The sequence below is a fragment of the Virgibacillus senegalensis genome, assembly GCF_000821245.2.
Taxonomy (GTDB): domain Bacteria; phylum Bacillota; class Bacilli; order Bacillales; family Amphibacillaceae; genus Sediminibacillus; species Sediminibacillus senegalensis.
The window spans coordinates 12,250-69,920 of sequence record NZ_LN611424.1; the positions used below are offsets into that span (position 1 = coordinate 12,250).

At 42.5% G+C, this 57,671-nt stretch carries 55 protein-coding genes, 2 tRNA genes, 1 pseudogene and 2 other annotated features (1 of these 60 running past the window's edge); of the genes and pseudogenes, 35 read left to right on the forward strand and 23 right to left on the reverse strand.

Annotation, left to right across the window (positions count from 1 at the left end):
- Window positions 1-116, reverse strand: a 116-nt coding sequence (locus BN1067_RS20580; RefSeq protein ID WP_407701362.1) for a hypothetical protein, incomplete at its 3' end; no start/stop codon positions are given.
- A gap of 376 nt (window positions 117-492) precedes the next feature.
- On the opposite strand from BN1067_RS20580, the gene BN1067_RS04425 reads away from it, so the two are divergent.
- From BN1067_RS04425 to BN1067_RS04440, 4 genes are all read left to right on the forward strand, one after another.
- Window positions 493-1,026, forward strand: coding sequence for a YceI family protein (locus BN1067_RS04425; RefSeq protein WP_053217687.1), 534 nt, complete (start codon window positions 493-495; stop codon window positions 1,024-1,026).
- Between the two features lie 239 nt (window positions 1,027-1,265).
- Window positions 1,266-2,693 carry a spore germination protein gene (locus tag BN1067_RS04430; protein WP_234400627.1) on the forward strand — a complete coding sequence of 476 codons (1,428 nt, stop codon included), beginning with the start codon at window positions 1,266-1,268 and terminating at the stop codon, window positions 2,691-2,693.
- A gap of 19 nt (window positions 2,694-2,712) precedes the next feature.
- Window positions 2,713-3,804 carry a GerAB/ArcD/ProY family transporter gene (locus BN1067_RS04435; protein WP_053217689.1) on the forward strand — a complete coding sequence of 364 codons (1,092 nt, stop codon included), beginning with the start codon at window positions 2,713-2,715 and terminating at the stop codon, window positions 3,802-3,804.
- Entirely contained in the window at window positions 3,801-5,042 is a 1,242-nt protein-coding gene (locus BN1067_RS04440) for a Ger(x)C family spore germination protein (RefSeq protein ID WP_053217690.1), read from the forward strand. Before BN1067_RS04435 ends, BN1067_RS04440 begins: the two co-directional genes overlap by 4 nt.
- Window positions 5,043-5,527: 485 nt before the next feature.
- Here BN1067_RS04440 and BN1067_RS04445 read toward each other — a convergent pair whose 3' ends face one another.
- The gene (locus BN1067_RS04445; RefSeq protein WP_053217691.1) at window positions 5,528-5,761 is read right to left on the reverse strand and encodes a hypothetical protein; all 234 of its coding nucleotides are present in this window, start codon (window positions 5,759-5,761) and stop codon (window positions 5,528-5,530) included.
- A gap of 127 nt (window positions 5,762-5,888) precedes the next feature.
- Here BN1067_RS04445 and BN1067_RS04450 point away from each other — a divergent pair, with 127 nt between their 5' ends.
- From BN1067_RS04450 to BN1067_RS04465, 4 genes are all read left to right on the forward strand, one after another.
- On the forward strand, window positions 5,889-6,428 hold the full coding sequence (locus tag BN1067_RS04450; protein WP_053217692.1) for a hypothetical protein: 540 nt from the start codon (window positions 5,889-5,891) through the stop codon (window positions 6,426-6,428).
- A 259-nt stretch (window positions 6,429-6,687) separates the two neighbouring features.
- On the forward strand, window positions 6,688-7,269 hold the full coding sequence (locus BN1067_RS04455; RefSeq protein ID WP_053217693.1) for a hypothetical protein: 582 nt from the start codon (window positions 6,688-6,690) through the stop codon (window positions 7,267-7,269).
- Between the two features lie 68 nt (window positions 7,270-7,337).
- Window positions 7,338-7,832 carry an ImmA/IrrE family metallo-endopeptidase gene (locus BN1067_RS04460; RefSeq protein ID WP_053217694.1) on the forward strand — a complete coding sequence of 165 codons (495 nt, stop codon included), beginning with the start codon at window positions 7,338-7,340 and terminating at the stop codon, window positions 7,830-7,832.
- Window positions 7,829-8,986 (forward strand): tyrosine-type recombinase/integrase, encoded by a 1,158-nt coding sequence (locus tag BN1067_RS04465; protein WP_053217695.1) that lies wholly within the window; start codon window positions 7,829-7,831, stop codon window positions 8,984-8,986. The genes BN1067_RS04460 and BN1067_RS04465 overlap by 4 nt, the downstream gene beginning before the upstream one ends.
- Window positions 8,987-9,081: 95 nt before the next feature.
- Here BN1067_RS04465 and BN1067_RS04470 read toward each other — a convergent pair.
- A tRNA-Arg gene (locus BN1067_RS04470) sits at window positions 9,082-9,154 on the reverse strand.
- A 216-nt stretch (window positions 9,155-9,370) separates the two neighbouring features.
- On the opposite strand from BN1067_RS04470, the gene BN1067_RS04475 reads away from it, so the two are divergent.
- Both BN1067_RS04475 and BN1067_RS04480 read left to right on the forward strand, forming a co-directional pair.
- Window positions 9,371-10,012, forward strand: a complete 642-nt coding sequence (locus BN1067_RS04475; protein WP_053217696.1) for a deoxynucleoside kinase — start codon at window positions 9,371-9,373, stop codon at window positions 10,010-10,012.
- Window positions 10,009-10,689, forward strand: a complete 681-nt coding sequence (locus tag BN1067_RS04480; RefSeq protein WP_053217697.1) for a deoxynucleoside kinase — start codon at window positions 10,009-10,011, stop codon at window positions 10,687-10,689. Before BN1067_RS04475 ends, BN1067_RS04480 begins: the two co-directional genes overlap by 4 nt.
- A 110-nt stretch (window positions 10,690-10,799) precedes the next feature.
- On the opposite strand, the gene proC is transcribed toward BN1067_RS04480, so the two are convergent.
- From proC to guaB, 11 genes are all read right to left on the reverse strand, one after another.
- Window positions 10,800-11,639 (reverse strand): pyrroline-5-carboxylate reductase, encoded by an 840-nt coding sequence (proC, locus tag BN1067_RS04485; RefSeq protein ID WP_053217698.1) that lies wholly within the window; start codon window positions 11,637-11,639, stop codon window positions 10,800-10,802.
- Window positions 11,640-12,117: 478 nt separating this feature from the next.
- Window positions 12,118-12,210 (reverse strand) — tRNA-Ser (locus BN1067_RS04490).
- Between the two features lie 123 nt (window positions 12,211-12,333).
- Window positions 12,334-13,608 carry a serine--tRNA ligase gene (gene serS, locus BN1067_RS04495; RefSeq protein ID WP_053217699.1) on the reverse strand — a complete coding sequence of 425 codons (1,275 nt, stop codon included), beginning with the start codon at window positions 13,606-13,608 and terminating at the stop codon, window positions 12,334-12,336.
- 88 nt (window positions 13,609-13,696) lie between these two features.
- Window positions 13,697-13,906, reverse strand: a binding site (T-box leader).
- A gap of 30 nt (window positions 13,907-13,936) precedes the next feature.
- Window positions 13,937-14,527: a pyridoxal 5'-phosphate synthase glutaminase subunit PdxT gene (gene pdxT, locus BN1067_RS04500; RefSeq protein WP_053217700.1), complete on the reverse strand. Its 591-nt coding sequence runs from the start codon at window positions 14,525-14,527 to the stop codon at window positions 13,937-13,939.
- Between the two features lie 57 nt (window positions 14,528-14,584).
- Entirely contained in the window at window positions 14,585-15,469 is an 885-nt protein-coding gene (pdxS, locus tag BN1067_RS04505) for a pyridoxal 5'-phosphate synthase lyase subunit PdxS (protein WP_053217701.1), read from the reverse strand.
- 104 nt (window positions 15,470-15,573) lie between these two features.
- Window positions 15,574-16,911, reverse strand: coding sequence for a serine hydrolase (locus BN1067_RS04510; protein ID WP_407701348.1), 1,338 nt, complete (start codon window positions 16,909-16,911; stop codon window positions 15,574-15,576).
- A 191-nt stretch (window positions 16,912-17,102) separates the two neighbouring features.
- On the reverse strand, window positions 17,103-17,786 hold the full coding sequence (locus tag BN1067_RS04515; RefSeq protein ID WP_053217702.1) for a uracil-DNA glycosylase: 684 nt from the start codon (window positions 17,784-17,786) through the stop codon (window positions 17,103-17,105).
- Window positions 17,787-17,934: 148 nt separating this feature from the next.
- Window positions 17,935-20,037: a TRAP transporter permease gene (locus BN1067_RS04520; protein WP_053217703.1), complete on the reverse strand. Its 2,103-nt coding sequence runs from the start codon at window positions 20,035-20,037 to the stop codon at window positions 17,935-17,937.
- Entirely contained in the window at window positions 20,027-20,548 is a 522-nt protein-coding gene (locus BN1067_RS04525) for a DUF1850 domain-containing protein (protein ID WP_053217704.1), read from the reverse strand. Before BN1067_RS04525 ends, BN1067_RS04520 begins: the two co-directional genes overlap by 11 nt.
- A 162-nt stretch (window positions 20,549-20,710) precedes the next feature.
- The gene (locus BN1067_RS04530) at window positions 20,711-21,721 is read right to left on the reverse strand and encodes a TAXI family TRAP transporter solute-binding subunit (RefSeq protein WP_053217705.1); all 1,011 of its coding nucleotides are present in this window, start codon (window positions 21,719-21,721) and stop codon (window positions 20,711-20,713) included.
- 413 nt (window positions 21,722-22,134) lie between these two features.
- Window positions 22,135-23,604, reverse strand: coding sequence for an IMP dehydrogenase (guaB, locus tag BN1067_RS04535; protein WP_053217706.1), 1,470 nt, complete (start codon window positions 23,602-23,604; stop codon window positions 22,135-22,137).
- Between the two features lie 236 nt (window positions 23,605-23,840).
- On the opposite strand from guaB, the gene BN1067_RS04540 reads away from it, so the two are divergent.
- Window positions 23,841-24,797, forward strand: a complete 957-nt coding sequence (locus BN1067_RS04540) for a YaaC family protein (RefSeq protein WP_053217743.1) — start codon at window positions 23,841-23,843, stop codon at window positions 24,795-24,797.
- A gap of 100 nt (window positions 24,798-24,897) precedes the next feature.
- Here the strand turns inward: BN1067_RS04540 and BN1067_RS04545 are convergent, their stop codons facing one another.
- From BN1067_RS04545 to dnaA, 8 genes are all read right to left on the reverse strand, one after another.
- Window positions 24,898-25,983, reverse strand: a complete 1,086-nt coding sequence (locus tag BN1067_RS04545; protein WP_053217707.1) for an HD-GYP domain-containing protein — start codon at window positions 25,981-25,983, stop codon at window positions 24,898-24,900.
- 107 nt (window positions 25,984-26,090) lie between these two features.
- Entirely contained in the window at window positions 26,091-28,640 is a 2,550-nt protein-coding gene (gene gyrA / locus BN1067_RS04550; RefSeq protein ID WP_053217708.1) for a DNA gyrase subunit A, read from the reverse strand.
- A gap of 134 nt (window positions 28,641-28,774) precedes the next feature.
- The gene (gyrB, locus tag BN1067_RS04555) at window positions 28,775-30,691 is read right to left on the reverse strand and encodes a DNA topoisomerase (ATP-hydrolyzing) subunit B (RefSeq protein WP_053217709.1); all 1,917 of its coding nucleotides are present in this window, start codon (window positions 30,689-30,691) and stop codon (window positions 28,775-28,777) included.
- Between the two features lie 41 nt (window positions 30,692-30,732).
- Complete coding sequence (gene remB / locus BN1067_RS04560; RefSeq protein WP_053217710.1) at window positions 30,733-31,017, reverse strand: extracellular matrix regulator RemB; 285 nt, start codon at window positions 31,015-31,017, stop codon at window positions 30,733-30,735.
- Between the two features lie 15 nt (window positions 31,018-31,032).
- On the reverse strand, window positions 31,033-32,145 hold the full coding sequence (gene recF / locus BN1067_RS04565; RefSeq protein WP_053217711.1) for a DNA replication/repair protein RecF: 1,113 nt from the start codon (window positions 32,143-32,145) through the stop codon (window positions 31,033-31,035).
- Window positions 32,146-32,185: 40 nt separating this feature from the next.
- The gene (gene yaaA / locus BN1067_RS04570; RefSeq protein ID WP_053217712.1) at window positions 32,186-32,407 is read right to left on the reverse strand and encodes a S4 domain-containing protein YaaA; all 222 of its coding nucleotides are present in this window, start codon (window positions 32,405-32,407) and stop codon (window positions 32,186-32,188) included.
- A gap of 183 nt (window positions 32,408-32,590) precedes the next feature.
- Entirely contained in the window at window positions 32,591-33,733 is a 1,143-nt protein-coding gene (gene dnaN / locus BN1067_RS04575) for a DNA polymerase III subunit beta (protein ID WP_053217713.1), read from the reverse strand.
- Between the two features lie 230 nt (window positions 33,734-33,963).
- Window positions 33,964-35,316, reverse strand: a complete 1,353-nt coding sequence (dnaA, locus tag BN1067_RS04580) for a chromosomal replication initiator protein DnaA (protein ID WP_053217714.1) — start codon at window positions 35,314-35,316, stop codon at window positions 33,964-33,966.
- Window positions 35,317-36,501: 1,185 nt separating this feature from the next.
- Here dnaA and rpmH point away from each other — a divergent pair.
- The 15 genes and pseudogenes from rpmH (at window position 36,502) to BN1067_RS04660 (ending at window position 50,415) form a co-directional block, all read left to right on the forward strand.
- Window positions 36,502-36,636: a 50S ribosomal protein L34 gene (gene rpmH, locus BN1067_RS04590; RefSeq protein ID WP_019377820.1), complete on the forward strand. Its 135-nt coding sequence runs from the start codon at window positions 36,502-36,504 to the stop codon at window positions 36,634-36,636.
- A 421-nt stretch (window positions 36,637-37,057) separates the two neighbouring features.
- Entirely contained in the window at window positions 37,058-37,399 is a 342-nt protein-coding gene (gene rnpA, locus BN1067_RS04595; RefSeq protein ID WP_053217716.1) for a ribonuclease P protein component, read from the forward strand.
- 94 nt (window positions 37,400-37,493) lie between these two features.
- Window positions 37,494-38,276, forward strand: coding sequence for a YidC family membrane integrase SpoIIIJ (gene spoIIIJ, locus BN1067_RS04600; protein WP_053217717.1), 783 nt, complete (start codon window positions 37,494-37,496; stop codon window positions 38,274-38,276).
- The gene (jag, locus tag BN1067_RS04605; protein WP_053217718.1) at window positions 38,276-38,893 is read left to right on the forward strand and encodes an RNA-binding cell elongation regulator Jag/EloR; all 618 of its coding nucleotides are present in this window, start codon (window positions 38,276-38,278) and stop codon (window positions 38,891-38,893) included. Before spoIIIJ ends, jag begins: the two co-directional genes overlap by 1 nt.
- A gap of 498 nt (window positions 38,894-39,391) precedes the next feature.
- Window positions 39,392-40,768, forward strand: a complete 1,377-nt coding sequence (gene mnmE, locus BN1067_RS04610; RefSeq protein WP_053217744.1) for a tRNA uridine-5-carboxymethylaminomethyl(34) synthesis GTPase MnmE — start codon at window positions 39,392-39,394, stop codon at window positions 40,766-40,768.
- Between the two features lie 51 nt (window positions 40,769-40,819).
- Window positions 40,820-42,709: a tRNA uridine-5-carboxymethylaminomethyl(34) synthesis enzyme MnmG gene (gene mnmG / locus BN1067_RS04615; RefSeq protein ID WP_053217719.1), complete on the forward strand. Its 1,890-nt coding sequence runs from the start codon at window positions 40,820-40,822 to the stop codon at window positions 42,707-42,709.
- 25 nt (window positions 42,710-42,734) lie between these two features.
- The gene (rsmG, locus tag BN1067_RS04620; protein WP_053217720.1) at window positions 42,735-43,451 is read left to right on the forward strand and encodes a 16S rRNA (guanine(527)-N(7))-methyltransferase RsmG; all 717 of its coding nucleotides are present in this window, start codon (window positions 42,735-42,737) and stop codon (window positions 43,449-43,451) included.
- 174 nt (window positions 43,452-43,625) lie between these two features.
- A pseudogene (locus tag BN1067_RS20675) lies at window positions 43,626-43,997 on the forward strand (ISL3 family transposase); the annotation flags it as partial.
- Window positions 43,906-44,211, forward strand: coding sequence for a hypothetical protein (locus tag BN1067_RS04630; RefSeq protein WP_199868467.1), 306 nt, complete (start codon window positions 43,906-43,908; stop codon window positions 44,209-44,211). The pseudogene BN1067_RS20675 and the gene BN1067_RS04630, both read left to right, overlap by 92 nt.
- Window positions 44,212-44,402: 191 nt before the next feature.
- Window positions 44,403-45,350 carry an ATP-grasp domain-containing protein gene (locus tag BN1067_RS04635; RefSeq protein ID WP_053217723.1) on the forward strand — a complete coding sequence of 316 codons (948 nt, stop codon included), beginning with the start codon at window positions 44,403-44,405 and terminating at the stop codon, window positions 45,348-45,350.
- A 191-nt stretch (window positions 45,351-45,541) separates the two neighbouring features.
- Window positions 45,542-46,588, forward strand: coding sequence for an ATP-grasp domain-containing protein (locus BN1067_RS04640; RefSeq protein ID WP_053217724.1), 1,047 nt, complete (start codon window positions 45,542-45,544; stop codon window positions 46,586-46,588).
- 306 nt (window positions 46,589-46,894) lie between these two features.
- Window positions 46,895-47,758, forward strand: a complete 864-nt coding sequence (noc, locus tag BN1067_RS04645; RefSeq protein WP_053217725.1) for a nucleoid occlusion protein — start codon at window positions 46,895-46,897, stop codon at window positions 47,756-47,758.
- Window positions 47,759-47,972: 214 nt separating this feature from the next.
- Entirely contained in the window at window positions 47,973-48,755 is a 783-nt protein-coding gene (locus BN1067_RS04650) for a ParA family protein (RefSeq protein WP_053217726.1), read from the forward strand.
- Window positions 48,727-49,563 (forward strand): ParB/RepB/Spo0J family partition protein, encoded by an 837-nt coding sequence (locus tag BN1067_RS04655; protein WP_053217727.1) that lies wholly within the window; start codon window positions 48,727-48,729, stop codon window positions 49,561-49,563. Before BN1067_RS04650 ends, BN1067_RS04655 begins: the two co-directional genes overlap by 29 nt.
- A 138-nt stretch (window positions 49,564-49,701) precedes the next feature.
- The gene (locus BN1067_RS04660; protein ID WP_053217728.1) at window positions 49,702-50,415 is read left to right on the forward strand and encodes a DUF554 domain-containing protein; all 714 of its coding nucleotides are present in this window, start codon (window positions 49,702-49,704) and stop codon (window positions 50,413-50,415) included.
- A gap of 111 nt (window positions 50,416-50,526) precedes the next feature.
- On the opposite strand, the gene yyaC is transcribed toward BN1067_RS04660, so the two are convergent.
- On the reverse strand, window positions 50,527-51,117 hold the full coding sequence (gene yyaC, locus BN1067_RS04665) for a spore protease YyaC (RefSeq protein ID WP_053217729.1): 591 nt from the start codon (window positions 51,115-51,117) through the stop codon (window positions 50,527-50,529).
- Between the two features lie 133 nt (window positions 51,118-51,250).
- Here yyaC and BN1067_RS04670 point away from each other — a divergent pair, with 133 nt between their 5' ends.
- From BN1067_RS04670 to BN1067_RS04710, 9 genes are all read left to right on the forward strand, one after another.
- On the forward strand, window positions 51,251-52,270 hold the full coding sequence (locus BN1067_RS04670; RefSeq protein ID WP_053217730.1) for a YkvI family membrane protein: 1,020 nt from the start codon (window positions 51,251-51,253) through the stop codon (window positions 52,268-52,270).
- Between the two features lie 44 nt (window positions 52,271-52,314).
- Window positions 52,315-53,211 carry a mechanosensitive ion channel family protein gene (locus BN1067_RS04675; RefSeq protein ID WP_234400629.1) on the forward strand — a complete coding sequence of 299 codons (897 nt, stop codon included), beginning with the start codon at window positions 52,315-52,317 and terminating at the stop codon, window positions 53,209-53,211.
- Window positions 53,212-53,214: 3 nt separating this feature from the next.
- Window positions 53,215-53,418, forward strand: a complete 204-nt coding sequence (locus BN1067_RS04680; protein WP_053217731.1) for a DUF951 domain-containing protein — start codon at window positions 53,215-53,217, stop codon at window positions 53,416-53,418.
- Between the two features lie 389 nt (window positions 53,419-53,807).
- On the forward strand, window positions 53,808-54,908 hold the full coding sequence (gene ychF, locus BN1067_RS04685) for a redox-regulated ATPase YchF (RefSeq protein ID WP_053217732.1): 1,101 nt from the start codon (window positions 53,808-53,810) through the stop codon (window positions 54,906-54,908).
- A gap of 182 nt (window positions 54,909-55,090) precedes the next feature.
- Window positions 55,091-55,381, forward strand: a complete 291-nt coding sequence (gene rpsF, locus BN1067_RS04690) for a 30S ribosomal protein S6 (protein WP_053217733.1) — start codon at window positions 55,091-55,093, stop codon at window positions 55,379-55,381.
- A 12-nt stretch (window positions 55,382-55,393) separates the two neighbouring features.
- Entirely contained in the window at window positions 55,394-55,864 is a 471-nt protein-coding gene (gene ssb, locus BN1067_RS04695) for a single-stranded DNA-binding protein (protein ID WP_053217734.1), read from the forward strand.
- Between the two features lie 54 nt (window positions 55,865-55,918).
- Window positions 55,919-56,149 (forward strand): 30S ribosomal protein S18, encoded by a 231-nt coding sequence (rpsR, locus tag BN1067_RS04700; RefSeq protein WP_026568902.1) that lies wholly within the window; start codon window positions 55,919-55,921, stop codon window positions 56,147-56,149.
- A gap of 309 nt (window positions 56,150-56,458) precedes the next feature.
- Complete coding sequence (locus BN1067_RS04705) at window positions 56,459-56,929, forward strand: Hsp20/alpha crystallin family protein (RefSeq protein WP_053217735.1); 471 nt, start codon at window positions 56,459-56,461, stop codon at window positions 56,927-56,929.
- Window positions 56,930-57,161: 232 nt separating this feature from the next.
- Window positions 57,162-57,387, forward strand: a binding site (T-box leader).
- 76 nt (window positions 57,388-57,463) lie between these two features.
- Window positions 57,464-57,671, forward strand: partial view of a pyridoxal-phosphate-dependent aminotransferase family protein gene (locus tag BN1067_RS04710; RefSeq protein WP_053217736.1) — the 5' end (the start) only. Its footprint extends 947 nt past the window's final position; only the first 208 of its 1,155 coding nucleotides appear in the window; the start codon lies at window positions 57,464-57,466; its stop codon lies beyond the right edge, outside the window.

A 57,671-nucleotide genomic window follows, 5' to 3' on the forward strand; every position in this document is an offset into this window, starting at 1 on the left:
CTTTCGTACCAGCTAAATTCTTTTTTTACTTCTTCCCAATCAAACGACTGGCGGGTTTTCTCGTAATCCTTTAAATTATGATTGCCTTCACGAGCTGCAATAGGTTGCATGTCCATTAGATCACCTCATCCGAAATATTTTTTGCAAACGATTTCAAAAAAGCTTTCACTACCCCTCTAAACCTTATGTTGCCTTAGATGTGTTTATTAAATTTTTGAAAAATTCCCTTAATTACTTCCTATTTTAGATGATTTACCGAATAATTTAAAGAGAAAAACCTTGAGAAAAACCTTAACCAATTTCCAAATTATCCTTGATGGTAATCGTTTGGTAAGCGACAGTCCCCTTCTTTTCTAAAAAGTATCCTAGTTTCGAGATAAAAAGGTTGACGTTTATCATTTACTAATATATACTTACTTACATAAAGTAAGCGAGTCATTAAAAATAACGCACCAACAGGCTTTTAATTAAAAGATGGAGGGAATAAGAAAAATGGCAAAACAAACATTCAATGTGGATCCAACCCACACAAGTATCGACTTTTCTGTAAAACACATGATGGTTTCTAAAGTGAAAGGAACTTTTCATGAGTTTGATGCAACCATAACAGCTGATCCGGAAGATCTAACTTCTGCTGAAATCGAATTTGTGATTGATGCAAACAGCATTGATACCCGCAACGACCAGCGTGATACGCATTTGCGTTCTGCAGACTTTTTCGACATCGAAAACAACCCAAAAATCACGTTCACATCCACTGATGTGAAAAAAGTCGGCGATGATGAGTACGAAGTTACAGGCGACATGACGATTCGCGGTACAACTCGCCAGGAAACATTCAAAGTTGATTTCGAAGGAAGCGGCAAGGATCCTTGGGGTAACCAAGTCTACGGTTTCAGCGGCGAAGGTAAAATTACCCGCAGTAATTATGGCTTGACTTACAATGCTGCACTAGAAACAGGCGGCGTCTTGATCGGTGACGATATCAAAGTTTCGATCGAATTGGAAGCAACTACACAGGCATAACAACTATGAAAAAAGCGTTCACCACATTCTGGTGAACGCTTTTTTGTTACTTCCCGTAAACTCCGTTACCAACCACTACCCCTCTGTTTTTTCCTTTTCATTTTAAAAAAAACCTCTGTATGAAAATTATATTTATAAATTATCCATTTCTACAAACAATAGGGAGCAGTATAACGCATAGAGGTGATTTTGTGTTCTTTAAGGAAAAAAATACAGCTAAAGACAATAAGGAAGTCCCTTTGAGTAGAAACCTGGAGAAAAACACAACTCATCTCAAACAATTATTTTCCTCCGAGCTTAATAAAGATTTTTCAACTCGTGAAATAACTGCAAGGTACTCAAATCAGAAGGTAAGACTGTTTTTTTACTCTTCAATTGTTAATGGTACAAAAATTCACGAGGGAATTATCCGCCCTTTACTAGAAGCAAAAGGAGAGAATATAAATTCGATTATTACCCTTGAAGCAATCAAGGAGCTATCCGATTTTGACAGTATTGTAGATGATATAAACAGTGGAAATGTCGTTTTACTACTAGAAGACAGTAAAACAGCTTACTCCGTAAACGTAGCAGACTTTCAACATCGGGGAATCGAAAAACCGGAAAATGAAAATGCAGTAAAAGCACCAAAAGAGGCCTTCACGGAGTCTTTAAATGTCAATATCTCGTTAGTGCGTAAAAGATTTCACGACAAACAATTGATTGCCGAAGCTAAACCAGTGGGCAGCCGCTCAAAGCTCGATGTCACCATCATGTATATAAAGGACATTGTAAACAATGAAGTACTGGAAAATGTCAAGGAACGGCTTGATCAGTTATCGGTAGATAATGTCAGAAATATTGAATCACTCGAGCAATATATTGAAGAACGACCCTATTCAGTTGTTTCCAGTTTATTATACACAGAGCGCCCCGATCGTGCGGCTTCCTATCTGGAAGATGGATATATCGTCTTATTGATGGAAAACTCGTCCGCTTGTTTGATCCTTCCAGTTACTTTCTGGTCTTTTTTTCACTCTGAAGAGGATCGATACTTACGTTTTTTATTCGGGAACTTTTCCCGGCTTATTCGCTTTTTAGCTTTTTTGATTTCTTTATTAGTTTCAGGAGTTTATGTAGCTGTAACCAACTATCATAGTGAAATGATTCCACCTGACCTGCTTTTAGCAATCGTCAGCGCAAGAGAAAGAGTGCCCTTTCCAGTTATTTTTGAAGTCATACTTATGGAAATATCCTTTGAATTAATAAGAGAAGCAGGACTGAGAATACCAAATCCTCTGGGACCGACAATCGGAATCGTAGGTGCTTTAATCATCGGGCAGGCGGCCGTAGAAGCAAACATTGTCAGTCCGATTGTTGTAATAGTTGTTGCGCTTTCTGGTCTATCCTCATTTGCTGTGGCCAATATTAGTATGAACTTCACCATTCGGATAACTCGGTTCCTGTTTATTTTTGCAGCTTCTTTTCTCGGGATGTTGAGTTTAACCGGTGCATTTTTATTATGGGTGATGTACTTAGCATCATTGCGGTCGTTTGGCGTACCCTTTTTGGCACCATTGTCTCCAAGCTATAAATCCACCAACGATACATTGTTCAGGAAGATAATCAAAAATGAGTACTTCAGACCTGGGCAAATAAAGCCGAAAGATTTAAGAAAAAAAGGATAAAGGAACAGGAGGGACGACATTGTATAAAAAAGAATCCAGGCTGCGGGCCAGAGAAGCATTTGCCATGATAATTTTAATGATAGGGGTGAAAATATCGAACACTACCCCATCTCTGTTTGCGCAAACAGGAGCAAATGCTTTCTGGTTGATGCCTACGGTTTCATTGGCTGTCATCCTTCCGTCTGTTCTTTTACTGTATTATTTGCTAAAACAATATGAGAACAAAAACTTGGTTGAGCTAATTGTACAAGTTTTGGGAAGGCGTCTTGGTAAAGTCATCGCTTTCCTCTTGTTTCTGATTTTCTTTGTTTTGATGTCGATTGAAGGCAGAAGCTATACGGAGCAGCTAAAGCTGCTTTATTTCCCTGATTCTCCCACTCCCTTTATTTTTTTCATTTTGTTTGCCATTGCCTTTTATGGGGCGAAAAGAGGACTTGAGACAATGGGATCTGCTTCTTGGATATTTTTATTTTACATTAAGGCATCGGTGTTGCTGCTTGCAGTGTTAATTTTCAGGGAGACAATTACCGATAGAATATTTCCTATTTTCGGCAACGGTCTTAAGCATTTAGTAATCGAAGGAGCAAAAAAGGCATCATTATTCTCTGATCTATTTTTGTTGGCAATGGCTTATACCACATTTGACAGCTCAAGAAAATTCAGATTGGGCGTATTAAGTGGGTTCACTTTTGTCTTTATAGAAATGACGTTTTTTTTCTTTCTTTACTGCACCACCTTTGATTACAATTCAATTGATAAAATTGCTTTTCCTTTCCATGAATTGACCCAATACGTCAATATGGGGGATTTCTTTACCAATATCGAGACATTCTTCATGATTTTTTGGCTGTTTGCAGCATTCATCAAGTATATGATTTATTTGTATTTTATTTCGTGGATTTTCGGTGCAGTCTTTAATATAAAGGAGTTCGAACCACTGATTCTTCCGTTTGCCTTCTTCGGGATAGTTATCGGAATGATTCCCGAAAACGCTGTAATCAATGAGTTGGTATTTAAGTCATTTTTCATGAACATAATTACTCCCTTCTTCGTTGGTTTTCCCGTTTTACTATGGTTGGTAGCCAAAATCAAAGGAGATTTACGACGATGATAAAAAGGATATGCTTGCTGATACCATTTCTCGTTCCGTTAACTGGTTGCTATGATCAAATTGAAGTGGAACAGCAGTCTTACGTGATAGCCATCGGTATCGATAAAGCAGATGAGGAAGGCAGATTTCGGATTACCTTTCAAGCGGCAAATCCGGAGGTTGGAAGTACCATTTCCAGCGGTGGATCACAAGAGGAACCTAGAGAAACCGTCACCCTGGAAGGAAACGATTTAATTGCCACAAAAGATACCGCTAATTCAGTCATGACCAAACAAATCGCTTTAGATCACACCAAAGTGGTGGTTGTGTCGGAAGAACTAGCCAGATCTGGTGAATTTCTGCGCCTTATCCAGGCTGCAACACGGACAACTGAACTTAGGAGGTCGGTGCAGATTATTGTTTCAAAGGAAAATGCAAGTGACTTTTTAAAAAATAACCAGCCCCTATTGGAAACCCGTCCGCACAAATATTATCAGTACATGATTAATCGTGCGACAGAAACAGGGATCATTCCAGAAGCAGATATCCATCGATTCTTTCAAATAACAGAGGGGGATGCAGATGCCTTCCTCGCTATTTATGCTACTACTCAACAATCAGAAGAAAAGCCACAAGGCAATGAAGATCAATACATTGCCGGTCAAATTCCGATAGAAGGCGGAAATCCTACACAATTTATGGGATCAGCTGTTTTCAAAGAAGGGAAAATGATTGATATTCTCAACGGCCAGGAGACAAGAATGGCCAACATCCTCGATGACACCATGGAAATGGAAGCATTGTATAGCACCTACCCAGATCCGAAAAATAAAAAGTACCGGATTGCAGCTAACTTTACAAAAGACCGCCCCATTGATGTGAAGATTGATTACCGGAAAGATCAACCCACAAAGATCAACGTAACCATTCCCTTCACAATCGAAATTATCGGGGTTCCCAGTCTAATTGATTACTCACAGAATGAAGAAAACCGGTCACTACTTAAAGCATATATTCCCAAGATAGCAGAGGAGGAAGCAAATAATCTAATTAAAAAAACACAAGAAGAATACAAAACAGATGCTTTTTACTGGTCCTTATATATAAGGAAATATTTTTCTACGATAGACGAGTACGAGAAGGCAGACTGGAGTCACAACATTTATCCGAATGCAGAGATCCATGTCGATTTTAAATTAAAGCAGTTATATTTCGGAAAAATGATCGATGACTCAAATATCGGTGAAGTGAGGGATTAAGTATGGGGACAATAATCATTACACTTTTCTCTTTGTATATCGCATTTTACTGTGGTTCCTTCTCACGAACGGTTTACAAGGAAGGAAATAAGGCGGGTGCCATAGGCATAGGAATTTTATCGGTTTTTTCGCTCGCTTGTCCCTATTTGTTTTTTAAACTATAACAAACTTAATGAAAAATGATGTCAAAACTATTTGTGAAAAAGGGGCTGTTCTAAGTAGAACAGCCCCTTGGCGTGATGGCCCCAGCAGGATTCGAACCTGCGACACATGGTTTAGGAAATCGTTAGGACTTACTTATTTGCCTTTGTGTGTATTTGTTCTTCCCTATCTCACGGGGTTAAATAAGAAACATTCCCGTAAAATAAGGGTGAGTAATTAACCATAATTGTTTACTATGTCCCGCTTAGGGACCGGCTTATAAGTCGCTAGCTATATAAAACAAAAACAAATACTTAATCCGATAGTTTGCATCTATCACTGTATTATGAGTTGGACCTTTTAACAAAGTAAACAACAAAAAATACTATTCCAAGGGCAAGAAATATTGGAACAAATAAATTATTAAAAGCTTCAGACATATCTGGTTTAACAGGAAACTCACCGTTTAAAGACTGTGCTAGCCAATACACATAAACATTTAACCGTTCCAACGTATAAACAAAACCACTAGCCAGAAAAAAAACCACACCTAATATTAAAAATGTTTTTTCTCTCAACTAATACTACCTCCTTAAGCTTTAAATTTTTTGAATATTCTTAACTTATCAAATATTTACTGTATCATAATATATGTAAAATTCAAATACATTATTTTTTAGAGGAGGAAAAATTATTAAAGTAAGGATGTTTCACACAATTATTTCCAGTATTTTGTTAATTCCCCTGTTTTTAGCTGCACCTTCATCTAGCTTCGCAAGTACAGACTCCAAAGAAGTTGAAGGAGAAATCACTCCTAATCAATTATATGAATACAAATGGGTAGTCACTTCTACCTCTGTAGTAAGTAATTCATTTGGTAGCTGGAGAGTTGGTCCTACAGGTCACAGTCCTGGCACTTTAAGTGTTAATGAATCGACCACCCTTAACAGAAGCTACACAAACACCATTTCTGGAAACTACTCCATAGGTAAATCAGCGATTGGAAGTTCTTTAGGAGTCACAATTGGTAAGTCACAAACACACGGCACAAGCTATACAATTAGTTTAAGTACAGGGCAAACTAAGACAATTATAGTAAGACCTAAAATTAAAAGGTACAAGGTAATTTCCACTTATTATAGGTATCCAGTTGGAACCACCGGCAGCAGAAAAGCTATTAAAACAGAAACTGCTTATGTGAATACATTTAATGGTTGGGATTATAACTGGAGATACGGGTATTAATATCATTATTAAAGCCTTCACCTCATAAATAAGGTGAAGGCTTTTTTTGTTGTTTAACCCATATTTATAATTTTCCACTTTTACCGAGTGAGATTGTGGATGTGTCGGTTAGCTGAGCAGTCTGTAAAAGGCTGCTTTTTTGTATCGAAGATTTAATTTGATAAGTAATAAACCCCGCTTAACGTGGGGCAAAGTTAAGAATATTCATCTAAAAGGACTTCGCAAGTCTTTAATTCTAAGAAATAGAGGGGGCTTCTTAATGAAAAAACTTTTTATCCTTCTCTCAGTAGCATGTTTACTGGCAGGTTGCACCAAGTACAGTGGGGGAGAACCGGTAAATAAAGATGAAGGAACAGAAGAAAAAGATAGTGTCTCTAGTTCCAAAAAACAAACGGAAGAGCCATCTGAGGAAGCGCAAACCGAAAGTAAGAAAAAAGACACTGAGGAGTCAGAAAATGAATTTCTAATCGATTTGTATGCTATATCTAAAATGTCTCAAGAAGATATACGCGATAAATTTGGGGACCCTGAATCTACCGAAGAGTCTACCTTAGATGGCCAGGCCGCGCATACTGAGACATACAGTAATGGACTGGAAGTAATGTACATAGATGGGACATCAGCTCGTATAACCCTCACCCCAGAAGAACCCATTAAGGTACCAGACGATCGTAAGAAATTATCAGTATTAGTAGGATTTGATGAGGTCGCGCCTGATTTTGAAAATGAAATGGTTACTAGATGGGAAGGCATTGCAAATCTTTCTGAACTAAGTGCTTTTGCTGCTGATAGCGGAAATATTGATTATTTTTACTTAATTACTGACGAGAAATATAAATAAGGGCTCTGTTAAGGGCTTTTATTTATAACATAAAACCGAACACTTGTTCTTAAAAGGGATTAGTCAATTTGGTTTATTCAGCATTAGAGGACTATATCAAAGAGTTATATTCATCAATAGCAATTAAACTTCCATGCCAATTAGACATTTTTATTTTGGCGGAAAGACTTAATGTAGACATCGTATTTTCCAAATCTGTTAGTTTTTACGATGAAGAAAATGACTGTATTGTAATCGAGCATTCTTCGAGCGAAAGATTATGGCAGCGTTTCGGCCATGAGCTTGGGCACCGTGAAAGACATGTCGGGAACCATCCTAGCTTACCCCAAGACTTTGTCAACTACCAGGAATGGGATGCAACTGTTTTCTCGTATCACTTTTGTGTGCCGACATTCATGTTAGAAGGTATTAAAATTCCACCTATCAGAAATCAGGCAATTCAACTACTCACTGAATTATTCAATGTGGAATTCGAATTTGCCGAAAAACGATTGGATATGTTTTTAAGGAAAAAGAGAGAATCTTTTTTCCAAAATTCATTTAAAATGGGGGCATTGAAATGAGAGAACCAAAAATATACCCGTTGGATTCTGGTGGCTATGGATTTCGTATGGATATTGGTAAGGACCCTAAAACCGGTAAAAGAAAGAGGCCACGATTCGGCCCTTATAAATCTAAAACAACCGCTCGACTCGAAAGAAACAAAATCATGCAGCAAATCATGGAGGGTACTTTTGTAGAACAAAAAGAGATGACCCTCAAGGACTTCCTACTAAGGTGGCTTGATCATAAAAGGGTTAATGTATCTGAAGGGACATACGCACACTATAAGCCCTACATCATGCATCACTGGATACCTAATCTTGGAATGGCAAAAATAAATGAAGTGAAGCCTGTCCATATACAGGAAATTTACGATGAATATATAGAAAACGAGGTACTATCAAATCAATCTATTGTCCATATGCACCGAGTTTTAAATAACGCCTTCAATGATGCTATTAAATGGGAATGGGCGGTGCGTAATCCTTGTACTCCCATAAAGCCTCCTCGTCCAGAGAAATATGAAATGAAGGTATGGGACGAGTTTGAGTTGCAGCATTTCTTAGAGTTTTCAAAAGGAGATCGATTCTATGTTGCTTACTTGTTGGCGTTGTCTACCGGAATGCGGAAAGGTGAAATACTCGCTCTTCGTTGGCAAGACATTGACTTTTCTAATAAGCTTCTTGCTGTAAGGCAAGCCGTCACAAGGAAAAAAGGCGGTGGGTATAAAATAGGTGAAACAAAAAGTAAAAATCAAAGAACCATTTCCTTATTTAATCATGTACTAGAAGAACTAAAGACATATAGAAAGCAGCAGATGTCTTTTAAAATGGAAAATAGAGATAAATATGAAGATCAAGACTTAATCCTTGCAGCTAATAATGGATCCTTTATATTGCCGCGAAACCTGGACAGGAGTTGGAGACCGCTTATGAAGAAATCCGGGTTGAAGTTCATCCGTTTTCATGATTTCCGACATACCCACGCAACCTTAATGTTGAAGCAAGGGGTTCACCCTAAAGTAGTTCAAGAACGACTGGGACATTCATCGATTACAGTTACATTAGATTTATATTCACACGTGCTCCCTAACATCCAGAGAGCTGCAGCTGAACAATTTGGCGATGAAATTTTCGGAGCCAAAAATGAGAACAAAGATTCGATTCAAACGTGAAATGTCCCATACTCGGCCCAAATGAGGCATAAAGAAAAAAATAGCAAGGGTACGCAAACCGCGAAAACCCTTGCTATTACTGTATTCATTGGTGATGGCCCCAGCAGGATTCGAACCTGCGACACATGGTTTAGGAAACCATTGCTCTATCCCCTGAGCTATGGAGCCATAAGTTAATGAATGCTGGTAAAAAGGAAGCACTACTTATTATACAAAATACTACGCTGCTTGAAAAGGGAAAAACATGACAATTTTAAAGAAGACTATTCCAGACTGGACCGGTGTGATAAAATGGTATCTGTCTGTCGAATAATAACGAATAATGGACTTTATATTTTTTCTAACTATAGATTAGCACCTTGCTTGATGATTGGAGGAGGAGAAATGGGACAACTTCCGTTTATTGCTGTAGAAGGACCCATCGGGGTAGGCAAAACATCGCTTGCTAAAAAACTTGCTGCTCATTTTGAACTAAACTTGCTGAAAGAAATAGTAGAAGAAAATCCGTTCTTGGGGAAATTTTATGATGACATAGAAGAGTGGAGCTTTCAAACAGAAATGTTTTTCTTATGCAATCGTTTCAAGCAGCTCGAAGACATTGAAACGAAATACTTAAAACAAGGAAAGCCTGTAATCGCTGATTACCATATCTCGAAAAACATGATTTTTGCCAAGCGTACGTTAAAGGAAAAACAATTTGATAAGTATGCGCAAATTTATAACATATTAACGGCAGACATGCCGAAACCAAATATGATGATCTATTTGGACGCCAGCCTTGATACCCTGTTAGGGCGAATCCGGATGCGCGGCCGTGATATTGAACAAAACATTCAACCCGCCTATTTGGAGCAGCTATCCAAGGATTACAATGAATTCATGAACCAATTTGAACAAATGAATCCGGAAATACCGGTCATCCGCTTAAATGGCGACGTTCTGGATTTTGTTAAATACCAGGATGACCTGGACGGGATCATCCATACTGTCGAAGAGCACTTAAGAAAAGGGGAAGTAGTCAAATGAATTTGAGAGAACGTTATAACATTCCGAATGACAGTGTCATTACCATAGCTGGAACAGTCGGAGTCGGAAAATCAACCATGACCAACGCTTTGGCAGACGCTTTGAATTTCCGCACGTCGCTGGAAAAAGTGGATACAAACCCGTATCTGGATAAGTTTTATGCGGACTTTGAACGCTGGAGCTTCCATTTGCAAATTTACTTTTTGGCTGAACGTTTTAAGGAACAGAAACGGATATTCGAATACGGTGGCGGTTTTATCCAAGACCGTTCCATTTATGAAGATACCGGTATTTTCGCCAAAATGCATTATGACAAAGGAACCATGTCACAAGTCGATTATGAAACCTATAAAAGCTTGTTCGACGCTATGGTCATGACACCTTACTTCCCACATCCTGACTTACTCATTTATCTGGAAGGTTCCATCGAGGACATTCTCGGAAGGATAAAAGAGCGCGGCCGTCCGATGGAACAACAGACACCAATTGCATACTGGGAAGAGATGCACAAACGGTATGAAAATTGGATCAACAATTTCAATTCCTGCCCAATTCTAAGGATTAACATTGCGGATTACGATCTGTTGAATGACGAAAGCTCGATCGAACCAGTTCTGGAGAAAATCGGTCACTTTATTCAGCAGTCCCGTAAATGGAAGTCCGGGCAATTAACCTAAGCTCATTTGAAAAGTAGAATGCTTTCTCAGCGATGAAACAAAGAGTCCGGCGCAAGTATGCCGGGCTCTTTTTTGTTCTCCTATCATGCCATCAACAGGAGAACTGCTATTTATTTGCCGGCATGGTTTTTTGCCTGATATGGACTGCCCAGCTCGATCGAACGAGCTGCTGCCTGTTTGATACATTCCATTAACGCTTCCTGGTATTTATATTTTTCCAATGTTTCTAGTCCAGCCTGTGTCGTTCCTCCCGGGCTGGTGATTTTTTCCCGCAGGACAGACGGTTGCTCATCTGAGTTCTTCAACATTTCCGCTGCCCCGACAAGTGTCTGGATAATCAATTCCTTGGCTATTTCCGGCTTCAAGCCTGCTTCGGCAGCTGCATCCTCCATCGCCTCGACGAAATAATAAATATAAGCAGGTCCGCTGCCGGACAGTCCGGTTATCGTATGGAGATCATCTTCCTCCACTACCGTCGTCGTACCGATTGCGTGAAACAGACTCTTCACCATATGAATATGCTCTTGTCCTGCCTGCTTCCCTCCCGCTATAGCCGTTGCAGAATAGCCAATGGTCGCAGATGTATTCGGCATCGCCCGTACAACTGGACAACCTTTGTCCAATTGTTCCGAGATATAGTCGGTCGATACACCCGCCAATACAGAAACGACGATTTGTTTATTAGTTATATATGCCTTCAAATCTTCTAATGCTTCCGTAATGTCCTTCGGCTTCATCGACAGGATGATGACATCCGCCCCCTGGACAACCTGCTGTTTGTCCTTGGAACATTGAACATGGTAGACGTTTTTCAATCGTTCTAGCCGTTCTTTGTTTTCTTTGTTGGTCACCCAAATTTGATCAGCCTGTAAAATACCTTTGGCTAATATACCTGTCATGATTGCTTCTGCCATGGATCCTGCTCCAATAAAAGCGATTTTATGAAACATGTCGATCTCCTCCTTGGATTTTCGCTATCTTATTTTAACCAAAATATAAAACCCCCAACCTGTCCTTATAATAGAAAGGACGGATGAGGGTTAAAATCCGCGGTACCACCTTGCTTGGCATTGTTCCATGTGAAACAGATGCCCGCTCGAACCGTTAACGCCGGCGACGGTCAGTTTTTTAGCCTGACAGCTCCCAGGTAGGTTTCAATAATGCCTGATGCGATGGAATCTTTCAGCCGGTGAATTCCACTCTCTTTCGCAGGACATTATTTACTGGCCTGTTCTTCGCGATGGTTTATTTTTAAGTATTATGCAAGGAAAAGCGCTTTCTGTCAAGGTGTAAATCAATGATTAATGTTGTTTGTTTTCGCCTCGTATCACCGAATGCCATTTATGCCCTGGAATCAAATAAAAAAAATCGTTACAATAGTAACGATTTTTTTCTGTATAATCTCCAATTTGTTTGCGTGTATAATTATGGAGGAGGATGAGGGATTCGAACCCCCGCGGGCGGTGAAGCCCCTGGCGGTTTTCAAGACCGCTCCCTTCAGCCAGACTTGGGTAATCCTCCGTGTCGACATCAATTAATATACCATTTGAAAAAATTGATGTCAACCATTAAAAGGAGATTTTTGTTTTTGTAACAAAAGCACTGGAGAATGATTATTTCAAAGCCTTTTTTTAGCCTCTTTTATTATTTTATTACTTCTTTTCCACCCATGTAAGGTCGCAATACTTCAGGAATCACTACCGTTCCATCTTCCTGCTGGTAGTTCTCCAAAATCGCCGAAACAGTTCTCCCGATTGCTAAACCGGAACCGTTCAACGTATGCACAAATTCTGGCTTTGCTTTTTCCTCTCTTCTAAAACGGATCCCAGCCCTTCTTGCTTGAAAATCCTCAAAATTGGAGCAAGACGAGATTTCTTTGTAATCATCATAGCTTGGAAGCCATACTTCAATGTCATACTTTTTGGCAGCAGTGAAACCAAGATCTCCTGTACACATACTCATCACTCGATAAGGCAGCTTCAACAACTGAAGCACTTTTTCGGCATGACCCGTGAGTTCCTCCAATACCTGGTAAGAATTCTCAGGTTTAACAAACTGAACCAGCTCCACTTTGTTGAACTGATGCTGACGGATTAATCCTCTCGTATCCCGGCCGGCTGATCCAGCCTCAGAACGGAAGGATGCACTATAAGCCACATATTTTCTAGGCAAGTCTTCTACAGACAGAATATCATCCCGGTGATAATTGGTTACCGGAACTTCTGCAGTCGGGATTAAAAAGTAATCGGTATCGGCAACTTTAAAGGCGTCCTCTTCGAATTTTGGCAGCTGCCCGGTTCCGGTCATACTCGCACGATTGGCCATGTATGGAGGAAGCATTTCTACGTAGCCGTGTTCTTCTGCATGCAAGTCCATCATGAAGCTGATCAATGCGCGTTCAAGTCTTGCACCAAGACCCTTATAGAATACAAAGCGGCTCCCTGTCACCTTAGCAGCTCTTTCGAAGTCAAGGATATCCAAGTCCGTAGCAATGTCCCAATGTGCTTTCGCGTCAAACGCAAAAGAAGGCGCTTCGCCCCATTTTCTGTCCTCCACGTTATCTTCTTCATCTTCTCCTAGGGGCACACTTTCGTGCGGGATATTCGGAATCGATAGCAAAAGAGTTTGTAACTTCTCCTCGACTTCTTTCAACTCTGTATCATATGCTTTGATTTTTTCTCCTACTTCGCGCATTTCTTTGATATATGGATCAGCATCCTGTTTCTGCTTTTTCAATTCAGCGATTTGCTTTGAAACGTCGTTACGTTTAGCCTTTAGATCTTCTGTACCGGAAATCAATTCCCGTCTCCGTTCATCCAAATCACCGAATTTGTCGAGTTCTGATAAATCCTCTCCACGATGTTTTAGTTTGTCTTTGACCTCTGCAAAATTGTTTCGTAAGTATTTCATATCCAGCATAAGTTATTCCTCCTTCATATAGTCTTTCCATACGCTCGATGGAGTCTACTATCCTTAACCAATAAAAAACTCTCGTCCCTGAAAATATTACAGGGACGAGAGTTTTCTCCCGCGATACCACCCTTATTGAAGAAATAAAACATTTCTTCCGGCTCACTGACGATAACGGTGTTAACCGGGTATGCATTGGGGCATACCTGTTCAAGGATGGATTCACAAGGACCTCACACCGGTTTTCACCAGCCACCGGCTCTCTAAAGAGAAGCTTCTCGTTACTATTTCCTGTCATTACATTGCAATATTATAGTTTAGAATAGCGAAAATCACCTTAAGATGCAAGTTCTTTCATTGATTCTTCCACCATGGAAACGAAATAGGCTGTCATCCGGTGATCATCCGTCAGTTCTGGATGAAAAGCACTGCAAAGGAACTGTCCCTGTCTTGCTGCTACGATGGCATCGTTGTATACAGCCAGCACCTCGACATCTTCTCCTGCTTCCCGAATATACGGGGCACGGATAAATACAGCATTAAAATCCTCTGCTACCCCTTTAATGGTTAATTCAGCTTCAAAGCTCTCTTTTTGGCGTCCGAAAGCATTTCGTTCCACCTTCATATCCATCAATTGCAAATGAGCTTTTTCCTGGCCGACAACTTCCCCGGCTAATAAAATCAATCCAGCACATGTTCCAAAAATAGGCTTGCCTTGTTTTCCAAAATTGACTAATGCATCAAAAAAATCATATTTATCAATCAGACGGCGCATGGTCGTGCTCTCACCGCCTGGAAGAATCAAGCCATCAATCTCTTCCAGTTGCTCTTTTTTCTTGATGATAATGCCTTCGGCACCAGATGCTTCAACAGAATCAATATGTTCCCTAACCGCACCTTGCAGGCCTAATACCCCTATTTTTATCATGCTGCATTTCTCCTTTTAGAGGTTTATTGTCCAAAAATCAAATGTTATCAATGTTGCTTACCAGCCACGCTCCTGCATGCGGTTTTCCGGTGCAAGCGTGCTAATTTCAATGCCTTTCATGGCTGTACCGAGACCTTTGGAAATCTGGCCGATCATTTCATAATCCTGATAATGTGTTGTTGCTTCCACAATAGCGCGGGCATACTTTTCAGGGTTATCCGATTTAAAGATACCGGAGCCTACAAACACGCCATCTGCTCCCAGTTGCATCATCAACGCTGCGTCGGCAGGAGTGGCAACACCGCCGGCTGCAAAGTTAACGACCGGAAGACGGCCTTTTTCTTTGATTTCAAGCAAGACATGGTAAGGAGCACCCAAATCTTTGGCAAATGTCATCACTTCATCATCGGACATTCCAACAAGTTTACGGATTTGTGATTGAACTTCACGCATATGACGAACTGCTTCCACGATATTTCCTGTACCAGGCTCGCCTTTGGTACGAAGCATTGAAGCACCTTCCCCGATACGGCGGGAAGCCTCTCCCAAATCGCGGCAGCCGCAGACAAACGGTACCGTATATTCTGCCTTATTGAGGTGAAATACTTCGTCCGCTGGAGTCAATACTTCACTTTCATCGATATAGTCGACGCCCATTGCCTCCAGCACACGAGCTTCCACAATATGTCCAATTCTTGCTTTCGCCATTACCGGAATGGATACAGCATTCATCACTTCTTCTACAATGGTAGGGTCTGCCATTCTTGCAACTCCACCGGCCGCACGGATATCAGATGGAACTCTTTCCAAAGCCATAACAGCTACAGCCCCGGCTTCTTCTGCAAGCTTTGCCTGTTCTGCATTGACAACATCCATGATGACGCCGCCCTTTTGCATTTCTGCCATTCCACGTTTAACGCGATCAGTACCAAAATTAGACATTCTGTATTCCTCCCATATATAATCACTCTTTAATTAGCATCTTTCATTGATTATTCAATATTTTACCTTATTTTTTTGAAAACCCCAACCAGAATGTATTCGGGCTAGAACCAACCCTTCACAGTATCTGATACGGAAGAAAAAATATTACTGAAGAAATTACCGATAGCGCTCATGGATAAAGAGAACCAATTGGCTTTTTCGACAGCCTCTGTCGTTACGAGATCAACCGTCTGCCCTTGTTTTTCTCCGGTGATGTAACCGTAATCGGCTTCGCCCTCATAAGTCAGCTCCATTGTCCCAACCTTTTCGCCTTTTTCAAGGGGAGCGACGAGCTCGCCATCCTTATTCAGCTTTTCTTCGTCAAGCTTGTACGTGACATCATAGTTCTCTTCTTCGCCGTTTTGAACAGGGGCATTCATCGCTGCATTAGAAGCGATCGCAACCTCGTCCTCTTTTCCCTTTGTTACAGGCAAGCTTGTTTGGTCTTCTTTCTGGTATCCCTCAGGAAAGACCTCTTTGTTTTCAAATTGAGAAAACCCGTAATCAAGCAATTTCGCAGTTTCTTCAAATCGTGCTTCCTTGCTTTCTGTCTTCATGACAACAGAGATAAGCCTTCTGCCATCTCGTTCTGCTGTACCGGTAAAACAGTAGCCGGCAAGATCCGTCCAGCCTGTTTTCAATCCATCAACGCCCTCGAAACCGAATTGTTTGAAGTTGACATTATCCCAAGGCAACATCCAATTCAAGTTTTCCAGCGTCTTTCCTTCAAATTCTGTTGTCATTTTGCTCGTTATATCCAATGCTTCCGGATAATCATTCACTAAGTGATAGGCAAGTAAGGCAGTGGATTCTGCCGACAAAAGATCATCGGCGTCAGGCTCAGTGCCTTCCGGATAGTTATCACCTAAATCGGAATTGGAAAGACCGGTAGCATTAACGAACTGATAATCCGGCAGTCCCATTTCTTCTGCTTTTTCATTCATCATTTTCACGAATTCGCCTTCAGAACCTGCAATTAATTCAGCAAGCGCGATGGTCGTTCCGTTATCGGAAATGATAGCCATTGCTTCGTATAACTCACGTACTGTATAATCCTTATCTTGCGTCAGGCCCACTCCAGAAGATATATTACTGGCAGAAATTCCATAAGGATAATCACTGATTTGCGTAGTCGTATCCCAGCTGATTTGACCTTCATCGATGGCTTCCAATACAAGATATTCTGTCATCATTTTGGTCATACTAGCTGGAGGTAATTTTATATCAGGCTGTTTCGCATATAAAATTTTACCCGTTTCCGCGTCAACCAAAATAGCAGACTCCGCCTTCAAATCAAGCGAGTCGGCCGCATTTGCCTTCCCGGGCTTTGTAACTAACGATGTAAATGCGAGCAGCACCGCCATTAATAGAAAAAAAGATGCTTTTAATGTCTGTTTCAACTTTCTCTACCTCCACGAAAATAGTATGCATCTTTCATATTCTATCACAGGTAGGAGCAAAGCGAAACTGCTTTTCTGAAGCGTTTTGGCATGAATGGACATTTGTGTAAATGTACCTATTAGCAAGAGAAAGCGACTTGTATTTTTTCCCTGAATAACTACCTTGTCTTTCCAAGTTTAATAGATTGTCTTTATTCCTTCTCTGCTAAACACCAGTCTATCGGTGATTCTCCCAATTCTTCTAAAAAAGAATTGGCCCGTGAGAACGGTTTGCTGCCAAAAAACCCTTTGTTCGCTGAAAACGGACTTGGATGAGGAGAAGTGATCACCCGATGCTTGTCTGTATCCAGCAGTACCTGCTTTTCCTGAGCATGACGGCCCCATAGCAGGAAAACGACCGGTTTCTCCCGTTCATTCAGCACCTCGATCACTCTGTTGGTGAAATGTTCCCACCCCTTACCCCGATGGGAAGCAGCTTGTCCTTTCCGGACCGTTAAGACGGTGTTCAACATAAGCACACCTTGTTCAGCCCACTTTTTCAGGTAGCCATGATCGGGAATCGGGCATCCTATATCGGCTTTCAACTCTTTAAAAATGTTTTTCAAAGAAGGCGGGGGAGTTACTCCCGGCTGAACAGAAAAACTCAGCCCATGCGCCTGATTTGGGCCATGATAAGGATCCTGGCCGAGAATGACCACTTTGGTATCGGCATAAGAAGTTAAATGCAACGCTTCATAGATATGGTCCATAGCTGGATAAACTGTTTTTTGTCCGTATTCCTGCTTTAAAAAAGTACGTAACTCCTGGTAATAATCCTGTTCAAATTCCTGCTGCAGCTTATCCTTCCAATCATTTTTGAGTAATTGTTTAGCCATATTAATCCTCCTTATGATGTTAATGATACGTTTTTCGATTAATAGCTGGCGGAAACCTCACAAAATCAACTATTTCTCTACCCTAATCATATATAGTTTGGATAACGAAAAAAACTGTCCTGTTTTGCCAACAGGACAGTTTTATCGTTTATGCTTTTGCACGTGCTTGTGTTTCCGGTACTCCCAGTTTATTACGTTTGTAGAAAAACTGTAAGGCCAACAGGATGGCAAACACGGACAAACCGATCACATCGGAATAAGTGCCCGGATAAATTAACGTCAATCCTCCGGCCACTGCAAACAACCGCTCAGGCCAGAACACTTTGCGATACCAATAGCCGATCAATCCAGCTCCTATGGCAATCATTCCTGCTACAGCAGTGAACAGGATCCAGATAAGCTCCAGCGCAGTTGTATCTATCATCAACAGCTGTGGCTGCAGGACAAACATGTACGGAATAATGAACGCAGCAATGGCAATTTTAGCTGCATTGAGCCCCGTTCGTATCGGCTCTCCTGAAGCAATACCAGCTGCAGCAAAGGCAGCCAATGCCACAGGTGGTGTGATATCCGCTACGATGCCGAAATAAAAGACAAACAAGTGTGCAGGTAAATCACCAACACCCAGTAAAATAATCGCAGGTGCGGCGATTGTTGATGTAATAACATAGTTGGCAGTAGTCGGTGACCCCATCCCGAGAATGATTGCTGCAACCATCGTGAAGAAAAGGGTCAGCAGAATTTGTTCATTCGCCAGGGAGACGAGACTGTTGGCCAGCTTCAGTCCTAAGCCTGTTTTGGTTACGACACCTACAATAATACCGGCAGCTGCTGTAGCTGCTACTACCGCTAATGCCGTTCTCGCGCCATCAACCAATGCATCAACCGATTCCTTGAAGTTGCCGTCAAAGAAATAGCTGACAATGATCGTGGCAACCGCGGCTGCTACCAAGCCAGAAACGACAGACGGTCCACCAGTGATAAAACCATACACGAGATACAATACGAATACTGCTGCAAAAACGATCGGATAAATTTTTCGGAAACGGTCTTCGCGAAGTACTCCGACCAAAATTGTGGTCAGTATTCCATAAATTGCTGCCCGCATGACACTTAAGCCGCTGCTTAAGAAAAAGACAATCGCCACAATTGGCAGTAAAAGATATATTTTCTTTAATACTTGCTTGCGATCAGGAATTTCTTCATCCGATAACCCCTTTAGACCTGTCCGCTTCGCCTCAAAATGGGTCATGATCCAAACACCGGTAAAGTAAAGCAATGCAGGAATCGCTGCCGCCTTGGCAATCGTCCAATAATCAATTCCGATAAACTCAATCATCAAGAAGGCTGCAGCTCCCATGATAGGAGGCATAAGCTGTCCGCCAGTAGAAGCAGCTGCTTCCACCCCACCTGCAAACTCTCGCCGATAGCCAAGTCGCTTCATCATCGGAATCGTAAACGAACCGGATGTCACCACATTGGCTACAGAGCTCCCACTGATGGTACCTTGCAAGGCACTGGAAAAGATCGCTACTTTCGCTGGTCCACCTGTTCGTTTTCCTGCAAGGGAAACAGCCAGGTCATTGAAATATTGGCCGACACCTGTTTTCACCAGAAAAGAACCGAACAATAGGAACAGGAAAATAAAGGTGGAGGAAACGGCGATCGGTGTTCCAAGAATACCTTCGGTTGTGAAAAACATCGATTGCACGAGATTATCGATGTTGACCCCACGATGAATGAGAAAGCCAGGCATTTGTCGTCCCCAGTAAGCATATGCCAAAAACGCCACGGCGATAATCGTGATAGGAAGACCGACTGAACGCCTTGTTGCTTCGAGAACAAGCAGCACTGCTATTATTCCGACTATCATGTCCATCTGACTTATATCGCCAGCTCTTCTTACAATCTCTTCATACATTAATGGCCAATAAGCTCCGACTCCAAAGCCAAGCAGTGCCAGGATATAATCATACCAGGCGATTTTTCCGCTTGATCTCCCTTTTTTTGTTGCGGGGAACAATAGGAAGATGAGCACAAGCCCGAACCCAATATGGATGGAACGATGCATTTGTGCAGGAAGAGGATAAATAGTTGTGGCAAAGATTTGATATAAAGAAAATGCCAACAGACCGAAAAAGACCACTTTAGCCATAGTACCGGTTATAAACCGGTAGGATGATTCCTGGTCATATTTTTGTATCAATTCTTGTTGTTGTTGTTCTGTAAGCGTTTCATTATTAGCGCTCATGAATATTCACCCCTTTTAAAAGATGCCAGTTACTTTCATGAGTGGGGGTTATGGTAATGGAGGTACCTGCCCCTACATAATCTTTAAGTAAATAGCTTTGGTTTTGATAAATAATAGTATGGTTTGCCCTTACTTGACCAACTGCAAGGTTGATCTGCGAAAAAGAGCCTTGCAAATTAGAAATGTAGTATTTTCCATCCTTCACTTCAAATGTTTCCCCTTCCCCTGCATTCGAGGGCATGCCAATGGCTGTATCTTCATAAACCAGTTGATAGGGATAAATGGTTTCATTTTTAATTTCATACTCTTCGATGACATCGGAAAGATGGACGGAGTGGGTGAACTTGATTTGAAAATGATCGGTGTCCTTGACAGGCAAGTAGGCTAGCACTTCATCGGTAAATGGATCTTGCAAAGCCAGTACATAACGATAAGGATAAAACAATAAAACAGCGGCAGCTGCAAGTAAAATAATCATTCCTGCGAACAGCCAACTTTTCTTTTCTAGCATAGATTATCCCTTCTAAACAAAAAGATGAGGGGTCCACGCGAGCAACCTTCTGCCACCAGCAGGAAACAGGCCCGGCCGTAAAAGGCACGGTCTGCTGCAGGAAGTAAAAAAGCAGGCTGTGGAGCGGGACATCCTCATCAGTACTCTTCGTCGTTTTTGTTTTTACTGTTCAATTCCCTTTTCATCAAAATACTTTTTAGCACCTGGGTGCAAATCAATACCTACTCCATCCAGTGCTGATTCCGCAGAGATGAATTCTCCTTTAGGATGGCTGATTTGATCAGTATTTTCAAAAATTGCTCTTGTTATATCATAAACAACATCTTCGCTTAAATCAGCAGATGTAACGAGCATTGCCTGCACGGCAACTGTTTTCACTGCTTCTTCAAGACCGTAAGTACCTGCATCGATTTCGTCCTCTGAATAATAAGGATGCGCATCGATCAACTCTTGGATTTTATCTTCGTCGAAACGCACGATGTTCACATCAGTAGTAGCCGCAAGACTCTCTACAGCTCCAGTCGGAGTACCAGAAGTGATGAAAGCAGCATCGATCGTACCATCCTGGATTCCGGAAGTGGAGTCGCCAAAGTCTAGATCCCGTGCTTCGATATCATCCATGGAAAGGCCGTAAACTTCCAAAATGTCGGTTGCACTGGCATTTGTACCGGAACCAGGTGCACCTACTGAAACGACTTTTCCTTCCAGGTCAGCAACTGTTTCGATGCCGGAGTCCGCTGTTGTTACAATTTGAATTGTTTCCGGGTAAAGGGTTCCAATTGCTTGGATATTATCAATCTGATCACCCTCGAACATGACAGAACCTTCTGCCGCATATGCAGCAATGTCGGTTTGAGTGAAGGCAAGCTCGGCATCCCCGTCTCTCATTGTCTTCATGTTCTCGACAGAAGCACCCGTTGATTGTGCGTTTGCCTCTGCATTATCAAGATTATCATTGATAATTTGGGCAAAAGTACCGCCAAGCGGGTAATATGTACCTTCTGTTCCACCTGTCAAAATGCTGAGAAATTGAGTTTCGCCGCTGTCAGCGCTATCGCCTTCTCCTTCATCGCCGCCGGAATCCGGATCGGCCTCTCCGCCGCCACAAGCAGCCAGCAGCATGGATAAAGCAAACGTCAAAACCAATATAAGTAACCATTTTTTCTTTTCCATACTCTTCCCCCTTTTAAAATATACTTCATTATAGCAAATAAAATAAATTAAATTCAAATATTATTTGTCCTATCGACAAACTTCGAAGCAGTTCTTGGTTTTTTCGTAGGTGGAAGGAAGAAAAACGTCTGGGCATTCGGTCGCACACCAAGACTGGGGAGGAGGCATTGTTGCTAGATTTTCGTATTGTTTCAAAGAGGGCCTCGTCCTGTGAAAGGGGCGATGCTTTTTTGTAAAAATTACCGATTTTGCATCATGCGGGAAAGACTAGGCTGAATGAGGGCCACCAGGGGAAAAACGATGAACCTTGTCCTCTTGTTTGCCTGGTTCACTATTCTTCTCCTATTCATAACGAAAAAAAGCTGCCCCTATAAGTCTCTTACAGACTGATGGGACAGCTCCTTTTGTTTACGTTATATAGAGTAGTTAGGCGATTCTTTGGTGATTTGTATATCATGTGGATGGCTTTCCCGAAGCCCGGCGCCTGTCATCCGGATAAACTGCGCTTCGTTCCGGAATACTTCCAAATCTTTGGCACCGCAATAACCCATGCCGGATCGCAATCCGCCAAGAAGCTGGTGAACAGTATCGGCCAGCGGTCCTTTGTAGGCAACCCGTCCTTCGATTCCTTCGGGTACCAATTTTTTCGTTTCTTCGCTTTCCTGGAAGTACCGATCCTTCGATCCGGACTTCATCGCTGATACTGAGCCCATGCCACGGTACACTTTATACCTTCTGCCCTGGAAAATTTCTGTTTCTCCCGGGCTTTCCGATACACCTGCAAACAAACTGCCGATCATTACCGCATGGGCACCGGCTGCCATCGCTTTGGCAATATCTCCTGAATACTTGATTCCGCCGTCGGCAATAATCGGAACGCCATGCGTGTGGGCTTCTTCCGCACAATCATTAATAGCAGTGATTTGCGGGACTCCTACACCTGCTACTACCCTGGTTGTACAGATAGAACCGGGGCCAATGCCGACCTTTATGATATTTGCCCCAGCTTCGATCAACTCTTTTGTTGCCTCCGGAGTTGCCACATTACCGGCGATAATATCAATATCGGGGTAGTTTTCCCGTACTCTTCGGACCTGCTCGATCACACCTTGGGAATGTCCGTGCGCTGTATCGATAACGAGGACATCGACTCCAGCCTCTACGAGCTTGGATATCCTGGTCATCGCATCTGCTGTCACTCCTACAGCAGCTCCAACCAGCAATCTGCCCTGGCTATCCTTCGCAGAGTGAGGAAATTCGATGACTTTTTCAATATCTTTGATAGTGATCAACCCTTTTAATACTCCCTGATCATCTACAAGCGGCAGTTTCTCGATTTTGTACTTTTGCAAGATCTCTTCCGCTTCGGTCAGTGTTGTGCCCACAGGCGCTGTTACGAGATGCTCACTTGTCATTACTTCTGATATCTTGATGGAATAATCCTGAATAAAACGAAGGTCCCTGTTGGTAATGATTCCGACAAGTACTTGCTCTTCTTTGTTGTTAACGATTGGCACACCAGAAATGCGAAACTTGCCCATTAAATGCTCGGCATCAAAGACCTGGTTATCTGGAAGCAGGAAGAACGGGTTGGTAATGACACCACTTTCAGAGCGTTTTACCATGTCGACGTTTTCGGCTTGTTCTTCTATCGACATATTTTTATGAATGACTCCCAATCCGCCTTGCCGTGCCATGGAAATGGCCATAGCCGCTTCGGTTACTGTATCCATTCCCGCACTTATCAATGGCATCTTCAATTTGATGTTTGGCGATAACTCCGTATCCAAGGATACATCCCTTGGCAATACTTCTGATTTGGCAGGCACTAACAATACATCGTCGAACGTTAGTCCTTCCTTGGCAAACTTGTCCTCCCTCATTGCTGGATCCTCCTTTTGATATCATCTTATTGTTTATGAAAATTTGGTTATCATAAGCGTACAGCAAAAACTTATTGTTACTTACAATACGACAACCCTTTTGCTTTTTCAAGCATTTATAAACAAAATTAGACAGCGGAAATTCTTGACATTGAAAACAAGCAAAAGGAAGGGGTTTCAACAGAAAAAGTTTAAATAATCAGTCTTTTATGAATCAGTCGGAAAGGGTCCTGTTCATGTGGAAAAAAGAAGTAAATGACTTTCTTACATACCTGAAGTCGGTGGAAACCTCCCAAACTTTTTTATCCCGCTGTTACCATACAAATAAGCTGGAGGAGGCAGAAACTAAAAGCTACCAGAACTGCTACCGATTTCTCTATTACTTGGAACACGGCCGGACTTTTTACGAAACAAGCAGAAATGCACCCCTTATGGTAAAACCGATCCTGCTGTTTTATGGCATGGTCCATCTTTTGAAGGCATGCCTGCTCACTAAACGGCCGGACTATCCGGAAAATACATCCCTTTTAGCGCATGGTGTTTCCACAAGAAAGAGAAAGAAACAACAATATTCCTTTTGGAAGGACGAAGTCAAAATTCAACATAACGGCTTGTTCCCTTATTTTTCAAACGTTCTCTTTCAAATCGACCCTCTAAAAGACAGAAAAATTGCCATGCATCGTCTTTTTGCCCATATTCCGGAAGTAAGCAGGCTTATTCAGTTCCATCATGGCAGTACCCCGCTTATTAAGATAGGCAGCTGCCAGGAAAACCAGCTGCGCTTTCCGCTATCCTGTCTCGATACGTACCATGTGACAGAAACGGCCTTTTTGAGCAAAATGGCTGCTTTCTTTCCTCCTTTTCTCGCAAAAAAGACAACCAAAAGCCATCTGATCGTCGATATTCCCGGACCTGTTACACCCCATTCCCAAGGGCCGGTTTTTTTCGACTGGGAGGAGGAATCGATCTTTTTTCCTTCCGGCAGAGAGCAATTCACCGAATGGCACGAAATCATGGCACACTATTTACTGCTTTACAACTTAAGCATGATTTGTCGTTATGAAACAGAGTGGTGGGGGGACTTGCTGCATTCCCTTCCAAACGAGGACCATCCATTCATTGTCCACTTTCTGCAAATCACAGCCGACAAAGTACCTTTTCTGCTTGGATGGTATTTATATGACCAGCAATGAAGAAACAAGCCGATTTGGAAGTTAAGACACTCATTACTGAAATAGTTTTGCATGCAAAAAAGGTTTGAAAAACGGAGAAAGTCTTTCAAACCTTAAAAAATCAAGATAGTATTTCTTCTATATAAAGGGATAGATCATCTTTCAAGGAAATAACCTGCTGTCCGGAATGTAGCCGTACCATTGGCCTTGTTGGGTATTTGGCTTCGATAAAGACGATTTCTGCCTGCTGCTTATTTGACAGAATCACTTGGGTACCAGTTCCGAAGTTCGTCAAACTGCTGATAAAGTTTTCCACCAACGGATGGTCCAGCTTGCCGAACTGTTCATACAAGATTTCTTCGATAACCTTGAATGGGGACTGCTGCTTTTGATAACTACGTTCAGCCGTCATCGCATGATAAATATCACTGATGGCGATGAATCTGGCATACGGATGAATTTTTTCGCCACCGACCCCTAGCGGATAGCCGCTACCATCCAGTCTTTCGTGATGCTGCAAAATGGCAAGTTTTATTCCTTGTGAAAGGGTAGAAACATGCTCTACCATGCGGTAAGAATACACGGGATGCTTCTTGATTTCCTCGTATTCAGCGGTATTGAGTGTTCCTGCTTTATAAAGGATATTTTCATCGATTTTTGCCATGCCACAGTCGGCCAGAAAGCCCGCTATCCCTACTTGGATCCATTCATGCTTATAGTTGCTTTTCTTTGCCAAAAAGGCAGACAATAACCCCATCATGACGGCATGATGATAAACATAGTCCTTTTTAGTAGAGAGCTTATGCAGGTTGTACAATCTCAAGCCAATCTCATCGACCCTTTCCAACAAAGGGACAATCAGTTTTCTGACTTGGTTGATTTGCACATCTTTACCGTTTCTCCATCCAACAAACATACGCTTGTATTGTTCAACAGTCCACGTATAAAACTCGGTGAAAGGCAAATCAATTGGAGCTGGCTTCTCTTCCTGTTCGTCTTTCTGGATGATTTTTTGGCCAGGAACGAATGGGATTCCATCTTCCAGGCGGGTTAATACTTCCACTTCTTCGATTAAGAAACAATGCAAAATATCAATCAAATCTTCCGTTAACACTGTTTTCGCATGCATTATCGGCCGTCCTGTTTTTCCTGGAATATCTTCTGCAACCACACAGCCTGGAATTAACTGAGATGGGTGTACTTTCACCTTTTCTGCACCCCTTTATCGGTATGTATTGAACAGTATTGATGGCAAAAACGGGCTGATCTGTATCTCTCAGTCAGCCCGTTTCCACCTGAAAAAGAATGTTGGGATTACTCTTCTTCTTCGTCTTCTTCCGCTTCTTCCAGTAATTCTTCTATTTTGCCGGGTTCGACCGGGACTTGTTCGTTTTCTTCGACGGTTTCCGGCGGCAATTCTTCCTCGACTTCTTCTTCTGTTTCGATGCGAGCCACTGTCGCTACTTCCTCGCCTTCCTGCAATCGAATCAGGCGAACCCCTTGCGTATTACGACCAGTAATCGAAATTCCTTCGACAGGCATCCGGATTAATACACCTGCTTCCGTAATAATCATGATATCTTCCTCGCCTGTAACAGCTTTAACTGCTACGATTTTGCCGGTTTTCTCAGTAAGGTTGGACGTGAATATCCCTTTCCCGCCACGGTTCGTGATCCGGTACTCGGTTGCAGGCGTTCGCTTACCATATCCATTGCTCGTTACGTTCATGACGTGCAGGCCATCTTCAATGATTTCCATCGAGACTACCTTATCGTCGCCTCTTAAGGATATTCCTTTCACTCCTGAAGCAGTACGCCCCATTGAACGTATTTGATCCTCTGGGAAACGGATCAAGTATCCATTTTGGGTGCCGATCATAATATGCTTCGTTCCATCTGTCAGACGGACCGAAATCAATTCGTCATCTTCACGCAAGTTAAGTGCAATCAATCCGCCTTTCCGGATATTGGCGAATTGGGACAGCTTTGTCCGTTTTGAAATTCCTTGTTTCGTCGTAAAGAACAAATAGTTGTCGTCATCGAACTCGTCGACTGTAATTACTGCATTAACCCATTCGTCCTTTTCGATTTCCAGCAGGTTGATAATCGGTATCCCTTTAGCAGTCCGTCCGAATTCAGGGACCTCATAACCTTTGGACCGGTATACCTTCCCTTTATTCGTGAAAAAGAGAATCCGGCTGTGCGTGGAAGCCGAAACCAAATGCTCTACGAAGTCATCATCGTTGGTCCCCATCCCCTGGATACCTCTTCCGCCGCGTTTTTGCGCACGGTAAGTAGAAGAAGGCAACCGTTTGACATAGCCTTGATGGGTCAAGGTAATAACAATGTTTTCTTCCGGGATAAGATCTTCATCTTCAATGAAATCTGTACCGCCGATGACAATTTCCGTCCGTCTTTCATCACTGAAACGCTCTTTGATCTCGGTCAGCTCTTCCCGAATGATTTCCAGAACCTTCTCATCATCTGCCAAAATAGCACGAAGCTCTTCAATCAGCTTGACCAGTTCTTGATACTCTTCTTCGATTTTTTCTCTTTCCAGTCCAGTTAAGCGCTGGAGTCTCATATCCAAAATGGCCTGCGCTTGTTTTTCTGAAAGGTCGAACTGATTCATCAAGCCTTCCCTGGCAATATCGGTTGTTTTCGATTGCCGAATCAGGGTAATCACTTCATCAAGATGATCAAGGGCCACTCGCAAGCCTTCCAGAATGTGAGCTCTGGCTTCCGCCTTTTTGAGCTCATAAGCCGTCCGACGTTTGATTACCACTTTTTGATGCTCAAGGTAATGCTGAAGCGTTTGTTTCAAGTTCAACACTTTTGGATGGCCGTCCACCAGTGCCAACATGTTGATTCCGAAAGAGGTTTGCAGCGCTGTTTGCTTATAAAGGTTATTTAAAACAACATTCGCATTGGCGTCTCTGCGCAGCTCTATGACAATCCTCATGCCATTTCGGTCTGATTCATCACGAAGGTCGGTAATACCTTCCAACCGCTTGTCCCGTACCAAATCGGCGATTTTTTCGATCAGTTTGGCTTTGTTTACCTGATACGGCAGTTCCGTCACAATGATATCGGACTTGCCATTTGCATGTTCTTCGATCGCAGCCTTTGCCCGGATGGTAATCGATCCCTTTCCGGTTTCAAACGCTTTTCTGATTCCGCTTCGGCCTAAGATTTGGCCAGCCGTCGGAAAATCTGGGCCATAAATATGATTCTCCATCAACTCTTCGATAGTAATGTCAGGATCCTTGCTGACAGCAAGTACCGCATCAATTGTCTCCCCTAAATGGTGCGGAGGGATGTTGGTTGCCATTCCGACCGCAATTCCCGAAGCACCATTGACAAGAAGGTTAGGAAAACGGGATGGGAAAACGACTGGTTCTCTTTCTGAACCGTCATAGTTATCGGTGTAATCGATTGTATCCTTGTTGATATCCCGCAGCAATTCCATCGATATTTTCGACATCCTTGCCTCTGTATAACGCATGGCAGCTGCCGAGTCACCGTCGACAGATCCAAAGTTTCCATGACCGTCTACCAGCATGTAACGGTAACTGAAATCCTGTGCCATTCTGACCATCGCTTCGTACACGGCAGAGTCACCGTGCGGATGATATTTACCGATTACTTCACCGACGATTCTCGCCGACTTTTTGTACGCCTTATCAGAATGCATGCCTAAGTCGTTCATGGCATATAAAATACGTCTGTGTACTGGCTTTAAACCGTCCCGGACATCGGGAAGGGCCCTGGAGACAATAACACTCATGGCATAATCCAAAAATGAGGTTCTCATCTCCTGGCTAATATTTATTTCTTGAACTTGCGGACGTTGTTGATCCACCATGGGATTACCTCCTATCAAAATGAGGAAGAGAGACTGGAGAATGGTAAAGCAAGATAGCTTCGTCGTTGCGGTATTCCATTACAAGCCGGTCTCTGCAAAATGTTTCTCTATCTCTTTACGTGAAAAGCTTGCAATCAGACATCAAGGTTTTTGACGTACTGAGCGTTGTCCTGGATGAAATTCCGTCTTGGTTCTACTTTGTCACCCATCAATACATCGAAGATTTGATCGGCATCCATCGCATCTTCCAAACCTACCTGCAGCAAGGTTCGTGAATCAGGATCCATGGTTGTTTCCCACAACTGGGTCGCATTCATTTCCCCCAACCCTTTGTAACGCTGTAAGCCTGGTTTTGGCGCCTTAGGAATCTCACTAAGGATGCGCTCCATCTCTTTATCATTGTAAGCATAGTAAGCTGCTTTGCCTTGCTGGATTTTGTATAAAGGCGGCTGTGCGATATATACATAGCCGTTTTCAATCAATGGACGCATATATCGATAAAAGAACGTCAATAATAACGTACGGATATGGGCGCCATCCACATCGGCGTCCGTCATGATTACGATTTTGTGGTAACGTGCTTTGGAGATGTCAAAATCCTCCCCGATACCGGTACCAAGTGCTGTAATGATCATGCGGATTTCGTTATTAGATAAGATTTTGTCTAAACGCGCCTTTTCCACATTGATGATTTTTCCCCTTAACGGAAGAATCGCCTGGAAGTGCCGGTCTCTTCCCTGTTTTGCAGAACCACCGGCAGAGTCTCCCTCTACGATATACAGTTCGCTGATCGTTGCATCCTTAGAAGAACAATCCGCCAGCTTTCCGGGGAGGTTGGATACTTCCAGTGCCCCTTTCCGTCTCGTAAGTTCTCTTGCTTTTTTAGCTGCAATTCTCGCACGGGAAGCCATCAGCCCTTTTTCAACGATGGCTTTAGCGGAGTCGGGATTTTCAAATAGGAATTTAGAAAACATCTCACTAAATGCCTGGTCGGTAATTGCCCGCGCTTCTCCATTTCCCAGCTTCGTCTTGGTCTGTCCTTCAAATTGCGGATCAGGGTGCTTAATGGAGATGATGGCAGTCAGTCCTTCCCTGACATCGTCCCCAGAGAGATTCGGATCACTTTCTTTGAACATATTGTTTTTGCGGGCATAATCATTGATCACCCGGGTTAATCCGGTCTTAAATCCTGATTCGTGGGTTCCTCCCTCATATGTGTGAATATTATTGGCATAGGAGTAGATATTGCTGGCAAAGCCATCGTTATATTGCAATGCCACTTCCACGGTAATTTCCTCTTCTTCCTTTTCCGCAAAGAAAGGTTCATGCAACACTTCTCTGGACCTGTTCAAATGTTCCACATAAGACTTGATTCCACCCTCGAAGAAGAAAGTTTCCGGTTCTTTTTCTTCCCGCTTATCTTCAATGGTGATGGTAAGGCCTTTATTAAGGAACGCCAACTCGCGCAGGCGTTGAGCCAATGTATCGTAGTTGTATCGGACAGTATCGAATATTTCCGGATCAGGCTTGAAATGGGTACGGGTGCCTGTCGTATCCGTCTCACCGACTATTTCAAGTTCGCCGTCCGGTACACCGCGCTTGAAACCCTGATGATGGATTTTTCCGTCTCGGTGGACATATACGTTCAATTCAGTCGATAGAGCGTTTACGACCGATGCCCCTACACCATGGAGACCTCCCGATACTTTATATCCACCGCCGCCGAACTTTCCTCCGGCGTGCAATACAGTCATGATTACTTCCACAGCTGGCCGGCCGGTTTTTTCCTGAATCCCTACTGGAATTCCGCGTCCGTTATCGGTTACGGTAATACTGTTGTCTTTTTCGATGATGACCTGGATGGTGTCGCAGTAACCGGCTAATGCTTCGTCAATACTGTTATCGACAATTTCCCATACCAAGTGATGCAAGCCGCGTTCATTGGTAGATCCGATGTACATACCCGGCCTTTTTCTGACAGCCTCTAAACCTTCCAATACCTGAATCTGGCTTTCATCATACGCTTGCTCATTTACTATATTATCTGCCAACTCTTTCACCTACACTTCTCAAGGGTTTGATCCATTGGTTTCTATTCTTCAAAAGACTCCGAATAGTCTTCTAATTTACTAATCGTTGAAATCATGCTCGCCCGCTTCTTTAACGTAAGCACGGATAAGGGACTGTAATAAATATAATCTTTTGTGATGACGATTGATTTCGTCCCTTCTTCGGAGGGGTCCAGCACTTTTTTATTTTTGCGCTGATTGAAAAGCATTTGCTCATTAATCGTAGAGGAAGCAACAATCTGGTGGTCGATAATCGCCACTACTTCCTCAGAACGAATGACATTATCATCTCCAATATGAATAAACAACGTTTTCCCCCTTTTCTACGTGACGAGTTTTCCATTTTCAATATGGAATAATTCAGCCTTTTCCAATGTTTCGTGTTTAATCCCGTCAACACTGGTGGTCGATACAAAGGTTTGAACTTTTCCTTGTATGGTGTTCAGCAAGTGGGATTGACGATAATCGTCAAGTTCACTTAGCACATCATCAAGCAGCAGTATTGGATACTCGCCGACTTCGTTGTAAATCAACTCTATTTCAGCCAATTTCAAGGACAGAGCCGTCGTGCGCTGTTGCCCCTGTGATCCATACGTCTGCACGTCTTTACCATTGACAAGAAACAGCAAATCATCGCGGTGAGGTCCTACCAGTGTTGTTCCTCTTTCAATTTCTTTCTCTTCCACTCCCGCAAATCGCTGTTGGTAGATACTTGTTATTTTTTCCCTATTACTGTCTTCTGATACCTCTATCGTGCCCTGATAGTTTATTTCCAGTTGTTCAATCCCGCGGCTGATCCCTTTATGAATTGGATCCGCCCATTTCCTTAACAAATCCAGGAAGGTAAATCGTTTTTCTATGATAAAGGCAGCATGCTCAATCAGCTGCTCCGTCAACACTTGCAGCATCGTACGATCAGCCTGCTGTTTTCTTTGTAAATTTTTTAACAAATGATTGCGTTGTTTGACGATTTTCTGGTATTGAACTAAATGATAGATATAGGTGGGCTGAATTTGTCCGATTTCCATATCGATAAAACGCCTGCGGATTTGTGGACTGCCTTTCACAAGATTTAAATCTTCCGGTGCGAACATGACCACATTCATCGCTCCGATATAGTCACTCAAGCGCCGTTGCTCAAGATGATTCAGCTTGGCTTTCTTGCCTTTGGAAGAGATGATGATTTCCAGGGGGAAGCTTCTGTTTCTTTTTGAAACATTCCCCTCTATTTTAGCATACTCTTTCTCCCATTGGACAAGTTCTTTGTCCCTCGGCGTCCGATGTGACTTTGCAAAGGCCAATAAATAGATGGCCTCCATAAGATTCGTTTTACCTTGGGCATTTTCGCCGATTATGACATTAATTTTATCATCAAAGGTTAGTTGCATTTGCTCATAATTCCGGTAATTCTTCAGGGCTAGTTGGTTAATATGCATCCGAATTCCCTTTCTTTTCCTGGTTCACGAGGAAAAACCGTCACTTTTGTTTAGCCACAGTAAAAGAACCAACTTCCTCTATTTCCACAGTATCGCCAGGGTACAGTTTTCTGCCTCTGCGATTTTCCAGCTCACCGTTTACCAGTACCTGATAATCGGCCAAAAACAATTTTACCATACCGCCGGTTTCCAAAATATTGGCCAGTTTCAAAAACTGACCTAGTTGAATATATTCCGTATTGATTTCGATTTCTTCGTTCATCCTATCACCTGTCTTTTATGCCTTCTATTTATTTTACTAAACATTTTGGAATATGAAAAGCACTTCCCCAAAGCTATCCCTGTAACCTTACGTTTTCCTAATACCTGCATAGAAATGCATGACAAATACGGCTGAAAAAGGGAAAACTCTCACCAGATTGCTCCAGCAAGAGTTTTTTTAGGATTAGTACGTTCTTACAGGTAAAATCAATTGTAAAATTTGATCGTCGTCGATCGGTCTGATGATGAATGGGCGCATTGCTCCGGTGAATTCAATTCTTACCTGGTCATTGTCGATCGCTTTTAATGCGTCCATCATGTATTTGGCACTAAAGGAAATTTTTAGATTTTCCCCATCGATAGACTGGGCAGCTACTTCCTCGGTTACATTCCCAACCTCTGGTGAATTGCTGCTTATTTCAACTTGATTATTTTCTTTTGTCATCAGCCGGACAACGTTATTTTTGCTTTCTTTCGCCAAAAGAGAAGCACGGTCGATTGATTGAAGCAGTTCTTTCGTCGCGCTGTGGACGATCGTTTTGCTTTGTTCTGGAATAAGCCTGGAAGTTTCCGGATAATTTCCGTCAAGCAGGCGGGACAAGAAGTATAAATGCTTGGTCCGGAACAATACTTGATTTTCCGTCACGCTGATTTGAACGGAATCTTCACTGCCTTCCAATATTTTATTTAACTCAGTTAAACTTTTACCCGGGATGACGACGGACGAAAATTTCACTTGGGCATTTGCTTCATCCAATGGAATTTTTCTTGACGCCAGGCGATGACTGTCTGTTGCGATGAAATGAAGGTGGCCTTCTTCCACTTTCAAATTGACTCCCGTCAAAATCGGTCGGGTTTCCACAGTCGATACAGCAAAAACGGTCTGTTTTATCAGGTTTTTCAATAAATCTGTGGGTAACTCAAAGCTGTCTTCCGTATGAAGCTGAGGCAGCTGTGGATATTCTTGTGCATCCTGGCCATTTAAGTGGAACTCGGATCCGCCTGAACGAATCGTGACTTTCAGATGTTCATCCGCTTCTATCTCTACCGTTTTTTCCGGAAGTTTACGGACAATATCGGGAAAATACTTTGCCTGCAATACAACACTTCCAGGTTCTATTTGTTCCACATAAACGATTCCGTCTTCTTCTTTTGGGATAAAGGATTCAATCGATATATCAGAATCACTTCCCGTTAATTTGATTCCTTCTTCTCCTGCTTCTACTTTTATCCCTGTCAGTATCGGAATTGTCGTTCTGGAAGAAACGGCCTTCATGACATGTTGTACGCTATTCATCAATTCATCGCGTTGAATTACAAATTTCATCAATAATCCTCCTAGGGGAAGTATATTATATATATTTTATTAATAAAAAAATCGTAGTAATAGTAATAGGGCATGTGATTATGTGGATAACTAGAAATCTTCCCAGGAAACAAAGCTTATCCAGTTGTGGATAGATTGTTAGTAAGTTTGAAACAGTTATACACGTTATTCACATGTGGAAAACAGAAATGACAACTTACATCCATAGAAAGAAAAGAAATAAAAGCTGTTTATAGTGATTTTAGCTGTTCTTTGATTTCCTCGATTTCTTTTTGCAGCGAGTTATCCTGGCTGATCATTTTTGAAATCTTTTCATGCGCATGGATCACGGTCGTGTGATCTCGTCCACCAAACTCTTCCCCGATTTTCGGCAAGGAATAGTCGGTTAATTCCCTCGTCAAATACATCGCTATTTGCCTAGGAAACGCAATTGATTTTGTTCTCTTTTTCGCCGCAAAATCCTCTAATTTCACATTGTAGCGTTCGCCGACGATTTCCTGGATGGCGTCGATTGTGATGACCTTTGGTTTTGAGCTCGGGATGATGTCCTTCAACGCTTCCGCAGCCAATGAGGCATCAATATCCTGGTTGATCAAAGAAGAATAGGCGACAACCCTGATCAGCGCCCCTTCCAGTTCGCGAATATTTGTATCAATTTGATTGGCGATATAAAGCATGACTTCATTCGGAATATCGAGTCCCTCTGCTTTTGCTTTTTTGCGCAAAATGGCAATCCTTGTTTCCAAATCTGGAGGGGTGATGTCTGTAATCAATCCCCATTCGAACCTGGAACGAAGCCGGTCCTCCAGTGTCGGGATTTCTTTTGGCGGCCGGTCACTGGAAATGACAATTTGTTTGCTTTCTTCGTGCAAGGTATTGAAGGTATGGAAAAATTCTTCCTGGGTTTGTTCTTTTCCGGCCAGGAACTGAATATCATCGATTAAAAGCACATCGACATTGCGGTATTTGTTCCGAAAATTAACAGCCTTATTATCGCGAATGGAATTGATGAATTCATTCGTGAATTTTTCGGAAGACAAATAGACCACTTTCGCATCTGGTTTATGGTCCAGCACATAGTGACCGATCGCATGCATCAAGTGTGTTTTTCCTAATCCGACACCTCCATATATAAATAAAGGATTATAGGCTTTAGCCGGAGCTTCTGCGACAGCCAGCGAGGCGGCATGGGCAAAACGATTGCCAGAGCCAATAACAAAGGTATCGAAGGTGTATTTCGAATTAAGCATCGATTTTGGTGATTCCCCATTATCGTTATTTTTGATATCGGGAACCTTTTTAACTGGTGGTTTGACGTCATCTGGTTCGTGTACCGTTTCCGGGATAATGAATTTTGTTTTTAATTCGGCACCGGTAACTTCGAATAAAGCGTCGGATATCAAATTGGTGTATCGACTTTCGAGCCAGTCACGGGCGAATTCGTTCGGAGCCGAAATGACTAGTGTATCATCATCCAGCTGGTCCGCCTTGGTATTTTTCAACCATGTGTCATAGCTAGGTTTACTAATTTTTTGTTCGATGGATTTCAGCGTGTTTGTCCATAGCTCTTGGATGTTCTCCAACCCGTCGTCACCCCTTTCATATAAGTAAAGAAGGAAATAAAAAACCTCTCGCAATCTTTCTTGAATAGTTTGTCGAGAGAAAGATCGAAAGGTATACAAATAATCAATAAGTAAATGTGGATAAAAAGATACGGTCATTACAGGGGATAGATCCGATTATCGAAGTATTCCACAACGTTGTTGATAACTTTAAAAACAAGCATGTGTGTAAATGTCCACACACTATCCACAATCTGTGGATAAAAGTATTTTCGCCGATATGTTTTCAACTGTTAAAACACAAATATAATATCAAATAAATCGAGAAGGCGCAATGGTTTTTCGACAGTTATCCACAAAAACTACAGGTTGTAGACAGAATCTATCCACAACACTATATTTTGTGATTAATTTGTCGATAACCAATGTGGAAAAAAAGTAAGTCATGAAAAAGTAGTGTACAAGCCATGTGGATAACTGTCAAAGCTTATTTTATACTAGGAGATAAAGGAAAACCTTTTTTTATTTGCGCTGTGCTATAACAGGTAGGGGGAAGGAAATTTATAGGATGGTGTGGTGTTGGACAAGTTTACTAGTAGAAGAGCAGGGTTGGAGGAGTCATCCATCGCTCCGGAAGTATCCTTCGCTTTGCGCGGGCGGCTGGTGAGCTTCCTCGAGCTAAAGCTCCGCGGGATTTCACCGTGGCCTTTTCTCCCGCTGGACAAGGAAGGCTACGGCAGCGACACACCGAACGAAGGGAATTGGTTTGTATTTGGAGGAGTCTTCGGGTATTTCCTCCGCAAGGAAAAGCCTGAGGACCCCGGCGGATGGTTGTGTGTGTCTCCCAGTTTAACTACGTAGTGGGCTTCCTCGATCCAAAGGAGCGAAGAAGTTGATTCATGTAGTACCCTGGCTGAAGTTTTCCCCACGGAAGTGAATGTTTTTCCGCAACACCGGATTATCACACATCTTGTTATGGGTATCTATATATACTGAATTCTTATTATGTAGCAGATTGGTATAAAACACGGAAAAACTTTCAATCAACAATCAAAGGAACGAGCATCGGGGAGATCCTTAAATTGGCAAAGGTAAGTTGAGTCGATTGTTTTAAAACAAGTTGACAGATTAAACCTCTTTTCCGTATAATGAACGGGACTGTCTTGATTAGAAGAATTTTTTCATCCTCAGGGAGGTGTGTTATAGATGAAACGTACATTTCAACCAAATAATCGTAAACGTAAAAAAGTTCACGGCTTTCGTACCCGCATGAGCACGAAGAACGGACGTAAAGTTCTAGCTCGTCGTCGCCGTAAAGGAAGAAAAGTATTATCTGCATAGGCCACTGAAGATTTTCAGTGGTCTTTTTTCCACTTTTAGCTAAAAAATTTTGCAGCGATCATCTCCAGGGCGGACCCAAATTATCTGTTATTGTTGGCTGATTTACTCTTACATAAACACGGCCTTTTTGGGTTTTTCCTGTGGGTAGGGTTTTTCTGCCATTTTTCCGGAAACGATAGTAAACAGGATCCGCTGCTTTTCCTAAGAAAAGGCAGCTGTTTTTCTTTACATAATGGTAAAGGATAGAATGTTGGCAGAGGAGATCGCTGGTGTATAAAAATTTGGACATATTCTCAAGGTGCGGCCCGGGCCCAACCAGAAATTTTTGGCTGTCCCAGGTTTCTTTCCTAAAGTTTATCGGTTACTTCACGGATCCTCTGAAGTCCGCTCAGCGCTTACCTTCAGTTGGAGGAGATTTTACATGAAAAAAGCGTACCGCTTGAAAAAGAATGAAGAATTTCAACATGTATTTAAAAAAGGAAAATCCTTTGCCAACCGGCAGCTGGTTATTTATTATTTGCCTAAAACGGGACAGGAACATTATCGCATCGGTTTGTCGGTCAGCAAGAAGATCGGCAATGCAGTGGTCCGCAACCGGATAAAGCGCTATCTAAGACAGGCATTTCTGGAATTGGACGAGCGGGTGGCAGATACTTATGATATCATTGTCATCGCCCGCAAGCCTGCAAAAGATATGGATTTTCACCAGGTGAAAAAAAGCTTGTCGCATGTTTTGTCAAAGTCTAAACTGCTTTCCAGATGAGCAGCTCTATTTTATATAGAACACCTGATAGATACATGATAGAATACTATTAGTATAATTTACATCGAAGATAGAGAAGTAAGGAGGAAGTATATTGCGTAAAAAGGTCTTATTGCTAATGGCCTTGACTGTATTACTAGGATTGCTTTCCGGGTGTACACAGGTAAACCAGGATATTACAGCAGAAAGCGAAGGCTTTTGGAATGTATGGTTTGTCTACCCGTTATCTCAGCTGATTACGTATGTAGCCAATATGTTTAACGAAAATTATGGTCTTTCCATCGTTATCGTTACCATTTTAATCAGATTGGTATTACTGCCGCTGAATATCAAGCAGTTGAGAAGCTCGAAAGCGATGCAGGACATTCAGCCGGAATTGCAAAAAATCCGGGAAAAGTACAGTTCAAAGGATGCCAATACCCAGCAAAAACTACAGCAGGAAACAATGGAACTGTTCCAGAAAAACGGAGTCAACCCGCTTGCCGGCTGTTTACCATTAATTGTACAAATGCCGATTTTGATTGCTTTTTATCAGGCGATCATGCGTACAGCGGAAATCAAAGAGCATAGCTTTCTCTGGTTCCAGCTAGGAGAACCGGATCCTTTCTTTATCCTGCCTATCGTCGCTGCCGGAGCCACTTTCTTGCAGCAAAAACTAATGATGGCAGGTACTAATACGAGCCAGAATGCCATGATGCCGCAAATGACGATGATGCTTTACATGATGCCAATCATGATCGGTGTCGTAGCTATTTTCTTCCCATCGGCATTGGCGCTGTACTGGGTAGTCGGTAACATCTTCATGGTTGCCCAGACGATCTTCATCAGAAAGCCGATGATGAAGGACAAGGATGCTCAAACAGGAGGAACGAAATAGTGAGACAAGTAACTGCTACTGGACAAACAGTTGAAGATGCGGTCCAATCAGCATTGAAGCAGTTAAACACCTCTAGGGACCAAGTTGAACTTGACATTATTGATGAAGGAAAAAAAGGAATTCTGGGAATTTTTGGTTCTAAACCAGCGATTGTCAAAGTATCTATTGCGCAAAATCCGATTCAAAAAACAGAAGCCTATCTCAAGGAGATCATTGCTGAGTTAGGCACGGCAGTGGAAGTGGAAACGACTGTCACCGACAGACAGGTGACCTTTGATCTTTCAGGTGACAAAATCGCCGTATTGATCGGAAAAAGGGGCCAAACGTTGAATGCCTTGCAATACTTGGTCCAACTCGTGTTAAATCGTTACGCGGATAAACGTTATACAGTAGTAGTGGATGCAGAAGGGTATCGCGGCCGGCGTAAAGAAACATTGACCAATCTAGCCAAAAGAATGGCTGATAAAGCGGTCAATACCCGTAAAGATGTCAATTTGGAGCCGATGCCTTCTTACGAAAGAAAGATCATCCATACGGCTATACAGCATCATAAGAAGGTAACCACTACTTCAGCCGGTGTGGAACCAAACCGGCACGTAGTCATTAAACCATCATAATCTTAAGGAATAATCCAATCCGGATGTCGAACCTTGTGTCGACATCCGGGTTTTTTTATGCATGAATGGTCATCACCGGCTGTCCAGGCAAATGAATGCTTTTTGCCATCGAGTCTTCAGCGTTTGTCTGTTTAGCTTGGGAGCCTGCTTTTAGCCGAGGATCTGCAGAAAACTTTCCAACTTTGTTACGTGTCAGGAGAAATCATGAGATAGAAAAGTTCAGGGAAATCAGCCATTCTTCTAGGTATTATCCACAGAAAGTGGTAAAATAAGCTTTTGGCATATGCTGTGGATAGAAAAAAAGCGAGCGTCTTTTCATTAAATTATACACATGTGGATAACCTAAAAGACAAAAAGCATTTGTGGATATTCTCAAAAAAGCCGAATTATGATATGCTAATACGTTAGTGACTATTTGAAAAGGTCGCTGCTTGTTGATGACAAATAAAGAATGGTTTTTATATAGAGGAAATGATGGAAATAACGGAGGTGAAGCGGATGGAAACAGATACGATTACGGCGATATCGACTCCGATTGGGGAAGGGGCGATTGCTATTGTCCGGTTGAGCGGGCCGGAAGCGATTAAGATTGCAGACCAATTGTTTGATGGCAAATCTCTTACGGAAGTGGATTCCCATACAATTCATTATGGAAAAATCATCGACCCGGCTACCAATGAAGTGGCGGAAGAGGTCATGGTGACAGTAATGAGAGGACCTAAGACATTTACGAGAGAGGATGTCGTGGAAATCAACTGTCACGGTGGACTTGTTTCGGTTAACCGCCTGCTTGAAATAGCCCTTTCTCAAGGTGCGCGACTCGCGGAACCAGGGGAGTTTACGAAACGTGCCTTTCTTAACGGGCGGATCGATTTGTCCCAGGCAGAAGCCGTGATGGATTTGATCAGAGCGAAAACGGACAGGGCGATGAACGTAGCGCTTAAACAAATGGACGGCCGTCTGTCTCAGCTGATTCAAAGGCTGCGTCAGGAACTGCTGGAAACGGTCGCCCATGTGGAAGTGAATATCGATTATCCGGAATATGATGATGTAGAAGAAATGACGAACCAAATGATGATCAGCAAGACGAGGGAGGTTTATCGTGAAATTGAACGCCTGCTGGAAGTAGCCAAGCAGGGGAAAATTTTGCGGGAAGGCTTGTCAACAGCAATCATCGGTCGGCCAAACGTCGGTAAATCATCGCTCATGAACGCCCTTGTACAAGAAAACAAAGCAATCGTGACAGAAATTCCTGGAACGACGAGAGATGTCATCGAGGAATATGTCAATGTGCGTGGTGTCCCGCTGCGTCTCGTCGACACTGCAGGGATTCGGGAGACCGAGGATATCGTCGAACGGATCGGTGTAGAAAGATCGAGACAGGTACTGAAAGAATCGGATCTGATTTTGCTGGTTCTAAACAACGGGGAAGAACTTACCCAGGAAGATATCAATTTGTTCAAAGCTGTCGAAGGTCTTGAAGTCGTTGTGATTGTAAACAAAACAGACCTGCCGCAAAAAATCGATTTAGAGAAAGTGAAGGAATTAGCAGCAAATCACTCGGTTATTACAACAGCGTTGATTGAAGAAAAAGGCATTGATGATTTGGAAAAAGCCATTTCGGAAACGTTTTTTGAAGGAGACCTCGATGCAGGAGACTTGACCTATGTTTCCAATGTAAGGCATATTCAGCTTTTGAAACAAGCCTTGCAGGCATTGTCTGACGCAATGGAAGGCATGGAAAATCAAATGCCGATTGACTTGGTGCAAATCGATGTGACACGAACGTGGGAAATTCTTGGTGAAATAATCGGAGACACGGTTCACGATAGCTTGATCGACCAATTGTTTTCTCAGTTCTGCTTAGGTAAATAAATGAAATGGATAGCTGGATAGCACAGCTTTCAATAAAAGGAGAGACAGCAAATGATATATGATGCTGGTCAATATGATGTAATAGTTGTAGGAGCAGGTCACGCCGGTTGTGAAGCTGCAATTGCATCGGCAAAGCGTGGGGCGAAAACCCTGATGCTATCGATGAACCTCGATAATGTAGCTTTCATGCCTTGTAATCCCTCGGTTGGCGGTCCTGCAAAAGGTGTCGTCGTAAGAGAGGTCGATGCACTCGGTGGTGTAATGGGGCAGGTTATCGACAAAACATATATTCAAATGCGTATGTTGAACACCGGAAAAGGACCCGCTGTACGGGCGCTCCGAGCACAAGCGGATAAACCGCTGTATATTCAGGAAATGAAACGCACCTTGGAAAACCAGGAAAACCTGACGATGAGACAGGGAATGGTGGAAAAGGTGATTGTTGAAAACGGCGAATGCAAAGGGGTCATCACGGAAACCCGGGCAGCCTATTATGCTAAGTCGGTTGTCATCACGACTGGTACGTTCATGCGCGGAAGAGTCATCATCGGGGATTTATCTTATGAAAGCGGGCCGAACAACCAGCGTGCATCAGTATCGTTGTCCGAGCATTTAGAAGAGCTCGGCATCGAACTGGTTCGATTCAAAACCGGTACACCTCCGCGTGTAAACAGCCATTCGATCGATTACACAAAAACGGAAATTCAACCAGGGGATGAAAACCCGCAAACCTTTTCGTACGAAACAACAGAAGTGATTACCGACCAAATTCCATGCTGGCTGACGTATACGAACGAATTCACACATAAAATTATCGATGACAATCTTAGTCTGTCTGCCATGTATTCGGGAATGATCAAGGGTACTGGACCACGCTATTGTCCGTCCATTGAAGATAAAGTCGTCCGGTTCCATGATAAGCCACGTCACCAAATTTTCCTGGAACCGGAAGGAAGAAGTACAGAGGAAGTATATGTCCAAGGACTTTCTACGTCACTTCCTGAGTATGTTCAAAAAGAAATGCTGCAAACCATTCCAGGGCTGGAAAATGCCGAAATCATGCGTGCCGGTTATGCGATCGAGTATGATGCAGTCGTACCGACTCAGCTGTGGCCGACATTGGAACTAAAAGCAATCCCAGGATTGTTTACTGCTGGACAAATAAATGGGACATCCGGATATGAAGAAGCCTCCGGACAAGGTATCATGGCCGGTATTAACGCCGCTGCCAAAGCGCTTGATAAGGAATCATTGATTCTGGACCGTTCCCAGGCTTACATTGGTGTCATGATCGATGACCTGGTGACAAAAGGAACAAACGAGCCATATCGTCTGTTGACTTCACGTGCTGAATACCGTTTGCTGCTTCGTCATGACAACGCCGATTTGCGTTTGACAGATATCGGTTATAAGCTTGGCACGATCAATCAGGAACGTTATGAACGGTTCTTGGAGAAAAAGCAGTTGATCGAACAAGAAAGAAAACGGTTGTCCAAAGTGATTCTGAAACCGGAACCGGAAATACAGGCAATCATCGAGGAAGCTGGCGGAACTGCATTAAAAGAAGCCATCAAGGCTTCGGATCTGTTAAAACGTCCGGAAATAAAGTATGAGTTACTGGAAAAAGTAACCCCTGCAAACGAGGAACTGCCAGCTGGCGTCAAAGAACAAGTCGAGATTCAAACGAAGTACCAAGGCTATATTGATAAGTCCAATCAACAAGTTGAGCGGATGAGAAAAATGGAAAACAAAAAGATACCGGAAGATATTGATTACGATGCTATCAGCGGTATCGCAACGGAAGCACGTGAAAAATTAAAACGCGTCAAGCCGTTGTCTGTCGGGCAGGCTTCCCGTATTTCGGGAGTGAATCCAGCAGACATCTCGATCCTGCTTGTTTATATCGAGCAAGGAAATGTCTCCCGTGTTGCCAATCAATAAAATAAGGAAATGAAAGGATTTATCGATGAATCTGGAAACCTTTCTAGCAGAGTTAGAAAAACATGGAATAACGTTAAACGATCGTCAAATCGATCAGTTTGATACGTATTTTCAAACATTGGTGGAATGGAACGAAAAAATGAATCTGACCGCTATTACGGAACGGGAAGAGGTTTATGCAAAGCATTTTTTTGATTCCATTTCCGCTGCTTTTTATCATGACTTCCAGGGACCGCTCCACGTTTGTGATGTCGGTGCAGGGGCAGGTTTTCCCAGTCTGCCGTTAAAAATATGTTTTCCGGAGTTGAAAGTGACCATTGTCGACTCGTTGAAAAAGCGGATTACATTTTTGAATCACCTGGCAAGCCAACTAGGTTTAAGCGATGTGGCCTTTTATCACGATCGGGCGGAAACATTCGGAAAGAATGATAAATTTCGTGCCCAATACGATATCGTCACAGCAAGGGCAGTAGCCCGCATGTCGGTATTGGCGGAATTGTGCCTGCCGCTTTGCAAGACAGGCGGAACATTTATCGCCATGAAAGGTCCTCAATTATCCGAGGAAATGCAGGATGCAGAGGCAGCCATTTCGGTTCTTGGAGGCGAAGCAATCGACACGCATACATTTGAATTGCCAGGAGAAAATGGCGAGCGGAATATTGCCATTTTAAAAAAGAATAGAAAAACCCCGAACAAATACCCAAGGAAGCCGGGAGTTCCAAACAGAACACCAATTACCTAATAAAACTGTTCGCATACTGCGTGCCGAGTGGAAGTAACAGAGCTAAGCTAAAAGAGTGATTTTCTTTTATAAACAAAAGAAAATCACTCTTTTTTTAAATGGGGACTTCTTATTTTCGGTTCTCGAAGATAGGTGGCTCTATACTGAATGTGATGGTGTCCCTGCAGTGTGCAAAAAGGTCCTGTTTTGTCCAACAAAGCCGTTCGGCTTTCCTTGCGTAAGCGTCGGTACTTATGTACCAGCTGTGGACGCACCTTTTACGAGCGACTGCAGATGGTGGATTTTTATCAACGGTGTACGAGTGCTTTGAAAACAACGGCATTAACCTATATGGCCTTTCATTCTTTTACCACCGCAGCCCGGTTGGCAGGAATGACCACCAACCGGTTACTCCGATTGTTTGATCAACAATAGCTAAAAACAAGAAAGGTTCTTCCTCGGGCAATAGCTATGGATGAGTTCAAAGAAGATGCAGGAGGAGAAAGGTTCCAAACCAATGTGGTGGACGTGGAGAATAGAGAGATTATTGACATCCTTCCCGATAGAGGAAATAAGCGAGACTCCTGCGGAAAAACGGGCGGCCGAGACCCACAGCGGGCTTTGCGAGGAGGCTCGGGTGTTCGTCCGCGGAAAGCGAGTTTATTTCCTCTGCGGTCTGAGTAAAATAGCTGTTTTTAGAATGAGCCTTTCGATAAAGAGAGGATGGAAGAAAAATCACACCACCACATTTGACAGAGAACCAGATAGGTGCATTCAATGATGACGATTTTCAGGCCAAAGCAGCTGGTTAGCAAACAAACGGAAGGAAATTCCTCCACTTGTCTCGCTGTTTGAAAAGCAGAGTAATACAATTCGTTAACTATTTCGTTACAAAGGTTTGTCACAGAGATAATCGGGGCATATAACAATTACTCACTGCTAGCATAAAAACAGCGATTTGGAGGATATATTATGAACATCTTACTAACATCCGGTGCAAGAAGAATAGATTTTATCGGCTTTTTTCAAGAAGCACTGAAAGAATCAGGAATCCTGGGAAACGTAATCGTTGCAGATCCAGACTATAATGCACCGTCGCTGCAGGTAGCGGATCGCTCCTACGTTATACCGCATCAGACAGAAGACAAATATACAGAAAAGATCCTGGAAATATGCCGGGAAAACGAAATAGAAATGTTGATTCCTTTAAACGATTGGGAAGTACCGAAATTAGCAGAGAATAAAGCTTCCTTTTGTGAGTTAGGGGTTAAATTATTCATTCCCGACTATGAAATAGTGAAAAAGGTAAGGGACAAAGGGAATTATCAACAACTGCTTGGAGAAATCGGATTAAAAGCGCCGAAGACTTATTTTACTATTGAGGAAGTCCAAGCCGGCATTAATAATGGTGAAAGCAATTTCCCATTTATTGTAAAACCGCGGAACGGCTCAGCGTCTATCGGCATTGAAATTGTCAATACGATGGAGGAGCTGAAATCAGCTTACCAATTGGCTGTCCATAAAATTGAGGAATCACCACTACGCTTTGACACAGAAGTTGAACCAGAAGACAATGTGATTGTCCAGGAAGTGATCGAAGGGGAAAAATTCAGCCTCGATATCGTAAATGACCTGGAAGGTAAATTTCTCACTTCGCTGGCCAGGAAACAGTTAGCTATGCGTGGGGGAGATGTCGATCGGACTATTACCAGTCAGGATCATGCCTTAGTGGAAATTGGCAAAAAAATCGGAGATCATTTTAAACACAATGGTTATTTGAACACCGATGTTTTTTATGATGGGAAAGATTATTATATTATCGACATCAACCCGCGTTTTGGTGGCGGCTATGCTTTTTCACACGCAGCTGGAGCCAATATTCCAGCAGCATTTATTGCTCTNGATAGGTGCATTCAATGATGACGATTTTCAGGCCAAAGCAGCTGGTTAGCAAACAAACGGAAGGAAATTCCTCCACTTGTCTCGCTGTTTGAAAAGCAGAGTAATACAATTCGTTAACTATTTCGTTACAAAGGTTTGTCACAGAGATAATCGGGGCATATAACAATTACTCACTGCTAGCATAAAAACAGCGATTTGGAGGATATATTATGAACATCTTACTAACATCCGGTGCAAGAAGAATAGATTTTATCGGCTTTTTTCAAGAAGCACTGAAAGAATCAGGAATCCTGGGAAACGTAATCGTTGCAGATCCAGACTATAATGCACCGTCGCTGCAGGTAGCGGATCGCTCCTACGTTATACCGCATCAGACAGAAGACAAATATACAGAAAAGATCCTGGAAATATGCCGGGAAAACGAAATAGAAATGTTGATTCCTTTAAACGATTGGGAAGTACCGAAATTAGCAGAGAATAAAGCTTCCTTTTGTGAGTTAGGGGTTAAATTATTCATTCCCGACTATGAAATAGTGAAAAAGGTAAGGGACAAAGGGAATTATCAACAACTGCTTGGAGAAATCGGATTAAAAGCGCCGAAGACTTATTTTACTATTGAGGAAGTCCAAGCCGGCATTAATAATGGTGAAAGCAATTTCCCATTTATTGTAAAACCGCGGAACGGCTCAGCGTCTATCGGCATTGAAATTGTCAATACGATGGAGGAGCTGAAATCAGCTTACCAATTGGCTGTCCATAAAATTGAGGAATCACCACTACGCTTTGACACAGAAGTTGAACCAGAAGACAATGTGATTGTCCAGGAAGTGATCGAAGGGGAAAAATTCAGCCTCGATATCGTAAATGACCTGGAAGGTAAATTTCTCACTTCGCTGGCCAGGAAACAGTTAGCTATGCGTGGGGGAGATGTCGATCGGACTATTACCAGTCAGGATCATGCCTTAGTGGAAATTGGCAAAAAAATCGGAGATCATTTTAAACACAATGGTTATTTGAACACCGATGTTTTTTATGATGGGAAAGATTATTATATTATCGACATCAACCCGCGTTTTGGTGGCGGCTATGCTTTTTCACACGCAGCTGGAGCCAATATTCCAGCAGCATTTATTGCTCTGGCGGCTGGGAAGCCAATCGATTTTGAATGGCTGACCTCCACGCCTGATATTGAATTGGCACGTTATGATTTGGTCACAAAAATAAATGAGGGAAAACTGAATAATCTAGCAGATTAATCATTTAGGAAAATCCGGCTTTTAAGAAGTCGGATTTTTTATGCTCTTCACCATACGTATGCATAACGGACAAGGGCATAAATCAAAAGATAGACAATTTTTATAAAATAAACAAACAAGAACAATACTTTTCTTGCCAAATCTATGATAAAATAATAGATGGAAACTGAAATGGCTATTAATGCGCAGCAGCTTCTCGCTGCAGCGCATTTTCTGTTTTTCCAATTCTAATGTTTCACGTGAAACATTGGAATGGTGGAGACCTATATAGCCAATGACCGTTTAGTAAAGGTGGTGTGTCTGACTATGTTACACCCATTCAGCCGTATATTTGGGCTAGGTGATAAATCAGACTCAGAAGTCCAAGAGGAATATCATCCGGATGAAGTAATCCAGATTCCTGTCAATCAAATAGAACCAAATCGCTATCAGCCGAGATCCATCTTCGCCCAGGAAAAAATTGAAGAATTAGCCCAAACAATACATACACATGGGATGATTCAGCCGATTGTTGTCCGAAAACTGGACAAGGATGAAGAAGGTTATGAGCTTATCGCGGGAGAAAGAAGATGGCGGGCTGTTCAATACTTACAATGGGAAAATGTTCCTGCCATCATTAGAGAGATGAATGATACAGAAACCGCTTCCGTTGCTTTAATAGAAAATCTGCAAAGAGAAGAGCTGACTGTAATTGAGGAAGCGATGGCTTATCAGCGTTTATTAGAACTGCATAGTCTTACTCAAGAAGCTCTGGCGCAACGTTTAGGAAAAAGCCAGTCGACAGTGGCGAACAAAATGCGTTTGTTGAAGTTACCGGAATCGGTTCAACAGGCGTTGCTTGAGAAACATATTACTGAAAGGCATGCTCGTGCCTTGATCGTGTTAAAGGATCCAGAAAAGCAGGAAAAAATCCTTGCAGAAATATTGGAAAAGGATTTAAATGTAAAGCAAACAGAAGAACGGATCGCCAAATTGTCTGCTGATAAACCGAAACAAAAAAGGGCAAAGCTGAAAGGCGTCAATAAAGATATGAGAATTGCCATGAATACGATCAGGCAGTCACTGACCATGGTATCGGATACTGGGATAGACCTGGAAACCGATGAAGAAGACCATGAAAACTATTATCAAATTACGATCAAAATTCCCAAAAAGAATAATAAAGGCTAGTCCCATCTTTGGTAAAAAGATGGGTGTTTTTTAGCACTCTGGACCTACCGGCAAGAAAAACGCACATGTCAGAGGTTTTCGGTCCTAATTTTTTCGGAAAGAAAAGGATTACAAATTGCTAACATTTTAAAAAACTATCCTTTTTTCGCATTCATAGAGTAAAATAAGTGATAAAATAAAAGAGTTAGAAGTTATAGAGTAGGTAGGTGACACCATGGGAAAAGTAATCGCCATTGCTAATCAAAAGGGTGGCGTAGGAAAAACTACATCAGCAGTAAATCTGAGTGCATGTCTCGCATACTTAAACCATAAAGTCCTGCTTGTAGATATCGATCCGCAAGGCAATGCGACAAGCGGCGTAGGAATAAATAAAGCAGATATGGAGCAGTGCATTTACAATGTGCTGGTGGAGGATTTAGAAGCTGAAAAAGTTTGTGTTCCTACAACCGTAGAAAACTTAGATATCATACCCGCGACCATACAACTTGCCGGCGCTGAAATAGAGCTGGTACCGACGATATCCAGGGAAGTACGATTGAAAAAAGCAATCGACAGTGTCAAGGATGGCTATGATTATGTCATTATCGACTGCCCGCCGTCCCTTGGATTATTGACGATTAACTCACTGACAGCAGCAGATACTGTATTGATTCCGGTTCAGTGCGAATATTACGCTCTGGAAGGATTAAGTCAACTGCTGAACACTATCAGACTTGTACAAAAACATTTGAATAAACAACTGATGATCGAAGGTGTGTTATTGACCATGCTTGATGCCAGAACCAATTTGGGCATCCAGGTTATAGACGAAGTCAAAAAATATTTTCAGGATAAGGTTTATCAATCGATTATTCCAAGAAATATCAGGCTTGGAGAAGCGCCCAGCCATGGACAACCGATTATCATTTATGATCCAAAATCTAGAGGCGCAGATGTTTATCTAGACTTAGCAAAGGAAGTGATCGCTAATGGCGAGAGGGTTGGGGAAAGGTATTAATGCTTTTTTTCCTGAGTTGGAGACAAAGGAAGAGGAATCTGTTCAGGAAATTTCCGTAAAAGAATGCAGGCCGAATCCGTATCAGCCAAGAAAAACATTCCACGCAGATGCGATTGAGGAATTAAAGGATTCTATCCTCGAGTATGGTATTCTCCAGCCGTTAATAGTAAGAAAAAGCATCAAGGGTTATGAAATTGTTGTCGGAGAAAGGCGTTTCCGGGCTGCAAAAGAAGCGGGCCTGAAGACGATTCCTGTTATCGTAAAAGAATTGACGGATGACAAAATGATGGAACTCGCCCTTTTGGAAAACCTGCAAAGGGAAGACTTGTCACCGATAGAAGAAGCTTCAGCCTACGCAAATTTGATGAAGGAACTGAATATTACCCAGGAAGAATTAGCGCGTCGACTTGGAAAAAGCCGGCCGCATATAGCTAACCTTGTTCGCTTATTAAGTCTTCCGGATCAGATCAGTGCACTGATTAATAACGGAGAGCTGACAATGGGTCATGGACGAGCCCTTCTAGGGTTGAAAGATAAACAAAAACTGAATCCGCTTGTCGATAAAATCCGGAAAGAAGGATTGAATGTGCGGCAGGTGGAACAATTGATCATACAGCTTAATGAAAAGTCACCACAGAAGAAGAAGGAAAAGCCGAAAAAAGATCTCTTCATTTCGGAGCGGGAAAGTCAACTGCGTGACCACCTTGGTACGGGAGTCACCATTCACCGCGGTAAACGAAAAGGAAAAATTGAAATCGAATTCTTCTCAAATGAAGATTTAGATCGAATTCTTGGCAAATTTCAATAGTGGTGCCAGAAAGGCCTGAGCCTGTAGGATATATATCCATACGGCCGGGCTTATTTTTATCCGGTTTAAAAACTGGCCATGTTTCACGTGAAACATGGTGATAACAAACAAGGTATGGAAAAGAGTGGAGTTGGACAAATGGTTTTGCTTGGAACTTTGGTTAACGTAATTTGTATTATTATCGGATCATTCATTGGTTTGTTTTTCGCAAACATTCCGGAACGATATAAAGAAACGGTCATGCATGGGATTGGCCTTGCAGTCATATTGATCGGCCTGCAAATGGCATTATCTACAGAAAATATAGTGGTTGTATTGTTAGGACTTTTAACAGGAGCCATTGCGGGAGAAGCTCTTCATTTGGAGACAAAACTGAATGATGCCGGCCACTGGATTGAAAGGAAGTTTGCGAAGAAAGCGACGGGAAAGGTGAGCGTAGCACAGGGTTTCATTACCGCATCGTTGATTTTTGTTATCGGAGCAATGTCCGTCATTGGTGCTTTGGATAGTGGCATCCGAGGAGACCACGGGGTATTGATCACCAAAGCGTTTATTGATGGATTTGTTGCATTGGTGCTAACCACGACACTGGGAGTGGGCGTAATTTTCTCCGTTTTGCCTGTTTTATTTTACGAAGGCGGAATTGCCCTGTTGGCAACGCAAATTGACAGTTGGTTCCCACAATCGTTTTTCGACGAATTTATTGTCGAAATGACAGCTGTTGGCGGTCTGATGATTGTTGCAATTGGTCTGAATTTGCTTAAACTGACCAAAATACGTGTCGCCAATCTGCTTCCGGCATTGGTGACAGTAGGCATCGTCTATTACCTGTATGGAGTGATAACAGGTTAAGGAGAAGTAAATAAGAATGGATACTTGCCTGTCGGTAAAAAAACGATAGATAGAGTGATAAACCGCCCTCAGTTGATCTGAGGGCGGTTTTTTATACGCCATAATTTGTTTCTATTTGATCCGATAAGGAACAGGTTGTTGCTTTGCAAGCTCTAAATCTAAATGATGAAGGGATTCGGTTATTTTTCTTGCCATTTGCATCACGATATTCAGTCTCGTGTTTTGCAAAACCAAAAACTCCATATAACCGCTAATATTGACGACCCCGGTCAAATGGATATCCCCTACATCAGGCAGTGGTTTTTTTAACGCAGCTCCTGGCTTTAACGGGCCAGGGGAGAGTATCACCGAGCCGATCGAGTCCATACGTCCCAGACAAGCATCGATGGCAATAAGAAAAGCGTCTGGATGCCGCGCTTCAATCATTTCCATTTTCTCTTCCAAATTTACGGCATGAATCGGATCGGAAAGTGTTCCATAAACCGAAAGCATTTTATTCGTTCTTTCATTCAGCAAAGTTCCTGTCAAAGGGCCTAACGAGTCACCGGTGGATCTGTCCGTGCCGATACAGACCACCACAATTTCTTTTGTGTGATAGGGGAGTAATGCTGCAAGGCCTTGCCGCATATTCTGGGAGAATAACACATCTTCATGATGGAATCGTGCTTCTCTTTTACCGGAAATTCTCTTTTTTAGATTCATAGCTGTTCCTCCAGAAACATATTGGTATAAGTATACGAATTTTTTAATACTTTTATACCTGCAAGTGCGTTACATAAAGGTCAGTAAAAAACCTGGCAACCATTGACCGGGTAAAAAGGTGGCAAAAATCAATATGTGGAAATCAGGTTTAAAATGGATGTTTTTAATAGTAGGCACCATGATCGGGGCCGGGTATGCATCAGGACGAGAGCTTTGGCAGTTTTTCGGCCATGAAAGTGGACTAGCCATCCTGTTATTTACCATCCTGTTTTCTATCAGCTGTTACGTCGTATTGCATATCAGTTACGAAAGCCGTTCGACTCATTACTTACCGGTTCTCCAAACAATCGTCGGAAAAAAATTGTCCTTTTTGTATGATGGCATGATCATTGTGTACTTGTTTACCACCACGGTCATTATGCTGGCAGGAAGTGGTGCTACCTGGCATGCTTTCCGCTTTCCGAACTGGTGGGGAATCCTTTTCATTGTCGTACCGCTGATAGCCGTATTTGTTTGGGATATTAAAGGCGTATTATCCTTGAATAGCTTCATTCTGCCATTGTTGATAACAGGTCTTTTAGCAACTTTGCTGATTTTTTCTTATCAGCACCAACTCTCGTTCATTCCTGACATTTCAAAACAAAGAAATTGGACGTCGGCATTCCCTTTCACAGCCCTGAATATTTTGCCGTTAATCGCCGTGCTCGGAGCGATTGGCAATGAAATGAAGGGCAGGGGTGAGATTTGGATTGCCAGCGTCGGGAGCGGTGTCGTGCTTGGTGTGATTTCCTATATCTATAACAATAGCCTTGTCCAAATATCCGATGAAGTGCTGCTCTATGAAATTCCGCTGTTCGCTATCCTCAAAAATTATCCCTATGTGATGTTTTTATTTATATCCGTTTTGCTCTGGCTGGCAATCTTTACAACTGCCGTTTCGGGAACACTCGGTCTGGTTACCAGATTGCGAGACAAGCTCCATTACCCGCTTTGGGTGCTTGCAACCATTGTTGTGCTACTAATGGTGCCATTGACCAAGATTGGCTTCTCTACCTTAATAGAATACTTATACCCACTATATGGGATCCTCAATCTCTACGTTTTGTCTTGTATCATCGTCTATCCAATTGTTAATCGGTACAAAATCGAATGAAAAATGGTAAAATGATTACTACCATCAATTTTGGAGGACAAAAATTGGAACAATTACAACAAGAGTGGGCTGGATGGGTGAAAAAGCTGATGGGTCCGGAATTTTGGATGCAAGTGGGATATGTCATTTTGCAAATCATGTTAATTCTGATTGTGTCTGTTGTTATCATCCGAATCGGTACCTCTTTGATTAACCGGTTATTCCGAAAGCGGGAGCGTGGACCGTTCCGCATCAGTGAGCGAAGGGAAAACACCTTGAAAAAGCTGGTGCAAAACACGTTAACGTATGTGGTCTATTTTACCGCCTTCCTCATGATTCTCGATGCCATGACAATCCCGATAGGGGCACTCCTGGCCGGTGCGGGAGTTGCTGGATTGGCGATTGGTTTTGGAACGCAAAATTTGGTGCGTGATGTGATTACCGGATTTTTTATCATTTTTGAAGATCAGTTTTCTGTCGGTGATTATATTCAAACTGCTGGAGTAGAAGGGACCGTTGAAGAAATAGGTTTGAGAACGACAAAGATTTTAAGCTGGACAGGAGAATTGAATATTGTTCCAAACGGAAGTATTGACCAGGTGACAAATTACTCCATCCACAACAGCATCGCCGTCGTGGATGTCAATATTCCTTATGAAGCGGACATTCCGACTGCGGAAAGAATCATCGAACAGCTGCTTCCGGAACTTCCGGCCAGGTACCCGGAGATGCTTGCGGAACCGGAGCTGTTGGGTGTGCAAACGTTGGAAACTTCGCATGTGGTCATCAGGGTCATAGCAGAAGTGGTGCCGATGGAACATTGGATGATTGCAAGAGCAATGAGAAAAGAAATCAAGGGCAGACTGGAAAAGAACGGCATCGATATTCCACTTCCGCGCATGGTGATGTACAGCCGGGACGAGAAACTATCTAATGAAAATCAAGGAAAAAGAGGGGAATAAACAATGGAAGGAAAAGACTATCAATTACATGACGTTGTACAAATGAAAAAACCTCATCCTTGTGGGGAAAACCGTTGGAAAATCATCCGGATGGGAATGGATATCCGGATAAAGTGTGAGGGATGCGGGCACAGCGTGTTAATTCCCAGAAAAAAATTCAATAGCAAAATGAAAAAAGTGCTGGAAAGACAGGAAGAAACGGAGTAATTTGTTTCACGTGAAACAAATGAATTTTCGACATTCTAATTCCAATTAATGCATAAACTGCAGCATTAATAAATAGAATCGTATCCATCCAAACACTTTGCGCTTTCCCACTGACGGCTCGGCAGGCTTTCTCTACACAGAAAATCCATCCTAAGCCGTGGGGAATGACGAGGTTCCAACAGGAAAGGCTCCAAAAAAGTGCAGAATTCATTAAATAGATACGCTGCACCGTTGAAAAACAGAATACCACCTGATAAAACTAGAAAAACAAGGGGAGATGCTTCCCTTGTTTTATTGTTTTGATAACTTGTCATTTCGTCCAACTCTATCTATAATTGGTATGACTGAAACGTTCATATGAGCGGTATCCTTAAGGAGTGGAAGTTTTTATGGCATTGACAGCAGGAATTGTCGGTTTGCCCAACGTAGGAAAATCTACGTTGTTTAATGCAATTACGCAAGCAGGGGCAGAATCGGCAAATTACCCATTTTGTACTATAGATCCAAACGTAGGTATAGTAGAAGTCCCCGACTACCGGTTAACGAAGCTAACAGAACTAGTGAAACCGAAAAAGACGATTCCGACGGCATTTGAATTTACGGATATTGCCGGAATTGTTAAAGGGGCAAGCAAAGGGGAAGGACTTGGAAACCAATTCTTGTCGCACATTCGACAAGTGGACGCTATTTGTCATGTTGTCCGCTGCTTCCAGGATGAAAACATTACCCATGTGTCCGGAACAGTAGACCCGATTTCTGATATCGAAACCATCAATCTTGAATTGATATTGGCAGATTTGGAAACCGTGACCAAGCGTCTGCAGCGTGTCGAAAAAATGGCTAGACAAAAGGACAAGGAAGCCGTTGCCGAGTTTGACGTATTAACCAAGTTGAAGGACGCTTTAGAAGAAGAAAAACCGGCGCGGGCAGTCGAGTTTTCTGAGGAGCAGCAAAAGCTTGTAAAAGGATTGCATTTATTGACAAGTAAGCCGATTCTTTACGTGGCAAATGTAGGCGAAGATGAACTGCTGGATGCTGAGGACAATGAAAATGTGAAGCTTGTCCGTGAGTTTGCTGCTACGGAAAATGCGGAAGTTATTGTGATCAGTGCCAAGGTAGAATCTGAAATTGCCGAGCTGGAAGGCGAGGAAAAGGAAATGTTCCTTGAAGAGCTTGGGATTGAAGAATCAGGGCTGGATCAATTGATCAAGGCAACCTATCAGCTGCTCGGCCTGGCTACCTATTTCACAGCGGGTGAACAGGAAGTACGTGCCTGGACTTTCACCAAGGGCATCAAAGCACCGCAGGCAGCAGGAATTATCCATACTGACTTTGAAAGAGGCTTTATCAGGGCTGAAACGGTTTCGTATGATGATTTGATGGAGGCTGGCTCCATGAATGCAGCGAAAGAAAAAGGGAAGGTTCGACTGGAAGGAAAAGACTATTTGGTGAAGGACGGAGATATCATCCATTTCCGTTTCAATGTGTAAGCAGGAAGTTCGTCATTTTTTAGGAAAAAGGTAAGTATCTCTAATCGGGGGAAGCCGAATTAGGGCACTTGCACAATACTAGAGACTTTGGTATAATTCAACATTGTGAGTAATTAACGATTATTACTCCTTGCTCCTTTGAACCAAAAGGGGCCGTTAAGTCCAAAAGGAGGTGCAAACGGATGAGAAACTATGAAATCATGTACATCGTCCGCCCAGATATCGAAGAGGAAGCGCAAACGGCATTGATCGAGCGTTTCAACAAGATTCTTACTGATAACGGTGCGGAAATCGATAAAGTTGATGAAAAAGGCAAGAAACGTCTTGCTTACGAAATCAACAACTATCGTGATGGATACTACGTGCTAATTAACTTTAAAGGCGACGAAAACGCCATTAATGAATTCGATCGTCAAGCGAAGTACTCTGATGACATTATCCGTCATATTGCTGTTCGCGAAGACGACCAATAAGGAGTGGTTCTGATGTTAAATCGTGTCGTACTTGTCGGCAGGTTGACGAAGGATCCAGACTTACGCTATACACCAAATGGAGTAGCAGTGGCTAATTTCACATTAGCTGTCAATCGACCTTTTTCTAACCAGTCAGGAAACAGAGAAGCTGATTTCATCAACTGTGTTGTATGGAGACGCGCCGCCGAGAACTTGGCCAACTTTATGAGTAAAGGAAGCCTTGTCGGTGTAGACGGACGTCTGCAGACGCGGAACTTTGAAGGTCAGGATGGAAAAAGGGTATTCGTCACCGAAGTAGTGGCCGATACTGTACAATTCCTGGAAACAAAAGGGTCTTCCCAAGGTGGGGGACAAGGTGCACCAGGTTACCAACCGAATCAGAACCAATCGAACAACAACGATTTTTCCAGACAAAATGAAGAGGACCCGTTCAGCAGTAACGGGGAACCGATCGATATATCAGATGATGATTTACCATTCTAAAGAGATTGAAAGTATAGGATACTTTTAAACTCATGACAAAAGGAGGTAATACCTATGGCAGCTCGTCGTGGTCGTGCAAAGCGTCGTAAGGTGTGTTACTTCACAGCTAACGGCATTACACACATTGACTATAAAGATGTTGATTTGCTAAGACGTTTCGTTTCTGAGCGTGGAAAAATTCTTCCTCGTCGTGTAACTGGAACTTCTGCAAAATATCAACGTAAATTGACTAAAGCAATCAAGCGTGCTCGTCAAATGGCTCTATTGCCATACGTGACCGAGTAATGCGAAAAGAAGGGTCCTATGGATTTAATCCATAGGGCTTTTTTATGCCAAAATGCCTCTGCTTTTCCTACGTTTCGCCTTCCTGCATCAAGCCCAGCTCGACGAATCTTTCCGACCTTCCTAGTAAACGGAAAAAAGACCATGATGAATCCCAGAGAAAGCTATAATTTAGCATATTCTATAAAATAGGTTTCTTAAGAAAGTAATGCCTCCAAAGGCGATATACCCGTGATATTCGTCCATACAAATAAGGTCCCCTTCCCATATCCTATCCATAAAGAAACATGGTATAGAAAAGGGGGATTTAGAATGGAAAAGGACAATCAGCAGCGTCAAGGACGTCAGCCTAGAAGAAACAGTCCATTAAGCCAAATGGAAGAATATTTTAAACATGCACAAAATAATGGATTGCTCAATTCCATCGATTCGCTGTTTCAGCAGCCATTGTTCAAGAAAACATCGATAGCGGTCGATCTTTATGAAACAACGGATGAGTGGGTGGTGGAGGCGGAAATCCCGGGGGTCAGCAAGGAAAATATTAAAATCGAACCGATGGGAGACCGTTTAAAAATTGCAGTAGTGGATGACCGGGAGACGGAAGAAACGAACGACGTCAACAATTATTATCGCAGGGAACGGATGGTTCAAGGTGTCGAACGTATTGTGCAGCTTCCCTATACGATCAAAAAGAATAAGACAAAAGCAGCTTACAGAAATGGTGTCCTTACCATCAGGGGACCTAAAGAAGCAAGAACAAGCAATCAAATCGATATTGATTAAGGAAAGAGCAAGCACTTCAACTGGGCGATTCCAATTGAAGTGCTTTTAACAAAATCATAGTTGTTCATGCAACTTTTTTGCAAGAAAATCTTACAGAGAAAATAACAAGAGCCCCAATGGATAAAGCGTTTACAAGGAAATGCTGTACCGGGGTGGGTCTCCTAATAAGTTGACGAAATATATTGACAATAGCAACAAATTTGCTATGATAAATAAAAATTCAAATTGTTACATAAATATGGTGATGAAGATAAGTTCATAAATCGGCAGACTTTTAGAGAGCTGGTGGTTGGTGAAAACCAGTACTGCTGTTTATCGAATAGCACTTCGGAATAGGCAAGCTGAAAACCGAGTAAGTTTGCCCGATTGATGCCCGTTACGCATGGAGCCAATGAAGACTGTTTTCATAACAGTGAAAAAGGGTGGTACCGCGTGAGTGATAACTTTTCGCCCCTTACTAAAAGTAGGGGGCGGGAAGTTTTTTTATTGGAAAAAATTCCTGCACTAGCTTGGACAAAAGAGAGGAGATAGAGTATGTTACCAGATCAACATTTATTAAGAATCCCAGGACCTAGTCCGATTCCACCAAGCGTAGAACGGGCAATGAACCGCCCGATGATTGGTCATCGTGGACAGGAAACAAAGGAATTACTTAAAGCAATCCGTCCAAGGCTGAAGCCAGTTTTTGGAACGGAACAGGATGTCCTGATCATCACCGGAAGCGGCACTTCCGGATTAGAGA

Coding starts and splice junctions, on each gene's coding strand:
- BN1067_RS04425 (WP_053217687.1), top strand. CDS start 493: ATGGCAAAACAAACATTCAATGTGGATCCAACCCACACAAGTATCGAC.
- BN1067_RS04440 (WP_053217690.1), top strand. CDS start 3,801: ATGATAAAAAGGATATGCTTGCTGATACCATTTCTCGTTCCGTTAACT.
- BN1067_RS04450 (WP_053217692.1), top strand. CDS start 5,889: ATGTTTCACACAATTATTTCCAGTATTTTGTTAATTCCCCTGTTTTTA.
- BN1067_RS04455 (WP_053217693.1), top strand. CDS start 6,688: ATGAAAAAACTTTTTATCCTTCTCTCAGTAGCATGTTTACTGGCAGGT.
- BN1067_RS04465 (WP_053217695.1), top strand. CDS start 7,829: ATGAGAGAACCAAAAATATACCCGTTGGATTCTGGTGGCTATGGATTT.
- BN1067_RS04475 (WP_053217696.1), top strand. CDS start 9,371: ATGGGACAACTTCCGTTTATTGCTGTAGAAGGACCCATCGGGGTAGGC.
- BN1067_RS04480 (WP_053217697.1), top strand. CDS start 10,009: ATGAATTTGAGAGAACGTTATAACATTCCGAATGACAGTGTCATTACC.
- proC (WP_053217698.1), bottom strand. CDS start 11,639: ATGTTTCATAAAATCGCTTTTATTGGAGCAGGATCCATGGCAGAAGCA.
- serS (WP_053217699.1), bottom strand. CDS start 13,608: ATGCTGGATATGAAATACTTACGAAACAATTTTGCAGAGGTCAAAGAC.
- pdxT (WP_053217700.1), bottom strand. CDS start 14,527: ATGATAAAAATAGGGGTATTAGGCCTGCAAGGTGCGGTTAGGGAACAT.
- pdxS (WP_053217701.1), bottom strand. CDS start 15,469: ATGTCTAATTTTGGTACTGATCGCGTTAAACGTGGAATGGCAGAAATG.
- BN1067_RS04515 (WP_053217702.1), bottom strand. CDS start 17,786: ATGGCTAAACAATTACTCAAAAATGATTGGAAGGATAAGCTGCAGCAG.
- BN1067_RS04520 (WP_053217703.1), bottom strand. CDS start 20,037: ATGAGCGCTAATAATGAAACGCTTACAGAACAACAACAACAAGAATTG.
- BN1067_RS04525 (WP_053217704.1), bottom strand. CDS start 20,548: ATGCTAGAAAAGAAAAGTTGGCTGTTCGCAGGAATGATTATTTTACTT.
- BN1067_RS04530 (WP_053217705.1), bottom strand. CDS start 21,721: ATGGAAAAGAAAAAATGGTTACTTATATTGGTTTTGACGTTTGCTTTA.
- guaB (WP_053217706.1), bottom strand. CDS start 23,604: ATGAGGGAGGACAAGTTTGCCAAGGAAGGACTAACGTTCGACGATGTA.
- BN1067_RS04540 (WP_053217743.1), top strand. CDS start 23,841: ATGTGGAAAAAAGAAGTAAATGACTTTCTTACATACCTGAAGTCGGTG.
- gyrA (WP_053217708.1), bottom strand. CDS start 28,640: ATGGTGGATCAACAACGTCCGCAAGTTCAAGAAATAAATATTAGCCAG.
- recF (WP_053217711.1), bottom strand. CDS start 32,145: ATGCATATTAACCAACTAGCCCTGAAGAATTACCGGAATTATGAGCAA.
- yaaA (WP_053217712.1), bottom strand. CDS start 32,407: ATGAACGAAGAAATCGAAATCAATACGGAATATATTCAACTAGGTCAG.
- dnaN (WP_053217713.1), bottom strand. CDS start 33,733: ATGAAATTTGTAATTCAACGCGATGAATTGATGAATAGCGTACAACAT.
- rpmH (WP_019377820.1), top strand. CDS start 36,502: ATGAAACGTACATTTCAACCAAATAATCGTAAACGTAAAAAAGTTCAC.
- rnpA (WP_053217716.1), top strand. CDS start 37,058: ATGAAAAAAGCGTACCGCTTGAAAAAGAATGAAGAATTTCAACATGTA.
- mnmE (WP_053217744.1), top strand. CDS start 39,392: ATGGAAACAGATACGATTACGGCGATATCGACTCCGATTGGGGAAGGG.
- mnmG (WP_053217719.1), top strand. CDS start 40,820: ATGATATATGATGCTGGTCAATATGATGTAATAGTTGTAGGAGCAGGT.
- rsmG (WP_053217720.1), top strand. CDS start 42,735: ATGAATCTGGAAACCTTTCTAGCAGAGTTAGAAAAACATGGAATAACG.
- BN1067_RS04630 (WP_199868467.1), top strand. CDS start 43,906: ATGAGTTCAAAGAAGATGCAGGAGGAGAAAGGTTCCAAACCAATGTGG.
- BN1067_RS04640 (WP_053217724.1), top strand. CDS start 45,542: ATGAACATCTTACTAACATCCGGTGCAAGAAGAATAGATTTTATCGGC.
- noc (WP_053217725.1), top strand. CDS start 46,895: ATGTTACACCCATTCAGCCGTATATTTGGGCTAGGTGATAAATCAGAC.
- BN1067_RS04650 (WP_053217726.1), top strand. CDS start 47,973: ATGGGAAAAGTAATCGCCATTGCTAATCAAAAGGGTGGCGTAGGAAAA.
- BN1067_RS04655 (WP_053217727.1), top strand. CDS start 48,727: ATGGCGAGAGGGTTGGGGAAAGGTATTAATGCTTTTTTTCCTGAGTTG.
- BN1067_RS04660 (WP_053217728.1), top strand. CDS start 49,702: ATGGTTTTGCTTGGAACTTTGGTTAACGTAATTTGTATTATTATCGGA.
- yyaC (WP_053217729.1), bottom strand. CDS start 51,117: ATGAATCTAAAAAAGAGAATTTCCGGTAAAAGAGAAGCACGATTCCAT.
- BN1067_RS04670 (WP_053217730.1), top strand. CDS start 51,251: ATGTGGAAATCAGGTTTAAAATGGATGTTTTTAATAGTAGGCACCATG.
- BN1067_RS04680 (WP_053217731.1), top strand. CDS start 53,215: ATGGAAGGAAAAGACTATCAATTACATGACGTTGTACAAATGAAAAAA.
- ychF (WP_053217732.1), top strand. CDS start 53,808: ATGGCATTGACAGCAGGAATTGTCGGTTTGCCCAACGTAGGAAAATCT.
- rpsF (WP_053217733.1), top strand. CDS start 55,091: ATGAGAAACTATGAAATCATGTACATCGTCCGCCCAGATATCGAAGAG.
- ssb (WP_053217734.1), top strand. CDS start 55,394: ATGTTAAATCGTGTCGTACTTGTCGGCAGGTTGACGAAGGATCCAGAC.
- rpsR (WP_026568902.1), top strand. CDS start 55,919: ATGGCAGCTCGTCGTGGTCGTGCAAAGCGTCGTAAGGTGTGTTACTTC.
- BN1067_RS04705 (WP_053217735.1), top strand. CDS start 56,459: ATGGAAAAGGACAATCAGCAGCGTCAAGGACGTCAGCCTAGAAGAAAC.